General features: G+C 40.1%; 48 protein-coding genes, 3 pseudogenes and 1 other annotated feature (1 of these 52 running past the window's edge). Of the genes and pseudogenes, 8 read left to right on the top strand and 43 right to left on the bottom strand.

What is annotated here, in order from left to right:
* The 5 genes from AC4HAO_RS02875 to AC4HAO_RS02895 all read right to left on the bottom strand — a co-directional run.
* A protein-coding gene (locus AC4HAO_RS02875) for an FtsX-like permease family protein (RefSeq protein WP_491134519.1) crosses the window boundary here: on the bottom strand, positions 1-1,791 show its 5' portion. Its footprint begins 561 nt before the window's first position; 1,791 of the gene's 2,352 nt are visible here — the first part of the coding sequence; it begins with the start codon at positions 1,789-1,791; its stop codon lies off the left edge, out of view.
* An 11-nt stretch (positions 1,792-1,802) separates the two neighbouring features.
* On the bottom strand, positions 1,803-3,053 hold the full coding sequence (locus tag AC4HAO_RS02880) for an MFS transporter (RefSeq protein WP_491134520.1): 1,251 nt from the start codon (positions 3,051-3,053) through the stop codon (positions 1,803-1,805).
* A gap of 104 nt (positions 3,054-3,157) precedes the next feature.
* A complete protein-coding gene (locus tag AC4HAO_RS02885) occupies positions 3,158-3,748 on the bottom strand; it encodes a TetR/AcrR family transcriptional regulator (protein WP_491134522.1) in 591 nt (196 codons plus the stop codon).
* Positions 3,749-3,975: 227 nt separating this feature from the next.
* Positions 3,976-6,597, bottom strand: coding sequence for an FtsX-like permease family protein (locus AC4HAO_RS02890; protein WP_491134523.1), 2,622 nt, complete (start codon positions 6,595-6,597; stop codon positions 3,976-3,978).
* A gap of 9 nt (positions 6,598-6,606) precedes the next feature.
* Positions 6,607-7,308: an ABC transporter ATP-binding protein gene (locus AC4HAO_RS02895; protein WP_491134525.1), complete on the bottom strand. Its 702-nt coding sequence runs from the start codon at positions 7,306-7,308 to the stop codon at positions 6,607-6,609.
* Positions 7,309-7,420: 112 nt separating this feature from the next.
* Between AC4HAO_RS02895 and AC4HAO_RS02900 the strand changes: the two genes are divergently transcribed.
* Positions 7,421-7,972 carry a TetR/AcrR family transcriptional regulator gene (locus AC4HAO_RS02900; RefSeq protein WP_491134526.1) on the top strand — a complete coding sequence of 184 codons (552 nt, stop codon included), beginning with the start codon at positions 7,421-7,423 and terminating at the stop codon, positions 7,970-7,972.
* A 90-nt stretch (positions 7,973-8,062) separates the two neighbouring features.
* Here AC4HAO_RS02900 and AC4HAO_RS02905 read toward each other — a convergent pair whose 3' ends face one another.
* From AC4HAO_RS02905 to AC4HAO_RS02925, 5 genes are all read right to left on the bottom strand, one after another.
* The gene (locus AC4HAO_RS02905; protein WP_491134527.1) at positions 8,063-8,794 is read right to left on the bottom strand and encodes a DUF3307 domain-containing protein; all 732 of its coding nucleotides are present in this window, start codon (positions 8,792-8,794) and stop codon (positions 8,063-8,065) included.
* The gene (locus AC4HAO_RS02910) at positions 8,787-9,485 is read right to left on the bottom strand and encodes a SatD family protein (protein ID WP_491134528.1); all 699 of its coding nucleotides are present in this window, start codon (positions 9,483-9,485) and stop codon (positions 8,787-8,789) included. Before AC4HAO_RS02910 ends, AC4HAO_RS02905 begins: the two co-directional genes overlap by 8 nt.
* Positions 9,486-9,589: 104 nt before the next feature.
* Positions 9,590-11,341 (bottom strand): hypothetical protein, encoded by a 1,752-nt coding sequence (locus tag AC4HAO_RS02915; RefSeq protein WP_491134529.1) that lies wholly within the window; start codon positions 11,339-11,341, stop codon positions 9,590-9,592.
* Positions 11,342-11,557: 216 nt separating this feature from the next.
* Complete coding sequence (ffh, locus tag AC4HAO_RS02920; RefSeq protein ID WP_491093326.1) at positions 11,558-13,132, bottom strand: signal recognition particle protein; 1,575 nt, start codon at positions 13,130-13,132, stop codon at positions 11,558-11,560.
* A gap of 152 nt (positions 13,133-13,284) precedes the next feature.
* Positions 13,285-13,617 (bottom strand): putative DNA-binding protein, encoded by a 333-nt coding sequence (locus AC4HAO_RS02925; RefSeq protein WP_447451369.1) that lies wholly within the window; start codon positions 13,615-13,617, stop codon positions 13,285-13,287.
* Between the two features lie 171 nt (positions 13,618-13,788).
* Here AC4HAO_RS02925 and AC4HAO_RS02930 point away from each other — a divergent pair, with 171 nt between their 5' ends.
* Complete coding sequence (locus AC4HAO_RS02930) at positions 13,789-14,556, top strand: alpha/beta hydrolase (RefSeq protein WP_491134530.1); 768 nt, start codon at positions 13,789-13,791, stop codon at positions 14,554-14,556.
* A gap of 427 nt (positions 14,557-14,983) precedes the next feature.
* Here AC4HAO_RS02930 and AC4HAO_RS02935 read toward each other — a convergent pair whose 3' ends face one another.
* Positions 14,984-15,685, bottom strand: coding sequence for a GntR family transcriptional regulator (locus tag AC4HAO_RS02935; RefSeq protein ID WP_491093328.1), 702 nt, complete (start codon positions 15,683-15,685; stop codon positions 14,984-14,986).
* Between the two features lie 143 nt (positions 15,686-15,828).
* Complete coding sequence (locus AC4HAO_RS02940) at positions 15,829-17,376, bottom strand: HlyD family secretion protein (protein WP_491134531.1); 1,548 nt, start codon at positions 17,374-17,376, stop codon at positions 15,829-15,831.
* 137 nt (positions 17,377-17,513) lie between these two features.
* Here AC4HAO_RS02940 and guaA point away from each other — a divergent pair, with 137 nt between their 5' ends.
* A complete protein-coding gene (gene guaA / locus AC4HAO_RS02945; protein WP_491093330.1) occupies positions 17,514-19,067 on the top strand; it encodes a glutamine-hydrolyzing GMP synthase in 1,554 nt (517 codons plus the stop codon).
* 377 nt (positions 19,068-19,444) lie between these two features.
* On the opposite strand, the gene AC4HAO_RS02950 is transcribed toward guaA, so the two are convergent.
* Positions 19,445-20,338 (bottom strand): Fic family protein, encoded by an 894-nt coding sequence (locus tag AC4HAO_RS02950; protein ID WP_491134532.1) that lies wholly within the window; start codon positions 20,336-20,338, stop codon positions 19,445-19,447.
* A gap of 388 nt (positions 20,339-20,726) precedes the next feature.
* Here AC4HAO_RS02950 and AC4HAO_RS02955 point away from each other — a divergent pair, with 388 nt between their 5' ends.
* The gene (locus tag AC4HAO_RS02955) at positions 20,727-20,915 is read left to right on the top strand and encodes a hypothetical protein (protein WP_165213058.1); all 189 of its coding nucleotides are present in this window, start codon (positions 20,727-20,729) and stop codon (positions 20,913-20,915) included.
* On the top strand, positions 20,908-21,519 hold the full coding sequence (locus AC4HAO_RS02960; protein ID WP_491134533.1) for a Fic/DOC family protein: 612 nt from the start codon (positions 20,908-20,910) through the stop codon (positions 21,517-21,519). The genes AC4HAO_RS02955 and AC4HAO_RS02960 overlap by 8 nt, the downstream gene beginning before the upstream one ends.
* Before the next feature lie 292 nt (positions 21,520-21,811).
* On the opposite strand, the gene AC4HAO_RS02965 is transcribed toward AC4HAO_RS02960, so the two are convergent.
* The 16 genes from AC4HAO_RS02965 to rplJ all read right to left on the bottom strand — a co-directional run bounded on the left by AC4HAO_RS02965 (position 21,812) and on the right by rplJ (position 37,426).
* The gene (locus AC4HAO_RS02965; protein ID WP_491134534.1) at positions 21,812-22,057 is read right to left on the bottom strand and encodes an Abi family protein; all 246 of its coding nucleotides are present in this window, start codon (positions 22,055-22,057) and stop codon (positions 21,812-21,814) included.
* 214 nt (positions 22,058-22,271) lie between these two features.
* Positions 22,272-22,529, bottom strand: a complete 258-nt coding sequence (locus AC4HAO_RS02970; protein ID WP_491134535.1) for a hypothetical protein — start codon at positions 22,527-22,529, stop codon at positions 22,272-22,274.
* A gap of 382 nt (positions 22,530-22,911) precedes the next feature.
* A complete protein-coding gene (locus tag AC4HAO_RS02975) occupies positions 22,912-23,988 on the bottom strand; it encodes a hypothetical protein (RefSeq protein ID WP_491134536.1) in 1,077 nt (358 codons plus the stop codon).
* Positions 23,989-24,011: 23 nt separating this feature from the next.
* Positions 24,012-24,917 carry a hypothetical protein gene (locus AC4HAO_RS02980; protein ID WP_491134537.1) on the bottom strand — a complete coding sequence of 302 codons (906 nt, stop codon included), beginning with the start codon at positions 24,915-24,917 and terminating at the stop codon, positions 24,012-24,014.
* An 81-nt stretch (positions 24,918-24,998) separates the two neighbouring features.
* Positions 24,999-26,048 (bottom strand): glycosyltransferase, encoded by a 1,050-nt coding sequence (locus AC4HAO_RS02985; RefSeq protein ID WP_491134538.1) that lies wholly within the window; start codon positions 26,046-26,048, stop codon positions 24,999-25,001.
* 13 nt (positions 26,049-26,061) lie between these two features.
* Positions 26,062-27,186: a glycosyltransferase gene (locus AC4HAO_RS02990; RefSeq protein WP_491134539.1), complete on the bottom strand. Its 1,125-nt coding sequence runs from the start codon at positions 27,184-27,186 to the stop codon at positions 26,062-26,064.
* A gap of 27 nt (positions 27,187-27,213) precedes the next feature.
* On the bottom strand, positions 27,214-28,161 hold the full coding sequence (locus AC4HAO_RS02995; RefSeq protein ID WP_491134540.1) for a glycosyltransferase family 2 protein: 948 nt from the start codon (positions 28,159-28,161) through the stop codon (positions 27,214-27,216).
* 11 nt (positions 28,162-28,172) lie between these two features.
* On the bottom strand, positions 28,173-29,000 hold the full coding sequence (locus AC4HAO_RS03000) for a LicD family protein (protein ID WP_491134541.1): 828 nt from the start codon (positions 28,998-29,000) through the stop codon (positions 28,173-28,175).
* A 49-nt stretch (positions 29,001-29,049) separates the two neighbouring features.
* Positions 29,050-30,417 (bottom strand): O-antigen polymerase, encoded by a 1,368-nt coding sequence (locus AC4HAO_RS03005; protein WP_491134542.1) that lies wholly within the window; start codon positions 30,415-30,417, stop codon positions 29,050-29,052.
* A 153-nt stretch (positions 30,418-30,570) separates the two neighbouring features.
* Positions 30,571-31,605, bottom strand: coding sequence for an acyltransferase (locus tag AC4HAO_RS03010; protein WP_491134543.1), 1,035 nt, complete (start codon positions 31,603-31,605; stop codon positions 30,571-30,573).
* Between the two features lie 124 nt (positions 31,606-31,729).
* Positions 31,730-32,839 carry a UDP-galactopyranose mutase gene (gene glf / locus AC4HAO_RS03015; RefSeq protein WP_491134544.1) on the bottom strand — a complete coding sequence of 370 codons (1,110 nt, stop codon included), beginning with the start codon at positions 32,837-32,839 and terminating at the stop codon, positions 31,730-31,732.
* 59 nt (positions 32,840-32,898) lie between these two features.
* A complete protein-coding gene (locus AC4HAO_RS03020) occupies positions 32,899-33,690 on the bottom strand; it encodes a DUF4422 domain-containing protein (RefSeq protein WP_491134545.1) in 792 nt (263 codons plus the stop codon).
* Between the two features lie 9 nt (positions 33,691-33,699).
* The gene (locus AC4HAO_RS03025; protein WP_491134546.1) at positions 33,700-35,148 is read right to left on the bottom strand and encodes a flippase; all 1,449 of its coding nucleotides are present in this window, start codon (positions 35,146-35,148) and stop codon (positions 33,700-33,702) included.
* 43 nt (positions 35,149-35,191) lie between these two features.
* Positions 35,192-35,860, bottom strand: a complete 669-nt coding sequence (locus AC4HAO_RS03030) for a sugar transferase (protein WP_491134547.1) — start codon at positions 35,858-35,860, stop codon at positions 35,192-35,194.
* Positions 35,861-36,476: 616 nt separating this feature from the next.
* The gene (gene rplL, locus AC4HAO_RS03035) at positions 36,477-36,848 is read right to left on the bottom strand and encodes a 50S ribosomal protein L7/L12 (protein WP_447451350.1); all 372 of its coding nucleotides are present in this window, start codon (positions 36,846-36,848) and stop codon (positions 36,477-36,479) included.
* A 71-nt stretch (positions 36,849-36,919) separates the two neighbouring features.
* On the bottom strand, positions 36,920-37,426 hold the full coding sequence (gene rplJ / locus AC4HAO_RS03040; RefSeq protein WP_447451349.1) for a 50S ribosomal protein L10: 507 nt from the start codon (positions 37,424-37,426) through the stop codon (positions 36,920-36,922).
* A gap of 26 nt (positions 37,427-37,452) precedes the next feature.
* Positions 37,453-37,616 (bottom strand) — a sequence feature (ribosomal protein L10 leader region).
* A 644-nt stretch (positions 37,617-38,260) separates the two neighbouring features.
* Here rplJ and AC4HAO_RS03045 point away from each other — a divergent pair.
* Positions 38,261-39,436 (top strand): MFS transporter, encoded by a 1,176-nt coding sequence (locus AC4HAO_RS03045; RefSeq protein WP_491134548.1) that lies wholly within the window; start codon positions 38,261-38,263, stop codon positions 39,434-39,436.
* A 42-nt stretch (positions 39,437-39,478) separates the two neighbouring features.
* On the opposite strand, the gene mmuM is transcribed toward AC4HAO_RS03045, so the two are convergent.
* From mmuM to AC4HAO_RS03085, 8 genes and pseudogenes are all read right to left on the bottom strand, one after another.
* Positions 39,479-40,426, bottom strand: a complete 948-nt coding sequence (gene mmuM, locus AC4HAO_RS03050; protein ID WP_491134549.1) for a homocysteine S-methyltransferase — start codon at positions 40,424-40,426, stop codon at positions 39,479-39,481.
* 11 nt (positions 40,427-40,437) lie between these two features.
* On the bottom strand, positions 40,438-41,814 hold the full coding sequence (locus tag AC4HAO_RS03055) for an amino acid permease (protein ID WP_447451346.1): 1,377 nt from the start codon (positions 41,812-41,814) through the stop codon (positions 40,438-40,440).
* Positions 41,815-42,204: 390 nt separating this feature from the next.
* Positions 42,205-43,572, bottom strand: coding sequence for an FAD-dependent oxidoreductase (locus AC4HAO_RS03060; protein ID WP_491134551.1), 1,368 nt, complete (start codon positions 43,570-43,572; stop codon positions 42,205-42,207).
* An 838-nt stretch (positions 43,573-44,410) separates the two neighbouring features.
* On the bottom strand, positions 44,411-44,683 hold the full coding sequence (locus AC4HAO_RS03065; RefSeq protein WP_491134558.1) for a type II toxin-antitoxin system death-on-curing family toxin: 273 nt from the start codon (positions 44,681-44,683) through the stop codon (positions 44,411-44,413).
* 94 nt (positions 44,684-44,777) lie between these two features.
* Entirely contained in the window at positions 44,778-45,035 is a 258-nt protein-coding gene (locus AC4HAO_RS03070) for a type II toxin-antitoxin system Phd/YefM family antitoxin (RefSeq protein ID WP_491134552.1), read from the bottom strand.
* 148 nt (positions 45,036-45,183) lie between these two features.
* A pseudogene (locus AC4HAO_RS03075) lies at positions 45,184-45,442 on the bottom strand (type II toxin-antitoxin system RelE family toxin).
* The gene (relB, locus tag AC4HAO_RS03080) at positions 45,435-45,683 is read right to left on the bottom strand and encodes a type II toxin-antitoxin system RelB family antitoxin (RefSeq protein ID WP_491134553.1); all 249 of its coding nucleotides are present in this window, start codon (positions 45,681-45,683) and stop codon (positions 45,435-45,437) included. The pseudogene AC4HAO_RS03075 and the gene relB overlap by 8 nt, the downstream one beginning before the upstream one ends.
* Positions 45,684-45,792: 109 nt before the next feature.
* Positions 45,793-47,400, bottom strand: coding sequence for a type I restriction-modification system subunit M (locus AC4HAO_RS03085; RefSeq protein ID WP_491134554.1), 1,608 nt, complete (start codon positions 47,398-47,400; stop codon positions 45,793-45,795).
* 118 nt (positions 47,401-47,518) lie between these two features.
* Here AC4HAO_RS03085 and mazE point away from each other — a divergent pair, with 118 nt between their 5' ends.
* Both mazE and AC4HAO_RS03095 read left to right on the top strand, forming a co-directional pair.
* Complete coding sequence (gene mazE / locus AC4HAO_RS03090) at positions 47,519-47,734, top strand: type II toxin-antitoxin system PemI/MazE family antitoxin (RefSeq protein WP_491134555.1); 216 nt, start codon at positions 47,519-47,521, stop codon at positions 47,732-47,734.
* The gene (locus AC4HAO_RS03095) at positions 47,724-48,065 is read left to right on the top strand and encodes a type II toxin-antitoxin system PemK/MazF family toxin (RefSeq protein ID WP_491134556.1); all 342 of its coding nucleotides are present in this window, start codon (positions 47,724-47,726) and stop codon (positions 48,063-48,065) included. Before mazE ends, AC4HAO_RS03095 begins: the two co-directional genes overlap by 11 nt.
* A 154-nt stretch (positions 48,066-48,219) precedes the next feature.
* Here AC4HAO_RS03095 and AC4HAO_RS03100 read toward each other — a convergent pair whose 3' ends face one another.
* The 6 genes and pseudogenes from AC4HAO_RS03100 to AC4HAO_RS03125 all read right to left on the bottom strand — a co-directional run.
* Positions 48,220-48,972 carry a hypothetical protein gene (locus tag AC4HAO_RS03100; protein ID WP_491134557.1) on the bottom strand — a complete coding sequence of 251 codons (753 nt, stop codon included), beginning with the start codon at positions 48,970-48,972 and terminating at the stop codon, positions 48,220-48,222.
* A 76-nt stretch (positions 48,973-49,048) separates the two neighbouring features.
* On the bottom strand, positions 49,049-50,893 hold the full coding sequence (locus AC4HAO_RS03105) for a P-loop NTPase fold protein (protein WP_491092943.1): 1,845 nt from the start codon (positions 50,891-50,893) through the stop codon (positions 49,049-49,051).
* 8 nt (positions 50,894-50,901) lie between these two features.
* A complete protein-coding gene (locus AC4HAO_RS03110) occupies positions 50,902-52,116 on the bottom strand; it encodes a restriction endonuclease subunit S (RefSeq protein WP_491092942.1) in 1,215 nt (404 codons plus the stop codon).
* A gap of 33 nt (positions 52,117-52,149) precedes the next feature.
* Entirely contained in the window at positions 52,150-53,031 is an 882-nt protein-coding gene (locus AC4HAO_RS03115) for an HNH endonuclease (protein WP_491092941.1), read from the bottom strand.
* 3 nt (positions 53,032-53,034) lie between these two features.
* A pseudogene (locus AC4HAO_RS03120) lies at positions 53,035-53,445 on the bottom strand (AAA family ATPase); the annotation flags it as partial.
* Positions 53,446-53,476: 31 nt separating this feature from the next.
* Positions 53,477-53,606 (bottom strand): annotated as a pseudogene (locus AC4HAO_RS03125) (IS30 family transposase); the annotation flags it as partial.

A 53,606-nucleotide genomic window follows, 5' to 3' on the forward strand; every position in this document is an offset into this window, starting at 1 on the left:
CGAATGTGCCTGACCGAAATCACTGGGCAATTTCGCTGTTTTTCCGCCATTCGTAATATCCTGATAGAGTCCGACGATTTTTGGAGAAATGGATTGCCCATTCACTGTAAGAGTGAGCTTGTCTCCTAGACCCTTCCCTAATTCCTCGGCTGCCAAAAGAGACAGAGCAATTTCCTGATTATTTCTGGCTGCGTGTCCTTGGGTATAATGCAGTTCTTCTCCTGCATCCTGCCCCATATCTACTGGGAGGCTAACTGTATCTCCTTGTGATGAGGTGGCTTGCAGTTGTGTTCTCCTGATTTCAGAGAGAGATACAGAGTGGCTCTGCGAGAGCTTTTGTAGGGTCTGTCTCGCAGTTTTTGCTCTTGCGTCGACCCCTTCTCCTTCTGTTACTTCCAAAGAAATATCGTATTTGGCGCTCCCCATGTAGGTAATAAATTCTGGCGCATTCATGGTATGAATAAGACGAGAAGGCAGGAGGATAGTTAGACTTATGAAAAGACAGAGCCAAAACGGAAAAGCATAACCGTTTTTGAGCTTTCTTTTTGTTATTAAGAGGTTGGCAGACAGATGGCGGACAGGAGGAAATTTTCTTTTTCTCCTACGCGAGACAAACCCATTTTCCTGAACAAGGAGATCCACAACACTTGCTTTTTTAATACGATTCAAAATTATCCAGGAATAGAAAGTGATGACAAAGAAAAGTAAGATTACAATCACAAAGCCTAACATGCCATCGACCAATGAGAGAGCTGTCTGGCCAAAGGTTTCCCTGATTCTTTGCGTCGTTACAGGTAGAAAAACAAGAGCCAGAGAATAGCCTATTAAACTGCCTAAGCCAGTCGTCAAGACTATCTTTTGTAGATAGAGCTGTTCGATAGTCTTGTTGGGCAAACCAATAGCCTTTAAAAGTCCGATCTCGCCGCTTTCAGCCTCAATCTCTGCCAGTAAGATAAAGCGAAGGCAAATCAGTGTAATAATAAGCAGCAAACCTCCCGCTAGAAAGTAGATGGCTGCAGTGGCCAAATCTGTTAAAGCACTGAGAAAAAAGAGTATGCGATAAGTCAAGGATGGCCCGTTTTGTGGTAAACTTGCTTTCTTATAGGCCGATTGATAGCTGTCTGCTTGACCTGTATCGTTAAAGTAAGTTTCGATGATGACTTCTTTTTGAGAAAGATTTTTTGTTAACTCTGCAAAGTCAGCATCGCTCACTAAAAATCGTGTAGAGGAAGCCAAGGTTGAATTCATCTGTGCATCGTGAGCAACCTCTGTAATAGTAAAGGTTTTGCTAAATGCGCCTTCTTGAATACGAAGCCGATCACCGATTTTCATAGAAAATTGATCCCGCAAAAGTTTTGGAACGGCGACTTCTCCCGATTTTAACGCTATTTTTTCATGCTGTGCATTTAAGAGCAGATCGTAGGTTTTATTCTGTTTGACAAAGCTAATATCCAGCTGTGAATCCGCTAAGGCATTGCGCTTTTTGTTTTGGTGATAAACGGTCAGCTGCTTTCCTTCGACATTTAATAGCTGCACAGTCTGCCAAGCTTTGACACCTGAGTATGATTGATTAAATTGATCAATCTCTTCTTGGTTTAGCTGACCGCGATGCATTTGGATGAAATGAGGCGGCTGGGCTACTTGGTACATGTCAGAAATGCTGGATACCGTCTGTTTTATGAGAAAGAAAACGCTACAAACGATAAAGAGAGACAGGCTAGTCAGACCAATTAACAACAAATTTTTGATAGGATGCCGCTTGAGGTCGCTTTTTAGGAGTTTGTAGAACATATGACACCTCCTTACTCTACTTTCATTTGCTTGATTGAGCGATTGCTGCCGATCAACAGTGAACTAAGGATCAGGCCAATTCCTGAAATAATCAACATAAGCCCGATTCCCCTGCCTGCTCCGCTTCCAATCAGTTGTCCAATGGTTCCTGCTAAGGCACCTTGTTTGGCCATCAGGGGTTCAAATAGATGGTCTGCCAGAAAACCTGCACACAGATAGGCAATAATGGTACCGAATTGGGTGATAAAACTAATCATTCCCCAGATTCTGCCCTGTAATTCATTAGGAATGGTTACTCTGACCAGCACATCGGCACAGGTATTGACAAAGGCCAAAGTCATAAAGAAGAGGAAAATTGTGATACCGACCCACCATATATTCATGACAAAACCGGACAATCCAATGAAGAGACCTGCTAGCAATCCAGCCTGAGCTAAAATTGCTGCATGCTGCCGATGAATGCCTTTGATCCCAATCCAGAGACTGCCGACTAAGAGTCCTACTGTGCAAAGAGCTTCCATGATTCCAACAGTTTGCGTATCAGCCATATTCAATACCAGAGGTTCAACTAAAATTTGAACTAGTCCGATAAAGAAACAAACCAAGGTCATCATAGCAATTAAGGATTGCAACCCCTTATAGCTCCGGCTAAGCTTCCAAGTTTCTCCAAATGAAATCCTCTCTTTGTCTTTTTGTTTTGAAATTTTTATTCCTTTTTTAACACAGAAAATCAAGAGGACAGCTACTAGGAAAGATAGGATATCCAGCCAAAGAATAAAGCGAATATCAAAGTAGGCTAGAAAGAATCCAGCTAAGGCAGGAGAAATTAAATAACGTGAACTAGCTGCCAGTTGAATCATGCCGCTTGCCTTGGCATACTCATCTTTGGTCAATAAATCGCTCACTGTTGCACGATAGGCTGGCTCAACCAGTGATGAAAAGACAGCACTAATGGTTACACCGATATAGATGGGGCTTAAATTGGCTGAGCCAATATTCAAATTCAGCACGATATAAAGCAAGCCTAGGACTGAGAAGCTATCGCCAATCATCATCAAGAGTCTCCGGTCATAACGATCTGCTAGATAACCTCCGACTGGCGCTAATAAAACGGTGGGCAAAAATGCCAGTAAGGTTATGAGAGAAACTGCTGTCACACTGTTGGTAACTTTTAAAGCGTAAATGGTCATAGCAAAGGCAGACATTCCTCCGCCGATACTGGAAATTAACTCTCCAATCCATATTGTTAAAAATTTTTTCATATCTGTTCCTCTTAATGTTGTATAGTATCTTTATATACCGACCACCGGTCGGTTGCGGCTAAAAATAAAATTGCTCTTACTGCAATTTTATCGTAGTGAACGACTCAATTCGCAATACCAAGCTGTCTAAATAGAAAGAAGTGAAAAGCTTCGAATAACTGCTGTTCCTCCTGTTTATCTGGCTGAAAGATCCCCTCATCAAAAAGTGTTGCTGCAGCGGCCAGCACAATCTGTATCAGCTGCTTAGGATAGGGACAGTCAAATTGGCCAGCTTGCACTCCTTCTTCAACAACCCTTGTAAAAAGAGGAGTTACTTCGTGTAAAATAGCTTGTAGAGACTTCTGATGCAGGAGGGCATTTTTAGGTTTGTGCATGTCTTCTAGCAGCTGTCCTCCATAGATATCGGTGATATTCATACTTTGGAAAGCCTCTACTAGCTTGTCTTTTGGATCCTTGTTTGACTTATCGATAACGGCTTCTACTCGTGACTTTAGAACGGCTGTTGCTTCATCTACAACGGCTTCCAGTACTTCTTCTTTAGATTTGAAATAATAGTAAAATGTCCCCTTGGCAATCCCAACGACCTTTAAAATATCGCTGACACTTGCCTTTTCGAACCCTTTTTCTTGAAATAATTGGGTAGCCGCTGTGAGAATCTCACTTCGGCGCTCATCGTACCCTTTGACAACTCTCATGCTTCCTCCTTTGTCTCCAACCGACCGTCGGTCGATCCCTCAAATAAAGCATAACATTCCTTTGTATATCTGTCAAACCTAAATATAGCCTGCTATCAAGAAAATACGTTCTGCAGCCCTATAGGAACGATCAACTAAGGTATTTAATGCTAGTAACTGATAAAAAATCCCTGCGCAGGCAGAGATTTTTCAGGGAATTGGAATTGTTCTTGTAATATTTTATCTTATCAGTCAACGCTTTTGAGTGCTTCTAACATGTCAACGGCTTTTAGTCTATGGTTAACTAGCCAGCCTAGGGCGCTCAGAATGATGATAATAGCTAGTACTGGAATGAGATAAACCGACCAGGTTAACGAGTAACTAAAGTTGAAATCATCTCCGCCCATCCGACTGATCAAAAGCCTGTGGAGTCCAAAACCACCGGCAAGGCCTACCAGAATACCAATTAGCGATAGGGTGATGGTTTCGCGGTAGATATACATGGTGACTTCTTTGCTGTGAAATCCAAGCACCTTGATAGTTGAGAGTTCACGAATACGTTCGGCAACATTGATAGTGGTGAGATTATAAAGAATCACGAGGGCAAGTAAAATTGAGACGATAATTAAAATCAGCATGACGCTGTTGAGAGAGTCCACTATCTTTTCCAGAGAATTGACCATGGCAATATTCTGTGAGACAGCTTCTACTCCTTTTAAGTCCAGCAAATCCGTCGAAAGGTTTTTAATCTTGCTGTCTGAATCATCTTTGGTCTGTAGGAGATAAGCGTTGGTTGAGAGATCAGTTTTAAAGGCCTTTTGGTAATAATTCTGGGTCATGAAGATAAAATGACCCGTATAGATCTGAGCAATGCCAGATACTTTCAAGGAAACCTTATGGCCATCCTTATCAATATAGTCAAAGTGATCGCCGACCTTTACCTGATAGAGTTGGGCGAGTTTTTCAGATAGAATAACCCCATCATCTGAGAGTTTGAGTCTTTGTCCTTTGGATGAAGATAGATTAATCATACCAGAAAAATCTTTACCTGATGTTACTAAGCTTGTCACCGTCCGATCTTCCGTAACATTTTTTATGCTCTGCTCGCTCTTTTCATAGTAGATGTCCAAGTTTTTACCGAAGTCTTTGGAAGCAATGGCTTTTTTGACAGCTGCTTTCTCCTGCGATGAGGCTTGTTTGTTGCGAACGGCAATCATGTCATAGGAGAAAATCTGTCCAAACTGCTTGTCGGCAACTCCGGAAATGGACGACTGGATGCCCAATCCAGCAAATAATAAAGCAACTGAGCCAGCCACCCCAAAGATGGTCATCAGCATGCGCTGTTTATAACGAAAGATATTGCGTGCGGTTACCTTGTGGGTGAAGCTGAGACGATTCCAAAGAAAAGTTAACCGCTCTAAGAAAATTTTAGAACCTGCTGCTGGCGGTTTGGGCAGCAAGAGCTGGGCTGGTTTATCGCGCAGTTCACGATAGGCCACCCAGAAAGCTGGTAGAATACTGGAGAGAATGGCTAGGCCCAATGCTAAGAGAATGTAAGAAGCATGAGGAGACAATTTCATCTTATTTAGGGTCAGATCGCTCATAGCGATATTACCGATATTGACAGGGAGGTAATAGGTACCTGCTAGCACTCCTAGGATTGTTCCGACGATACCAGCTGTAGCGCCATAAACCACAAATTTACGGATGATATCTCGATTGGAGTAACCAAGAGCCTTGAAGAGCCCTGAATTTTGTCGTTCCTCATCGACAAAGCGCGTCATGGTCGTAAAGGTGACCATGGCAGCAACTAGATACAAAACAATGGGGAAAAGATCGGCGACGATTGAGATACTATCAGTTGTTGCCGAAAAAGAGGTATAGCCATCGCCACCTGGAAGCGTAGAGCGTGTATAGCTGGTGTAGGTTGGTTCTGTTAACCGGTTCTTTTCTTTTTGGGCGGTAGCAATCTTTGCTTGCGCCTGACTTATTTGCTTGCTGATCTCTGCTGCTTGCTGAGGTGGTAATTGAGCTTGAGTACCTGCTTGTGCTAATTGCTCCTTGGCCTTATCTACCTGAACTTGCTTCTTATTAATTTTTTCCTGAGCATCAGCTTTGAGGTCAGCCAAACGCTTGGCACCATTATCCTTTAGCAAGTCATTCAGGTCTTTTTGGTGATTTGCTAATCTTTCCTTATAGGTATTTTGAAAGGGATTAAGTCCAGCCAGATCATTATAGCGAATGCGAGCGATACTGTAGACATCACTGTCGAAGGCTTTTGGTAAAGTAACAGCATACCCTAATAGACTGCCGTCACCAGCTGTTGAGCTGCCCAAGCTTGTTTTAGAGAGGACTTCTGTTGAGTTGACAAAGCCCGTGATCGTGTAGGTATCATATTTTAATGAGTCTTTATTACCTCTTTTAAAAGTAATACGATCCCCAATTTTATAATCCTTACGGTAGGCCTTAGATAGAGCAATTTCTTTAGCCTTTTTAGGAAACCTTCCTGATTTAAGTTCATAGCGGGAGATATCATTGCTAGCATGATCATAGGAGAAAATACGAACAGCGTCTGTATGATCTTTGATCGTGACATCATTTAGGTAGCCGTACTCCACTTTTGCTCCCTTGATGGCAGACAGCTCCTTTTGGTCGTCCTTACTCAGTCCATAATCGGCCATAACGCTTAGGTCCATCGTGTGATACTTGGATAAGTAGTCACTGGCAGTTGTTTGCATATCGGGTGTGGTCGACTTGAGGCCGACTAGAGCAAAGGATCCCAGCATCAATAAGAGCACAATTGAAATAAAGCGTCCCTTGGATCCTGTAATAGCCTTGCGCATATCTTTCCAATAGATTTTTTTAGACATAGCTCCCTCCTAGTATTCCAGGCTTGCAATATCTTGCGGATGATCATTGGTCTTGATAGATTTTACGGTAGCATCCCGCATATGAATCACACGATCGGCAATAGGTGCTAGAGCTGAATTATGGGTTACGATGATGACCGTTGCGCCTTGCTGACGAGACATATCCTGCAGGATTTGCAGCACCTGTTTACCAGTTTGATAATCAAGGGCACCGGTCGGTTCATCACACAGCAGAATCTTTGGCCTTTTAGCTACGGCGCGTGCAATGGAAACACGCTGCTGCTCCCCGCCAGATAATTGCGCTGGAAAATTGTTGATCCGTTTCTCAAGTCCGACTTCTTTTAGAATCGTTACAGGATCCATAGCATCTTTGACAATTTCTGAGGCTAATTCGACATTTTCCTTGGCCGTCAGATTGGCTACCAGATTGTAAAATTGAAAAACAAAGCCCACATCATCGCGGCGGTAATTGGTCCGCTGGTGCGAATTGAGCTGAGCAATATCTGTGCCATCAATAATGACCTGCCCTTCATCATTGGTATCCATTCCTCCCAGAATATTGAGCAGGGTTGATTTCCCTGCCCCTGATGATCCCAGAATAATCACTAACTCTCCTTTTTCAATCTCGAAATTGACATCATCATTAGCTGAGATAGTGGTATCCCCCATATGATAACGCTTAGTAGAATGTTTAACTTCGATATAAGCCATTTCTTTGCTCCTTAATAGACACATTGTTGATTTATAACAGGAAATATTATATAATCAGCCTGTTGATTTAACAAGAACAAAAATAAACAAAGTGTTGATTTAAGGAAAGCATATGGCTCAAAAACGACAGACTGAAACCAAAAACTATCTCAAGAAGGCTCTAATCCGCCTACTATCGGAAAAGGATTTTGAAACGATTACTATCTCGGATTTGACCAAGACAGCGGGGATTAACCGCGGGACCTTCTATCTCCATTACTTGGATAAATATGATATGGTCAATCAGATGAAAGAGGAAATGCTGACTCAGCTCTTTAATATCTTACTGCAGGAAGATTTAGATGAGGATCCTAGATCTGTGATAAAAGAGGTGCTTGACTATCTTGTCAGGGATTTTGACTTTGTCTCTGTGATTGCAAAAACTTCTTATGTTAATTTCTCCCAAATCATCAAAGATTTTGTTTTTCAGCTTATTATCAGCTACCCTAACTGGAAAAAGACTATCGCCCAGCATTACGATATTCCGGAAGACTATGCCTTAGAAGTTTACCTAGCCAGTAGTGAAAGCCTCATTACCTATTGGATCAATCAAGGAGCCGACAAAAGTACAGCTGATATGGCTGATATCATCGTAAAAGTACTATTTGTAGATGAACCTATTTAAAAACAGCTCACATTGAAGTGAACTGTTTTTTAGAGATACCAATTGAAATAAAGATGTGCTAGTCTTTTTATATGGAATTGAAATAAACTATCACACTAATAAGATACCATAGACTAACAAAACACTGATGATGCTGAATAGGGACCCAATCAGGTAATATTCCGCAAAAGCTTGGCTTTTAGAGATTTTATCGTAGCGAGCAATAGACTTAGCCGTAAATACCAGACCTACGGCTGCAAATTGTCCAAATAATAAGAAAATCCCCATAATCAGGCGCTCCAACAACCCAATAAGAGCGCCAGCTCCAGCTACGGTTTGTTCATCCGCTCTTTCAGGAACTTGGTACTTGCTGAAAAAGAGTTTAAACACGATATTGATCGGCTTAGTAATCAAGGTTAAAAATAGTCCTAAACGAATCAGTTCACTGTTTTGACTGATGAGTAAGGTTGCCTCTGGCTTGAGCCAGAGGTGGATCAAAAAGATAGCCAGATAGTGCAAGATCTGATCACCGACAAAAACAGCTTGCTGCCAAGATGGTTTGCGCATGTTCGGTAGGAAATAAAATTTAGCACTATCAATGATAACATGGCTCAGCCAGACCAGCAAAAAATAGTCTCCTGCTTGTGGATCCAAAATAAAACAGAGCAAGAGAGGCATGGCGACAATAATAAGATGCTGCGCTAAGGCTTGGATGCTGTAAGATTTCTGATCGGCCATCCTCTGACTTTGCCATTGAAAATCTGCTAGGAAATGAGCCAATAAGGTCAAGGTTAGCAAAGGATTCTTTATGAGGTAATCCGAGAAAGTCAAAGATTCAAGCATGGTTCTCCTCCTTGCGACTCTGTTGTTGATGATCGCTTTTGCTTTCTGCAATGATCAAATGTGCTGCGGTTTTGCGATTTCGTAAATAATGTTTTAATCCGCTCGCTTTCAGGCGTTTACTAAAGCCGCTGGGCTTGATCCCTAAAGCATCAGCAATGATTTGATGCTCAAATTGTTCTTGATAAATCCGCTGTTTCAACAAGGCTCTTAAGATCGCTTGCTGGTTTGCTGTCCACTTTGATTTGATAAAATCTCCAGAGGATAGCAGACTATTGACGCTTTCTTGAAGCAACTGGTCATCACAGGACAGAGCGATACGGGCAACCCCATAATCGGTCTTATCGTGAACATGGTTGATAGCTTCACGAGCCCGCCAAAAGGCTGGACCGTCCGAACCGATACTTTGTTTCTCATTAATCGGAGTCAACATCTCTCCTAATCCTAATCCAAAACGAACCTGAGTAGGAAGCAGCTCCATCTGTATGCTATCAATAATCTGGAAAATATTATCACTAGGTCGTAACAAAGCCTGAAATTCATCACCCGTTGTCACTGTAAAGGGTGAGACGATTACAGAAGCATAGTCCTTATTAATGACCTGCATCAAATTCAGCAGCTCCTCCTGCACCCGAGCGCGGTCTTTGAGTCCTTTAGAATTGATGATATCGCCAATAAGAGCAAGGTAGGTCATGGTCTTCTCCTTTTATTTTTGTCTATTATAACAGACAAAAATAAAAATGTCCATAAAAATAGACATTTTATTTTTTCCCAATTTCCTTTATCAACCTGCCTTTATCACTCAGTCGCAGCTGAGTCCCACCTAGGGTGGTAAATGACCAAGCCGTCTTTACGGAAGATAAGAACTCCTCTATTAGCTAGTCCGTAGACAAGAGCATAGAGAAGGATGGACAGGCAACTGATTAATGAAGCAGCCCAGGAAACACGAGCCAACTGAGTATAGCGGTAAGTTATCTTGACTTTATGAGTTCCCTCAGGAAAATGAATGGTCGTAGCACCAGCTTTACTGAGGGTCGTCGGCACTTCTTGACCATCAACAGTGACGATCTGCCCCTTATAGCGATAAAAAGGGAGTTCGATCCGCTGTTCACTGCCCGTATTGTTCGTAATCTCCCCTGTCGCATAGCTATCTCTGAAACGAAATTGAGATTCTAAAAGGATATCACTGTCTTTAACCATAACCTGATGCCCCAGCTTTTTACCAGTATCTGCTGTTTCATTTTTTTCTTTGGTCGACCTATTTGCATAATCCCTGAGAGCTATAGAATTGAGAACTTTCTTTTGACTGTTGCGATGAGATAATTCGCTAAAAATGACCGGCTTATGACTGGACAGGGTTTTGAATATCGCTGTCGAGCTGCTGATGTTGACAGCAGATAAGGTAACTAAGACTGCTATAATCACAATCGCAGAATAGAAAAATCGTCGCCTGCTCATTGGTGGCTTTTTAAGAAGAAAAAACTTAGAGGCTAAGAAGGTAGCAAATAGTGTGAGAAAACTATTAACCCGCCAAGCAAACTGGATAACGCTGACACTGCTGTTAGGACTATCAGGCCATTTTACTGCCTTGCTCTCCAGAAAGATAAATAGAACAATCCAGCCGATAAGGTAGTAGTCTTCAATTCTTAATTTTCGAAATTGAAATAAAATCAAAGCGAGACAGACAATGACAAGAATTCCAGGCACTAGCTCCTTTATGGCATTATTGAGGCTAAAGCGAAAAATATCACTGAGTGTTCTGGTAGAATTGTTCAGTGATATCCCACCAGGATTGTCAATACGACTGTATCGAAACTGCTCCAGCATGGTAAAAAACTGAAAAGCACTCAAAGCTAGACTAGCCATCACGGCAATAAAGAAATTCCAACAGCGCTGAAGCCTATCTTGCTGAAAAGCAATTGCTGTAACAAAAATCAGACCAACGACGACTGAGGCCATAAAAGCTGTTAAAATATGACTGTAAATCAGCAGCGCCATACCAAAAGTCAGAGGATACCATCTATGATAATTACCTCTAAGGATATTATAAAGCCCATAAAAAACTAAAGGCAGAAAACTCATCGCGATGACCTCACCAGTCGCAAAGCGAATCACGATATTGCCAAGGCGATAGGCTGAAAACACATAAAATATCGCAAAAAGGTGTGAGTTAAAACGACTATGAGTGATTCCTTTACTTGAATAATAGGCAATCAAATAGGTCACTACTGTCAAGGCATAACTATACAGAATCCAACCGTTATAGAGACTACCGGTCAATTTATAAAGTAAATAATAGGGATAATAGGTTAGATAAGGGTAGAAAAAATTAACCCCTTGTCCGATCTTGTAAAAAGACTTGAAATTAACCGGACTTTCATGGATACTGGCTAGGCTGAGAACCCGATTAAGATGAAAGTGCAGATCGTCACCGTACAAGGCACCGTTGCTCATCATCAGGGGGATGATATAAATCAAACTGACTAATAGCGCTGCTAAAAACACCTTTAGCGGATTAGGAGCCCAGTATTTAAGATACTTGATCGACATCTGACAGATCCCTTTTAAGATAATCCATAATTTTCTCAGGATATCTAAAACCTTATCCCCTTGTCTTGGACTAGGGCTGTGATTATTTGGCTGGGGTTGTTGTATTATATTACTCGTCATTGTTTTCCTGTTATGAGGCTGAGACAATAGTCCCAGCCTCTTTTATTTTTTGTAGTTTTTTTAGCAAGACGCAGTGCGTAAACTTATTTCCAGCTACTACTTCTTCTTGCCGCGCTTTTTCTTGGCTTTCTTAAGTTTATTGGCTTGACGTTTCATGGCTTGATTAACAGCGAATTGACCGATTTTCCCCTTCAAGCCGCCACCGAGCATTTGGCTCATATCAGGCATACCATTAGCACCGGCTAAGGCAGACATATCGGGCATACCACCTTGTCCCATCATTCCCTCGAGGGCTGACATATCCATACCAGAGCCATTTTTCGGCAATTGATTAGGATCTAAGCCCATCTGTTTCATGGCCTTGTTCATATCACCGCTCATGACCCCCTGCATCATAGACTTGGCCTGATTAAAGTCCTTGATAAATTTATTAACATCAACAAAACTATTTCCAGATCCTGCTGCGATTCGGCGACGGCGACTAGGATTGAGTAAGTCGGGATTCTCACGTTCTTCTGGTGTCATCGATGAAACAATAGCACGCTTGCGAGCAATATCACGCTCATCAACCTTTAGATTGCTAAGAGCAGGATTTCCAGCCATACCTGGAAGCATTTTAAGAAGATCCTCCATTGGTCCCATGCTTTGTACTTGATCTAGCTGCTCGATGAAATCATTGAAATCAAAGGTGTTTTCACGCATTTTTTCAGCAATCTCTGCTGAACGTTGTTCATCGTATTCCTGACTGGCCTTTTCGATCAGTGTCAGTAGGTCTCCCATGCCTAAAATACGACTAGACATTCGATCTGGGTGGAAGGTTTCGATATCGGTAATCTTTTCACCAGTACCGGTAAATTTAATCGGACGACCAGTAATTTGGCGGACAGACAAGGCTGCACCGCCGCGTGTATCCCCATCAATCTTGGTGAGGACGACACCTGTGATATCCAGTTTCTGGTTGAACTCACGGGCAACATTGGCTGCCTCTTGACCAATCATAGAATCAACGACCAAGAGAATTTCATTTGGCTGGGCCAAGTCTTTAACATCCCGCAGTTCCTGCATCAGAGTCTCATCAATCTGCAGACGACCAGCTGTATCGATCAAGACATAGTCGTTATGATTTTCACGAGCCTGAGCTAGACCATTTTTTACGATTTCAGTCGCAGGAACATCGGTTCCCATATCAAAAACTGGCACGTTGATTTGCTGCCCCAAGGTCTTGAGCTGGTCGATAGCCGCTGGACGGTAAATATCAGCTGCGATCATCAAAGGACGAGCATTGTCTTCTTTGACTAATTTATTAGCCAACTTGCCGGCAAAGGTTGTTTTACCAGCCCCCTGAAGACCGATCATCATGATAATAGTTGGGATTTTGGGGGCTCTCTCAATCTCAGCTGTCTCCGACCCCAAAATCTCCGTTAGTTCTTCATTAACGATCTTGATAATCTGTTGAGTAGGATCCAGCGTATCAATGATTTCATGACCAACAGCACGCTCACGCACACGCTTGATAAAATCTTTAACAACTGGTAACGCGACGTCAGCCTCCAACAAGGCTAAACGAATTTCCTTAGTGACCTCTTGGACATCTTTTTCAGAAAGCTTCTTCTTTCCGCGAATATTTTTGAAAACGCCTTGTAAGCGTTCTGTTAAACTTTCAAAAGCCATAATTAATACATATCAGAAGCAACTGCCCTCAAACACCGGTATTTGTCATTTTGGACTACCCGATCCGACTTACCATCAAACAGAGTTTACCAGCAGAAGAGTATTTTTCAAAACTATCAGAAGCAGCTGCCTTTTTCCTTTCTTCTTTTTAACTATTCACGATTATCGATACTAGTTAAGAGAGAAATATTTTCCTGCAGATACGCATCATCAGGATACTTCTCCATAATAGCATCAAAAATCTCACTGCGGACAATGTAGTCAGAATACATATGAAGTTTCATCTCATAGTCTTCTAAAATTTTCTCGGTCCGCTTGATATTATCGTAAACCGCCTGACGGCTGACACCAAATTCATCAGCAATTTCAGCCAGACTATAGTCATCCGCATAATAGAGCTCAATATAGTTCATCTGCTTATCCGTTAATAAGGGGGCATAGAACTCAAAAAGCGCATTCATGCGATTGGTTTTTTCAATTTCCATAAGCTTTATTATACCAAAAAAATTATCTAATTTATAGCCGAAATGCGCAAGATTCCGCCTTGTCTAACGACTTGCTTGGGAAATTGATTTACTTTATAATAGAGGTCAAACAAACGCAGCTAATGCAAATTTTTCAACGAATATCAAAACTAATATCCGGGAGGCTCTGCAATGATTATCTATCACGATATGCTTTTTTCAGCCGTTAACAAGTTTAGACGGCTCCATATTTATTTACCCGATGATTATAAGGATAGCGAGGAGCGCTACCCTGTCACCTACTTTTTTGATGGTCAAAATCTATTTTTTAAAGATCAAGCGACCTATGGTACATCATGGGGACTCTATGATTTTTTACAAAACTGGTCTAAGAAAATGATTGTGGTCGGCTTAGAATGTGGCCACGAGGGTAATGAGCGCCTGTCAGAATACAGTCCCTACGATATCAACTCAGATTTTTTTGGCGGCCCTATCAAGGGGCTGGGACAGCTGACCATGGACTGGATTGTTCAAGAGGTTAAACCCTATATTGACGCGACTTATCGCACCTATAGTTTTCGCGAAGCCACAGCTATTGCCGGTTCCTCAATGGGAGGTTTAATGTCTATCTATGCTCTGGCTAAGTATAACTCTATTTTCTCCAAAGCAGCCTGCCTATCTTCGGCAATCGTGGGAGATATAGAGGCTGATGTCAAGGCTAGTCAGATTGATGAAGACACACGCGCTTATCTATCTTGGGGAAGCCAAGAAAGCTCAGGCTGGCAGGATAGGTACACCATCTGGGACAGTCCTGCAGCTAGAGCTAATCTGACTATTGAGGCAGCATTTCAAAAGCATGGAGCAAAAACCTATATCTTTTGTCAAGAAGGTGGGCGGCATAGCGAAGCTGACTGGGCCAAACAGGTGGCACTTTTCATGGATTTTCTCTGGCGCTCCTAGAAAAGATTAATGCCAGAAATTAAAATGATGAGACTGGGACAGAAATCAATAATTCGGAGAATTTGATTTTCCTCGCTCTCCTATTTTAAGGCCCAGCCCTCTGCCACTTTCCTATTTTTAGGTGGCAGGCTTTGGCAGTCTATCCCCAGACTGCCAAACTCCACTGGATAATTTCTATCCCACCTCCGCACAGCTCCAAAGGTCCCCCGGACCTTTGGAGGTTGGAAATAAGATAAACTAACGTTCATAGAATTGGATATCCACCCAGCACAGTTCATTGATGCTAAAGCACCTAATGAACTGTGCTGGGGAAAGACTTCTTGGCAGAGCCAACCAGTTTTTCTCCCAACCACTGCGCCTAGCAAATAAAATTGAATAAATAAGGTTGAGAACTTTTGTCTCAACCTCATTTTACCTTTTTAATGGGTTAATTACTACTTTCCAAATAAAACTCAAATCTTCCGGCTACATACTGACTGCGAACAAATTCAAAAGGGGTTCCATCATCTAGGTAGGAGGTTTGTTTCCGAGTCAATAGAGCATGCCCTCGCTTAACCTCCAGAGCATCTGCTTTGTCTCCATTAGCAACATCAGCAGAGATAATCTGCTGACTTTTACCGATAATATAACCGTGATCTGTCAGCGTCTGGAAAAAGTGATTAGTGACCTCTTCCTGTTTAAAATGGCGAATCAATCGCTCGGGAATACTGGTTACTTCATAAGCGACTGGAAGATTATCTGCATAGCGAACCCGCTCCATGCGTATAATATAAGATTTTGGCCTAACCGAAAGATGACGGATCTCCTGCTCATTTGGATAGGTACGCTCATATGAAATCAGTTTGCTGGAGGGGTCTTTTCCTTGAGATTTAATAATTTCAGTAAAGCTGGTTGTTCCCCGCATTTTTTCCTGAACTCGCTGACTAGCGACATAGGTACCGCTACCAACTCGGCGCTCCAATATTCCTTCATCTACCAAAAGTGTAATCGCCTGCCGTAAGGTCATACGGCTGACCTCAAATTGATCAGATAGGTCGCGCTCGCTGGGCAGGCGGCTGCCGATTTTCCAAACACCTCGATCAATCTCGTTTTTAATGGCATCATGAATCCGAATATAAGCTGGTAGCATGGCATCCTCCTGATTAGTCTATACCAGTATTGTAGCACAAAAAAGCAGAAGGCTACTGGCTTTTTTCGCAATTTGAGAAAAATAGCGTGAAGCGCTTCTGCTGAAACATTTATTGTCTTTAGCACACATAAGACAACTTCTAGTTAGTCAGTTGTGTTGCCATAGACAGACATCGATGAACTCGGTGTAAAATGAATGGGTTTAAACATCCAGTTGTTATCTTGATGGAAACGGCTGGTCAAAGTATCGGTAAGCGTATTGCCAGATACCGTAATATTGCTGACATCTCCAGAGTGCTGACCAATACTAGCACCGTAGGCAATAATTTTGCCCGACTTATCCTTATAAGGAATGAACGAATTATTGGTCACACTGATATTACTGGTCATAGCTTTTGTTTGGTTGTAATTGCCATAGTTAGAGTCGATATTTTTTAAGAAATTGCCATCCCATTCCCCCCGATTGTCCGATGTATCGAACTGGATAGCTTCGGCGTAAATATCATGGTCTTTGCTGACTTCCGATAAATCAGTTTTATCAGTCAGCTCAGGTGCGTAACCTTCAAAGGTATTGCCGTCAAAACTTGAATTTTGCAAGCCGCCAAGGTCAAAGACGTGGCTTCCCATTTTATGAACCATAGTAAAAGTATTGTTTTCGATAGTCCAGTTGCTACCATGATTAACCATAATCATGAACTGGTTTCCTTTTTCTAAATCCTTAGCTTCGACAGTGATATCTCTCATGGTGAAATTTTGTACACCATCTGTTGCACCAGTTCCTGTCGCAAATCCAAACCAATACTGGGCACCATCGACAATGAGTTTGGTGCGATCGCCGCGAATCTGCGTATCCGAAGCTAGGGTAATATAGTCTGTTTCCGGGGTCTGTGTCCCAATAGTGAAATCTCCGCTGGGAAGGCCTAGAATGGTCCCAGGATTATCCTTGGCATAATTAAAGGCATCCTTTAAAACCTGATTATTGTCTGCAGCAGAATTCTCTTGCTTTAAAGGAACATGGTAAATATCGTTGACACTGGCTTCGGCGATATTAGAAATATCTGTACCGTCATCCAGTTTAACATCGTACTTATAACCGCCACCAGATGAATAATTATAACTGATATTAATCACTTCTGCTGCGTCTCCCTGATAGCTGCTTAAATCGTAACCATCTAAATCAGTCTCAGCGGTATGACTAATCTGAATCGTAGCATCCTTGCCGAATTTAGCATCAGGCGCTTCCGTAATATCTGTTTCAGTGACACCCCTGACCTTATCACCATTCTCAAACTTGATCGTGTAAGTCATGACGGAATCCCCGTCCTTGGTATCAACTTGATTCTCAGAATCAATCTTGCCGATCCACTGGCGGTACTTTTCTAAATTTTTACCACCGATGGAAGTTTGTGCTTCAGCAGTAATCTGCACAGTATTATTTTCAGCGTATTTAGGTTTTAAATTCTCCGAGCCAATCTGGATATTGCTGGTAACATTAAGAACATCCTTCTTGAGGACCTTAAAACTGTCAGTAACCGCCAAAAGAATGATAGCGGCAACGACCAATACTCCTAGTACAATCAGTTCCTGCACGCGAAACAGACCTTTGCCTCGCTGTCTTTGTCGATTTTCCCTCAGTAAGGGACTGGTATGACTTTCTCTTTCTTTATGAGTAGGGGGAATTTTTTCTCGCATAGAGTTTATTATAACATAGTTTGCCTAGCGAGAATAGGGGGGATTTACCCGAAATTTCTACTGCGCTCGGGCATAAAGTGTGCTACAATAGACGTAATCATTCTGTCAGGCAGACTGACAAACTAGAAAGGGTTAAGATGACTGAATTTACCAACCTTGAAAAGATCATCGTCTTGGATTACGGCAGCCAGTATAACCAGCTGATCGCCCGCCGTATCCGCGAATTCGGGGTCTTTTCAGAACTTAAAAGCCATAAGATTACTGCAGCTGAAATCAAGGAGCTCAATCCTATCGGAATCGTCCTATCCGGCGGACCTAACTCGGTTTATGCCGATGATTCCTTTGGTATAGATGAAGAGATCTTTGAGCTTGGTATTCCGATTCTAGGTATTTGTTATGGCATGCAGCTTCTGACCGACCGTTTGGGCGGTAAGGTTGTCCCTGCTGACCAGACCGGCAACAGCGAGTATGGCCAGTCGACACTCCAGCTGCAGCAACAATCAGCCCTATTTGCCGACACGCCAAAGGAACAGGTCGTCCTGATGAGTCATGGCGATGCTGTGACTGAAATCCCGGCTGACTTCCAGCTTATCGGAGAATCTGCCGACTGTCCTTATGCTGCCATCGAAAATCCAGAGCGCAAGATTTACGGTATCCAGTTCCACCCAGAAGTTCGGCACTCAGTCTACGGCAATGATATCCTGCGTAATTTTGCTGTGACTATCTGTGGTGCTAAGGCAGATTGGTCAATGAATAACTTTATTGAAATGGAAATTGCTAAGATCCGTGAGACCGTTGGCGAGCGCAAGGTTTTACTGGGACTCTCGGGCGGAGTTGATTCATCAGTCGTCGGCGTGCTGCTGCAAAAGGCAATTGGCGACCAACTAACCTGCATCTTTGTCGATCACGGTCTTCTGCGCAAGGGAGAAGGCGATCAGGTCATGAACATGCTGGGCGGCAAATTCGGACTTAACATCATCCGTGTGGACGCCTCCAAGCGCTTCTTAGACTTGCTGGCCGGTGTTGATGACCCTGAAAGGAAACGCAAAATCATCGGCAACGAGTTTGTCTACGTCTTTGATGACGAAGCCAGCAAACTCAAAGGGGTAGACTTTTTAGCCCAGGGGACACTCTATACCGATATTATCGAATCTGGTACTGAGACAGCCCAAACCATCAAGTCACACCACAATGTTGGCGGCCTGCCTGAAGATCTACAGTTTGAACTAATTGAGCCTCTCAATACCCTTTTCAAGGATGAGGTCCGAGCTCTGGGGACGGCTCTAGGAATGCCCGATGAAATCGTCTGGCGCCAGCCATTTCCTGGTCCAGGTCTGGCTATCCGCATTATGGGAGATATTACCCCTGAGAAGCTCGAAACCGTCCGTGAATCCGATGCCATCCTACGTGAAGAAATTGCCCAAGCCGGCTTGGAACGCGATGTTTGGCAGTATTTCACTGTCAATACTGGTGTGCGCTCGGTTGGCGTTATGGGAGACGGCCGCACCTACGATTACACAATTGCCATCCGCGCTATTACTTCTATCGATGGCATGACAGCAGACTTCGCCCAACTGCCTTGGGAGGTCTTGCAAAAAATTTCAAGGCGCATCGTCAACGAAGTCGATCACGTCAACCGCATCGTCTATGATATCACCAGCAAACCACCTGCAACTGTGGAGTGGGAATAGGTGACTAAATTAAAGTGAAGTAAAATGGTTGGTTTAACAGCACATTTCTAAGTGTTGTAAAATGTGAAAACGGAACTAAATTACTTTGGTTCCCCACCAGAAAATAATGTGTGGCCCCAAAAAGTTGAATTATAAATTTATGCTAAGGATTGAATCTTGTATTACACAGGTTTCAATCCTTTTAGTTTGGCAAAATCAGCTAAATAGTGAATGAAATCGCTACTACAATAGTCATATTTAGAAAGTTATAACGGAGTAAAATCAAACAACCAACTGATATACTTAACTCAGCTAGAACATTATGCGTTGCCCGCCAATTCCTACATCATTCCTTATTGAAAATTCTTATACCAGTAAATGGTTTGTTGTCCTCTTTTTTACTCTGCTAACATTGCTAAGTACTCATCTAGACGTTCATTAACATACTTAGCCAACAAATCTTCCATGGTAGACACTTGGCCTTTGGCGTGAAAGTCATCAAAAGCTTTATAATAAGATAGACGATCTGTAAATTTAATATCAATCGGTGGCAATCCCGCTTTCATCAGCTCAAGATTGACCAAAAGCCGGCCTGTTCTGCCGTTGCCATCAATAAAGGGATGGATACTTTCAAAATTGATATGAAATTTGGCTAGCTTGGTAATGATTGAGCTTGAATCCTTTTGATAATCTTGCAGAAGCTGCTCTATCTTAGGGCGTATCATATAAGGTGGAGCCGGTTCGTTAGCAGCTCCCATGATTCTAACAGGAACTTTTCTATAAACACCTCTATCTTCCTTTTTATCTAACAGAACAAGGTAATGAATATCTTTAATGACTTGCTCCGTTAAGGGATGGTTTTCTGAAACCAGTCTTTGAACTAGTTGAAAAGCTTCCTTGTGACCAATAGCCTCAAGGTGATCCTTCAAAGGTTTCTGATCAATGGTCAACCCTCTTAGCACCATATCGGTTTCCCGAAGGCTCAAGGTATTTCCTTCAATCGCATTAGAATTATAGGTGTACTCCACAAGAAATTCCTCATTTAGCCGATCTAGCTCACCACTAGTCAAAGGCCTCCTTGTTGCTAGGAGTGACTTTTTCTCTTCAATCACTGATAGTAAACTAGAAGCCTTTTTATAACGACCATCACTTGGCTGTGCTGCATCCGCTGGTATTCTCCAAATTTTCCCATCGCGATAAGAGCCTTCAATTTTCCCTTGAACACACAAGGTTCGCACGCGCCTATCAGAGATTCCCCAACGTTCAGCAGCTTCTTGTGCTGTAATGTACATCTGCTCCACCTCTTTTCTGACTTCAATTGTAGCATTTTCGGAACAATAGGTCTATTTGCGGAATAACATTAAGACATTTGCGGAACAATAGTGGCTTTTATGTTATCATCTAAAACTGCATGACGATATTCTCCACCAATATATTAGGATATGGTTCTCCTTGTTAACTTAGGTGTAGAACGCTTTATAAATTCTGCCTAGTTTAGTGTAACCTATTCAATCCTACTTTCTTCTGTGATATATGGCTCCATGCTACACCTCTAGTATTTCTTTTTATGATAAAACCTACATTTAATTTAACCCAATCTATCTTTCAGTTCTTACCTCTTCATGTGAACATACTTATTTTATGGTACAATAGAGACACTGTTATATAAGGAGGTGTGCTATGACCCTTGATGTAAATAAGGAAGAATTAACAATTTTAGGGATTCCTTTTGATAACTTTACAGATTTTGATACCGTCTGGTATGCCATCGGTTCATCAATGATTGAAAATTATGAACCGACTGTTCAAGATGTGATTGATTTAAAAGCTTATGTTATCAACAGGCGAAAGGAATTGAACCTTGGTTAAAAATCAATACGAAGGCTATGAGTACATCGACCCTAATAACCAATACACCTATTCAAATTCTACAGTCTTAATCAACAAACAAAACATTACAAATATTGAAGAAGCCTATCGAAACGAACACCTTCTAGTTACTAGACGACTTGCAGATTTGCGATTAAAGGCTATTGAAGTCAATTCTATTAGGGAGATTTTAGCTATCCATAACTATTTATTCCAAGATGTTTATTCTTGGGCAGGGCAATATCGTAGAGTTAATATTTCAAAAAGTGGTAATCCTTTTATGCCATTACAATCTTTTAACACTGCTGAAACCTATATGAACCAGCTTATTCATACCTATCATCAAACGGCTAACTCAAAAGATGAGACTATAATACAATTAGCAAAAATCCTTGATAACCTTAATTATTTCCATCCTTTTCGAGAAGGTAACGGACGAACTCAACGAGAAGTCATCCGTTCTTTAGCACTATCAAAAGGATATTCGGCACAAATACGCGTTGAACAAGATGATGACATTTATAATCTTTATATGGACGGAACAGTCTATGGAGACTTAGGGAAGTTAGAAGAATTACTTGGTAAAATACTTGAAAAATTGTAAATTAGTTTGCTTTCTTATCTGCTGTTATATTTAATTAATTCCACTTGAATGTACACAATAATATTCCATTGATGGCACCCTTTATAAAAAGATCCTTTTGTCATCTGCTATATGAACTGCACCCCAAAAGTTAGACACAAAATCTAACTTTTGGGGTGCTTTTCTTATAAAATTAAGTTACGACGATAAATGAATATATGAGCTAAGAAAAACTGGGGGACCTTGTTCCCAACTTAGTAAAGAATATGATGACAATATTGCCATCATTGATTCCTTTTATAAAAATTTTGTACTAAAGTCTCAAATTTTTGTCTTGATAATAGCGGCTAAGAACCTCTTTGAATTCTATACCATCATAACTGATTTCAGTATGATTTTGGCATTTTTTAACCGTGGACAGAGGGCGAGCAAACTCCTTTAGGCGATAATAACTAATATTTTTTAGTTTATCAATATCACCTTTATGGACAATCATTCCTCTACTTTTGAAAAGTTCTAACTGTTCCTTCCATGAAAGTGCAACTGGTTTATCACTCATTTTTTCTCCTTTACAACAAAAAAAAAGCCCCACGTCAGACGTATCTGTCCATAAGGAAGTGGGGGGGTTGTCATCTTACACATATATTAACACACGCACTGCGTGTTTGCAATATAAAAGTTAAAATAATTATTTTTAAAATCTAATATACTTAGTCGGAGCAACAAAGAAATTGAGAAATTTCACCTTATTGAAGAGGTAGGCGATAAAGAGGTTAATCAGCCAACCGCCTGCAATACCAATCAAGACATGGAGGAACCCCTAGACGCAAGAGCATAATCCAAATGGCACTGAGCACCGGTGAATGGAAGATATAAATAATCAGGCTGGATTTTCCCTTATCCGCAAAATAGTTGAAAAAGCCATTGTGAGGCAGACACGGATAAATCAAGAAGGCCAGAAAAACACTAAGAACAAAGACCAGTCCTTCTAGGCCGGGGGTTAGGTAGCTGACACCATTTTTTGAAATCAAACTGGATCCACCAGAACAGGTAGAGAGCCATTAAAGTTAAGATGACTAAAACTTTCTGAGTTAGTCGGGTGGCTAACTTTTCCAGTGATACTTGACTCAAGAAATGTCCCAGACAATAGATACCAGACCAGAGCAGGGTTCCTTGCAGGAGGAAGATCGAAGAATGTAAGGGATAGCTGAGAATACTGGTAACAGCAGTTACAGCCAGGAGCTTCTTCTGGTCCTTGATAAAAACTGAGAGCAAACCAACGTAGAGGCTGACACCCCAAAGCACATAAAGATACCAAGAGACGGCAATCGGCTGCTTATAAATAGCTAATAAATCCGCCAGCGAAGTCCCCTCTCTAACGCTCCCGCCATCTAATTCTATCTAGTTTACTATTCAAATTCTTTTAGTAATTTCTGGATAAATCTCCTCCGTTAAAGTATAACTTAGCTCATTATAAAAATCATATTCTTCTGATAAAAAAGATTCTTTCCAAACAGCTAATACTTGCTTTTTAGAATCTGTGATCTGGATATATAATGGAATGATAGGGGGCTCTAGTTCGGTCTTGAAATAATAGTTACTATCGACAAGTATTTTACCAACAAAACTTATGATCTCATTATTTTCAATGGCATTTTCTATTGCTAAATGAACATCTATGAGTGGATACCCTAGCAAATATGGAACTACTTCAATTTCAGCTGCTATATTTGATTCCAATATTACTTTTTTAAATTTACAAATACGCTTTTTTCTTATAAAGTAATATCTAACATAACTTGATACTTTATTCCCATAACGACATACCGAAACCAATCTTTCAATAATTATCATTTTTTGTATAATGTATAAAATTGGTATATTCAAAACAATAACAAAGAATTCAAAAAAATATGATAGCCAAAATTTTATAGTTTTTACATCTTGAAAATGAGTGATAAAACTTATTAAAGAGTTAGCTATAATAACTAAGGAAAATACAGCTAAAATCCACTTACTAATTTTTGAAACCAAAGAGAATTCAACCACACTAGATGAGATGATCCAGAAAAATCCGATAACAAAAATGAAACCGATAATTATTATTTCATATAATAATGTGAATGTATAGCTATCACTAAGAAAACTAAAAATGCTATTTATTTGAATTAATTCCCATATTATTATCCTTAGATTCTGGTTTAAGGTAGATTTATAAAGTCTTAGTAATAGTGGGATAAGTGAAAAAAATACAATTGATAAATAATCTTTTATATACCATAAACTTATTTTCAAATGGTAATGGATATCCAAATATACTAGCAAAATAAGTATAGTTATATTAACTGTAAAAAACATTTTGCTGATAGGCAGTTTTAAGAGTTCAATTATTTTTTCTAAGATATTTGAATTTGATTTTCGTGTATGCAGAAATATAACAAAAGAAATAATTGTTAAATAAAATAAAATAGCTATTTCACGATTAGTCATAAAATTCCGTGTATCCTACTAATCTAATGTTCATTTCTACCAAAAAAAGCAAATGTTATTAAATCTTTAAAGTCTTCACGCTCTCCACTGCCTGATAAATCATTAATATTAAAACACTTTTTATAATATTTAGTAGCTTCTTCAAAGGTACTGTATAGTTTACCCGATTCATTCAATTTAACATTAGGATGATTTATCTTATTTAAGAGAAGTTCAAAAACATTGTTATATTCCCACAATGGAAGAGATACTTCTTTATTACCGTGTAATTTATAATAATTTTGTTGCTCCATTTCATTAGGATAATGTAAAGAACAGAGTTCCTCACGATTTTTCAACAACCAGTCATGTGCCTTATCCCAATTTTTATATTTTATCATTGCTAAAATATACTTATCCACCAGTTGGATATTATCTAAGCCCTTTAAATCAATTAATTTATTGAGTGCTTTATACCTGACTATAGGAGGTAGGTGAGAAAATGCACTAAGAACAATCGGATCTGAATTTAATGATATTTCATACTCTAAAAAGTATTGAACAAAAATATAGGAAAATAGTTCCAAAATAAGATCCTCCACCTGCTTCATTTCAGGTTTCGTACCAGCTATAATACTTTGAGTATGTGTATACTGATTACCAATATTTTTTAGATCTTTGATAACATTTTTAAAATCATCTCTTATTTTTTCATCAACTTGATTTAATTTTTTAGATACTTTAGAGTTGTTAGATTTTTCAGGATCAGTAATATCTCCTAACATCATATACTCATTTTTACCAATATTTAAAATCTTTCGTGATAGTAATTCTGCTAACTTTCTGATAAGAACTAATTTGCTACTCGTGCTGATTCCAGAATAATAAATATCATTGATAAGTTCTGCAATAATTAACTTGTAATCTTCATTTTCAAATGGGGTAATCAACACCCTTAATTCACCTTCTTACTAATATCTATAATGAGCAGACGTCATTAACCACTAATACAAAAAATCTAGTCTAATAGACTACCGCATATTTACATTAATTCCCTCAACTGCCTTCTTCAAATAATAGCCTTCTTGAAGCTGAGGCATGATGGTTTTTACATTTTGGAGGTAATTTTGATAGGTAGTTTCTGTCACTTCTGCTAGCTTTTTTTCTAGCTCTAAAAGAGAGTTAACGCTAATACCCAAATGGTGTTGCTCAACAAAGGCTGCTTCTGCTGATTCAGACCAGATAATGACAGGTAATCCTGATGAAAGGTACAAGGACAGTTTGTGAGGGTTATTATAACGGAGATAATTCCCAGTAACGCCTGTACAAGTTTCCAGAGAATCACCATCCCAGACCAAACCAAAACCCGTTATCAACTTACTTGGGATTTCATTTGATGGGAAAGCGCCATGGTAAGTAACGTTTTCAGCATTTTCATCAGGCTCAAAATCAATACCAAATAAGTCAAATTGTACCGATTTCAGTTGCTGGAGCTGGTACAGATAAGGGCTTTTATCACGTTTTAAATTACCGGCGATTTGAATTCTCTTTGAGAATTGAATGTCTTTATCCTGTGGTTCATCGTTTAAGTAATCAAAAATCTCTAGACTGATTAACTTGAATTTTGAAACACCATAGTCAATAAACCATTGTTTCATCACATCATTATGAACAATCAGATTATCGGCAATTTCCAACATTTCCTTAAATTCTTGATCGTAGTAAGGCTTGTTAAAAAGTTTTCGGATAGGCTCTACATCATGCACCAAGGAAATTATTTTTACATTTTTTTGTTTTTTCAACTTTTTAAATATTGAAAACCTAAAATAATCTTTTGAGTAAAATGGATTTTGAATAACTAATACTGAGTTTTCCTCAATAGCACGATAAATCTCTTTCCAATTCTTATACAGTTTTACTTGTCTACTAACCTTTTTCAACAATGATTTATCATGCTCAATTTTTTTCAAATATAGTGCCTCAAAACCTTTAGTTAAAAGGATTTCTGAAGCATCATTGGTAGCTTTACTTCCAGCATGTTGGAAGTTTCCAAAAGATTCTACAAGCTGATATTTCTTCATGACTCCCCCCACACTAGTTAGTTTTGCTTTCCAACAATAACTTTTCGATATTTTTGCAATTTTGCTCCAAGATATAGCCCCTATCAGCAAAAGTCTCATAGATACTTTCTCTAGTGTTTCTTTGAACATTGGCTAACTTTAAAGCTTGATCTCCCCATTCTTGAATGGGAGCGGATAAAGATAAGAAAGCTACATGCTCCATAATCCTAGTTTCTTTTGATATGCCATCGCTTAATAGTAAGGGTAGACCATTAGCCTGAGCTTCAACTGCTACAAAAGGTAACCCCTCAAATAAAGAAGGCAAAACAAAAAGATCAAACAAACTAAGCCAACTACTGATATTCCGATGTTTACCGGCTAAAAGAAAATAATCTTCCAAATGATTTTCTCGGATTTGCTCACGCAGCTCCTTATCAAGAGGACTTTCAGAGTCATTTCCTACAACCACAATTTTAAATGCTTCTTTTCGACTAGCTAATTCTTTTGCAAGGGCTACTAAAAAAATATGATTCTTCTGCTCAGAACTACGGCCGATAGTCCCAATTATCTTTTTACCATTTAAGTCATACTTTTCTCTCAAAAGTCTAGCATCTTCCTCACTATAGTTATATTTATCAATATCGATAGCATTATTGATAACATAAGCCTTTTTACGAGTCTCCCCGCTATATAAAAAATCAGCTGCTACATTTGAGCAGGCGAAAAATTTATTAGCTAGATAGGGTATCCTTTGTTTATTAATTTCATGAAGGATTCTTTTGATTGACTTATTAGTAGTACTGGAAATATGACTATGAACAATCCTATCCTTTATGCCATATTTCTTGGCATAGACAAAGAAGTCAATATTAGATAGAAGCATTGTATTATCCCAAATAGCATCATATTCTGAGGCGTGCTGTTCAAAAAAGTATCTCATACTTTTTTTATAAAGTTTATAATTTTTCCTTTTTTGAGGAATATAATAAATCCTTGAGCCGTTTGCTATTAGCTCATCTTCAAATATGATTTTCTGATTGACACGTTTAATAAAATCAACGTTTATTTTACTTTTATCAAATGCTTTATAGTAGTTATAGATAAACATCTCTGTCCCTGCTAAATTGGGAGACATGCCTAGCATTAATACTTTATACACTAGTTACTCCTTACTACGACACTAAAGTCATCTTATGACTAATTTCAATAATTTTTTATTGATACAATATAGAAGGTAGGCTGTATAATATTTTAATCCAACAATATAACCTTTTTTCAAGAATAAGAACTTATTTTTACCCAATTCAGAAAATAATTTTTCCTCATTCCTGCCAATATCGTTTTGACTACCTTTTCTGTACAGCTGACCAATTCCCCAAAGTAGACTTCTAGTATAGTCTAATTCTAAAACGTCTGATAGTTCTTTAAATAAATCCCCATCTGATCTCATATAGTCAAATGCTTTAATAAAGGTCATTTTTTTATCTGTCCAAATTGAGTTCATTGCACTCGTTTCAGTAATTTCATAATGGTAAAGTTGCTCATTTGAAATAGAAACTGTTTTTACAAAATGCCAATAGTGCACATTAAATTCTAAATCTTCCATGACAGCAATATCTTCTCTAAAAGCAAGATTATTATGTTTTACTATATCCATGCGATAAAGCTTATTACAGGGATACCCCTTAACCTGACTATCCCAAAACATTCTTTTGAAATAACCTTGTGAAGATATTTCTTCAACATCTAGTCCTTTTTGATGAGGTTTATCAGTGCTTTTTAAAACTCCAACTACTGATAAGTCAACATCATTTGTCATGCCAGCTCTTAGTTTGGTAAGAAACTCAGACTCCACCCAGTCATCAGGATCTACAAAGGTTACATATTGCCCCGTTGCAATACTAAGACCAACATTCCTTGCCGCTGACACCCCCCGATTTTTTTGATTTTTAATAATAATATATCGATCGGAAAAGTGATCTTTTAATTCATTTAACAAATTGAGAGTTTCATCGGTTGAACCATCATCAATAAAAATGTATTCAACATTTTCATAAGTCTGCTTCATCAAGCTTTCAAAGCATGTTTTTAAAGTTTGTTTTGAATTATAGCAAGGAACGATGACACTAATCATGTTAGTTACCCCTAGTCAAATTTTTTATACTCAATCAAATGCGAAGGCACTTGTTTTTCTTTTGGTGGATATTTAACGATATCTCCATACTGGGTATGAAGATAATACTTGATATCTTTTGGCGCCGGGTATTCACCGTCTCCAAACTTGACCTTTTGAAGAGGAAATACACGTTTCTTTTCAAGGAAATAGTGCTTATTTTCACGGGTGCTACAGCGATAGTCCAAGCGCATATATTTAGCACTAGGATCATGGCTGTAATGTCTTTCTAAACTGCGACGATTGAGTTTTTCAAAAGGATAGAATTTACAGACATTATAAAACATCCGACTGTAGAGTTCTGTTTGTAAACGCCATTTGTGGCTGAAACTTGTTTGATTATAGCTGGGAATATCGGTATCGTCATAAACAAAAATGTCCACAAACATACCTTGGTATTCGTTAGACTCTGAAGACCAGTAACGACCATCATTGAGATAAGAATGTTTATCTCTGAGCTTATGAAATTTGACACTGTTAAATCCCCTATCGTTCCCATAGGTTTGAAGGACCATATCCTCCCATTGAGGATTGAGGGCTTCTAACTTATTCCAGTTTTCACGGGTCATAGCCAAATCCAGATCATCATCCCACGGGATAATAGCCTGGTGGAAATAGGCACCAATCAGTGAGCCGCCTTCAAGCCAGTATTCAATACCGTGCTCTGCACAAAACTGATCAAAATCAGCCAACATACGGTAGTGAATGCTGTTGATTTCCTCTTTTTTCTCCCAGAATAAATCTACCTGAACACGGGATTGGATTTTTTCATGTCTTTTTTTAAGAAGTTTTTTTAGCATTGTTTCCTCATAATATGATTATTTAGTGGCATTATAATACAAATCCATATTAATGTGCGACACTAAACAATTTGATTTTAATTTTTCCTAGTCTAATTGATTTTTCAAAAATAAGAGGTGCCAGTAAATATGTAACAATAAAAATTTTTATGGTATCCATATTTAAGATTGTTTCATAAAAACGATTTGAAAAGAACAACATAACTAAATCATTAAATAAAAATGCGTAGACAAATAATTTAAAATCAAGCCCACCTTTTGAAAGGTTGGTATTTTTTATTTTATTATAAAAGTATGTATAGTACCAAGCAACTATAGCTATTAATGGGAGAAAACCAAGGTAACCAAAATCATATATAAATTGATAAAAGGTTGTATAAACATTTCCTAGGCCATATGTAGAATCATACCTAACAAATGGGATATCTAAAGGACGAGGAATTAAATTGAGCTTAGGTAGAATATAGTTATACAAACTAATAAATGTCTGCTGGCCAAAATACTCTTGATGAATTGGTAATATTGTATTTTGAGTAAAGACATCTAAATTATAAAGTGGTGCTCCCGTGTAGATAAACAGATAATGAAAAGCATTATAGTTATTTGTACGTCCGTATAGGCTCAAAGTTGTCATAAACAGCGCAAATATGGTTAATAATCCTAAAGCAATACGTCTTATTAATTTTTTATTATAGTTAAAATTTCCCTGATGTTTTAAATAAAGGACATAGTAAATAATCCCTGAAAAAGTCATTAATCGAAAAATTACTGACCGACTACCAACTAAATACATAAATATCATCATTAAAAGAACAATAATTATTTGTAATAAGTTCATGCTCTTTCTCATAATATAATTGGTAATAGCTACATATATCGTTAAATAACCAAATGATTGTGCTAATATGCTTAAAATATTATAGTATGAAGGAGGATAAACACCTATTTTACGGTAGGCATCTATATTAAATTTTGTAAGACTGTCGTATAATGAAATCTTTTCAGATAATGTGCTTCCAGACTGCCCCACCGCATTAGATAATAGTGTAAGGTGCTGATATTTTAAATATATAGTATAGAGAAACAAAAATATAAATATGAGGGTGACCACAGTTGGTATATTTAAATACACCAAAGTGTCTTTATTATCTTTTTTGAGTGCTAATTGCCTTTGTTTATTACTAGTTCTACTATTTATCATAGTAAATACGGTAAATAATAATGAGGAAATCGAAATCATCATGACAACTTCCGAATGAAAAGTTAACTTGAGATAAGTCAACGCAAACAGACACATCACTGATTGAGCAAAAAAGATTGCAGGAAAAACAACTGATGGATCAAGAAAATCTCGATTAACCAATCTATAATTAAAAAGTGTAAATAATAAGGTTACGCCTATTAAAAGAAAAAGCATACTGTTCTCCTGAGTAACTAAATAATTAACTACGCCATGTTCAAAATAATAAAAATTAACCACAGCACTTCTTTATTAAAGTGGGTGCTGCGATACTTAAGTTCCCCAAACTTATAGTCAAAGAACTACCAATCACAACTAACGAAGACCCTTTTATTTTAGGGGGACTTTGCTGCGGATTATCCTTTTTCTTATTAAATCAATAGCGGTGCAAGCACTGTAGACTAATAGAACAATCACTATTGACGCAGGTATAATCAACCAGCTGTCCTGATACTGATTCACATGAAATAGCTCTTCCCATAGAAACGGTCTTACAATCGGATGATCGTGAATTAAATATACGGCAAAACTGGTAGAAGCAATGGTGTTTATGACTTTTGAGTGAGATAACTGTATCTTCTTAAAGATTAGAAACAATAATACAGATATCAACACTATTGGTAACTTATTTTCATCGTAGAGATAAATTACGTGTTCTCGAAGGGCTCCAAATTTATCAGTTAAAGAGCTAAGCATAACTGTAACAACAAGATTTAGCAAAACAATGAGCGTCACAAATGCTGTTAGAATCTTTTTGCTGAAACTTTCTAACAAGCCAAATTTTCGGATATAACCGCCGATACAATACAGTGTACAAAACCAAGTCAATTCTGTATAGTCAGGAGTGGTTCCTGAAAAAGTGGGAACCAGAGAGAAAATGGTAATCAGCACCGCTAACAATTGCTGATAATTAGTTTTGCTTAACTGCTGCAACCCCTTGTTAATAAAGGGATGCAGAAGATAAAGTATAAAGTAGCTTGTTGCAAACCACCACATAGAAAAAGTTATGGGTAAGAAAGATTTAATAACAAACTTTATATCAACTTGATCCGAGCCAAAGATTGCTCCTAAAGCTAAAAGTGCTAAAGAATAAAATATAACCCGTCCCCAAAACTTTACTAATTTTGATAAATTAAGTTTCTTTTGGCTTGCACTCAAAAAATAGGCAGAAATAAGAATAAAGATATTCACACCTACTTTGCCACCCATTATAATAAAATAATACCAAATTCTAGCAAGGAGAGAGTCTGTTTCTCCCACCATTGTAAAATCCCCATGGATGGCAAAATGATGAAAAATAATCATTACTATGGATAATATCCTTAATAATTCAAATGAGGAGTTTCTAGTTTGTGTTCTGTTCATAAAGGTACATAATTTTTTCTGGTCAAATCTTTATCGATTTTTGCGTCAATTTCAAGGAATAATAAAATAACAAGATAGATCGTAGATACCTTATCCTTTAAGATCTGATCTATGCTGCTGATAATTACCCCACTTCACTTCTCACGCACTGCAGGGCGGCGGCGATGACTTGATGCATGTCATAGTAACGGTAGTGTCCGAGACGGCCGCCGAAGATAACCTGACCTTCTTGGTCAGCTAATTTCTTGTATTCCTTGTAGAGGTGGTTGTTGCGATCGTTGTTGACGGGATAGTAGGGTTCACCTCCACGGCTCCATGTCTTAGAATGTTCCTTGGTGATGATGGTTTTGGACTGGGTGCCAAACTCAAAATGCTTGTGCTCAATGATCCGTGTGTACGGTGTCTCTGCATCCGTATAGTTGACCACCGCATTGCCCTGATAGTTTTCCATATCGAGGATCTCTGTCTCAAAGCGCAGGCTGCGGTATTCCAGCTCACCCAGTTGGTAATCAAAGAACTGATCAATCATACCAGTAAAGACAATCTTAGGGAAGTTTGCCAAGTATTGGTCCTTTTTAGCGAAGAAGTCAACGCCTGTCTCCACATCAATATTGTCATGATTCAGCATCTTCTCAACAATCTGGGTGTAGCCCCCGATTGGGATCCCCTGATAGGTATCATTGAAGTAGTTATTGTCATAGGTCAGGCGCACCGGCAGACGACGGATGATAAAGGCAGGGAGTTCCGTCGTTGGTTTGCCCCACTGCTTCTGCGTATAGTCCTTAATCAGCTTTTCATAGATGTCGGTTCCAACCAGCGAAATAGCCTGTTCTTCGAGATTTTCAGGCTTCTTACCACCTAGGACCGCCCGCTGCTCATCAATCTTAGCCTGAGTCTCCTGCGGTGTCACCACACCCCAGAGCTTGTTGAAAGTATTCATATTGAAGGGCAGATTGTAGATTTCCCCCTTATAATTAGCAATGGGACTGTTGGTGTAGCGGTTAAACTCTGCAAACTGGTTGACATAATCCCAGATTTCCTTGTCAGACGTATGGAAGATATGAGCCCCGTACTCATGTACTTGGATCCCTTCCACTTCCTTGGTATAGATATTGCCAGCGATATGGTCGCGCTTTTCAATCACCTTGACCCTCTTACCCTTGAGGGCCGCTTCGTGGGCAAAGACAGCCCCAAACAAACCCGCACCAACAACTAAATAATCATATTGTGACATCGTATTCTCTTTTCATTAAACTCATTTCATCTACTACAAGCACAAAAAGTGATTGCTCTTTAAAAGCTGGCTCCGTATTTCTTACCAAAGAACTTGGCTTGCAGGAAGGACAGCCCCTTCTTCCACAGGTTGACCTTTTCCATGTAGATAAAGGGCACTTCTTTAACTGTGAGATCCTGCTTATCCAACCAGACATTGAAGAGGATTTCACTGACTCGGCCAAAGAGACGGGCTTCAAAGGCTGTTAGAACCTTGGTATCGATCCTTTGGTAGAGCTCTTGCAAAATCGGAAAAAGCCAAGCACAGTAGGCATCCGAATTTGTCTTAGACATCAGATACATATTAAACATATAGCCTGAGCGCTGCTGCATAACCCGGTCAAAGGCCGCCAGATAGTCTGGCTGAATTTGCTCGATAATGGCCCTCGCTTCGTCCAAATGACTACCATCAAAGGTGTGGGCATAGTGGGAATAAAGGGTTTCGATATAGTATTTACGGCGCTTGGGAACGATGACGTCAGCCTGCTCCAAGAGCCTATCACAGTCCTCCTGACTGAGCACCACCTGATTGATATCCAGACCTTCCTTATAACGCACCCCATCTTTAGCAAAATACCGCCGATAGTGTACCTGCCCCAGATAATCACAATCCAGATTCTTCCAAGCCCAGTAGAGCCCTGTCAGTTCGCTGTAGTATGGATTGCGCTCTGAGATGTTCTCACCTCTATCATCTGGCGTGTAACCAATATCAGGTTTGCCTTTAGCGCCGACTTGGATCGGCAGATAAAGCTTGGTATCCTGCGGCATGACAAAAGGTTTATGCGCCGCCACAAGCAACGTAATGTCTTTCACAACTACTCCTTACTTCTTATAATAATGATAAAGATAGCGGATGAAATCATCCCTGATAACAAGGCTGACAAGGACGTAAACCAATCCAAATACAGTCGCTGTTACAGCCAAGATAAGAAAATTTGAGGCTCCGCTCAAGAGCCCTATATAGAGCGCTAGAGCTGCTAAACTCGCTAAAAGTGTCGCTAGGAAGTTTTTATAGTAGTGCAGCTGAGATAGAATCTCTCTGAGAAAATCACGCAGCACATAGATTTGGTAGGCAGTGACAAAGGTCTCGGCCACCAGAGTGCCAAAGGCTGCTCCTGCTGCGCCAAAACGAGGAATGCAGATGGTATTGATGATGAGATCGACTACTGCACCTAGGGCCACTGATTTGAGCACCTCATTTTCCCGTTCGGTCGGCACCAAAATCTGGATCCCCAAGAGATTGGATAGGCCGATCAAAAAGAGCGTCGGCATAATCAGCTGCATGGGCAGGATAGAGCCTGTGTAGCTCGTCCCTGACAGGAAATAGATGCCCTGCTTAGCAAAGAGGGTAAAATAGACCCAGAGCGGAATCGCAATAAAACCAATAAACTGCAGGGACCTCACGCTCAGGCGATAAAATTCCTCTTTACGCTCATGCTTAACATAGTAAGACAGACGAGGCAAGAGAACACTGCCCATCGATGTTACAAGACTGACCAAGATAGCCTTGATTTTGACTGAGGCATTGTAATAACCGACAGCCGCATCCCCCTTCATAAAGCCCAGCATGACGGCATCCAGATTGGTGTAGATAGTCGTCGCTACTGTCATCATAAAAAAGCTAAAGATAGGCTGAAGATGCTGGCGCAGATCCATATTAGCATACCACTTAAGCTTGAGGTGGCGTCTCAGATTGATGAAGTTAAAGAAATTCGAACCCACACTAGCCAGAATGGTAATAGCTCCGTAAATGACATAATCTCCCTGATCGTGAACCAACAGAAACATAAGCGCCAAGGATACGAACTTAAGAACGATCGAGCGTACAGTAATGTAAGCGTACTGTTCCAAAGCCTTATAGAGCCACTCGCAGCCGATTAAGTTGAAAACGAGGGTAGCAATATTAATCATAAACAGCGTTTTATCCTGAGCCATGCGAGGGACTGCAGCGATAGCGACTAGGTAAGCAGTCAGCGATAGCGCCATGGCTAGGCCATTGATGACCATAATCTCCTGAACTGTCTTGGACAGCCGCTCCTTATCATCGCGCACCTTGGCACAGGCTCGAATGCCATAGGTCGGAATGCCCAGCATCCCAATCATGGCAAAGTAGGACACGATAGAGGTCGCAAAGGCTACCTTACCAGTCCCCACCGGCAAAAGAACCCGCGAGACGTAAGGGAAGGTTACTAAGGGAAAGACAATATTCGAAATGGTCAAAATGAAATTCATGATGATGTTCATCTGAACAGAAATCTTCTTTTCAGCCATCAGCTTTCCACCACTCTCTTCTCAATCGGCAAAATCTTTATCATCAGTGAGCTCCCCTTCCGCTTAATACTTGTCTCACCGTCAAAAGAGTTATTTTGACATCTAATCTAAAAGAAAAATGCCGCGGATAATAAAGTTCTAGCTGGCAACGCTCAGGATATAAAACATCGCTGCGTCCAGAAACCTGCCACCAGCCTGTAGCACCTGGTTTCACCGACAGCAATTCTTTCTTTCCTTGCTCTGTATATTCCTCGAGTTCAGCAGCTAAGATTGGCCGAGGACCAACAAAACTCATATCTCCCTTTAAAATATTGATAAACTGAGGAAATTCATCCAAACTTGTCCTGCGGATAAAGCCACCGATTTTAGTTAAGCGGGGATCCTCGCCCTCGGGGAATTTATAACCATTAGACAGATATTTCTGATAGAGCTCTTTATCTTGCTTGAGCATTTCTTCGGCATTTTCCACCATAGAGCGGAATTTGATGATTTTAAAGGTTTGGCCATTTAGCCCCATTCGCTCTTGGGTAAAAACAACTCTCCCCTTGTCCTTGCCAAATGAATAACAGCAAAGAATGATAGCAGCTAAAGGCAAGAAAAAAACAACAGTACCGACAAGACCGACCACAATATCTAAACTGCGTTTGATATAGCGATTGTAGATGCCTTGTTTTGCTGTTATTTCATGCTCCAATGTTAGCCCATTTCCCATAAATTTTTATCACTTCCTATTCTAAGAAAATATGCCCTGATATTACTCTCCCAGATAATATTAAAAATACAGCGATATCGCTTATCATTTTATCATTTTTACATACGTTTTACAATGTCACCAAACTGAAATTTTTAAGTAAAAATCTCAGTGCCATCAGTCTAGCATAGGGGAGAAATGAGGGTTGCTTAGACCAAGACTCTCTGCTACTGCGGACGTATTCTTCTTTAAAATTCATTCGATATATCACCTGTCAAAAAAAGTGCCTCGTCATAGTAAAAGTCGCATCAGGACATCCTGCTAAAATGCGAATTCTTCTACATTATACAGGTCTAAGCTTCTATTTATCATAATTTACGAGACAAAATTCCTAAAAAATTTAAAAAAGGAGGGGAGATTCAGTCAGTAATTATGATAAAATCACAATTTTGATTTTCCTCGCTCTCTTATTTTAAGGTTCAGAGCTTTGCTGCTTTTCTCTTTTTAGGCAGCAGGCTTTGGCCGTCTATCACCTGACGGTGCCAACCTCCACAGTATCTCAATATCATATGAATCAAGTGCACCTAAAAAGCCACCACCAGATGGTGATGGCTTAACAATTTGAGCAGCGGCCCTATTATTTAAGAGTTACACTTGCTCCAGCTTCTTCAAGCTTAGCTTTCATTTCTTCAGCTTCAGCTGCTGCTACACCTTCTTTAAGTACTGATGGTGCATTGTCAACGAGAGCTTTAGCTTCTTTAAGACCTTCGCCAGTGATTTCACGAACAACCTTGATAACAGCAACTTTCTTGTCACCGCCAGCAGTCAATTCAACATCAAATGAATCTTTAGCAGCACCTGCATCTTCTGCACCAGCTGCGCCAGCTGCAGCTACAGGAGCGGCTGCAGTTACACCAAATTCTTCTTCGATAGCTTTTACAAGATCGTTCAATTCAAGGATTGAAGCTTCTTTAATTTCAGCAATAATGTTTTCAATGTTCAATGCCATTGTCATTTCCTCCAAATATGTTTTTGTTTTAGATAGGCTGTAGCTCTAGGCTACCAACTGCGATGAACTGCTTAAGCAGCACCGTCTTCTTCTTTGCTGTCGGCAACAGCCTTGACAGCGTAAGCAACGTTGCGCACTGGCGCTTGAAGTACAGAAAGGAGCATAGAAAGCATACCTTCGCGGTTTGGCAGGGTTGCCAATGCTTGGATCTCTTCTTTTGAAGAAACAGCACCTTCGATTGCACCGCCCTTGATTTCAAGTGCGTCAGCTTCTTTTGCAAAGTCGTTGATGATTTTTGCTGGTGCTACAACATCTTCGTTTGAAAAGGCTACAGCAGATGGTCCAACAAAAAGGTCTTTCATGTCGTCGAGACCAGCTTTTTCAGCTGCACGTGACAGGATTGAGTTTTTGATCACTTTCAGCTCAATACCGCTTTCACGAAGTGAGCGACGAAGATTAGTGTCTTGCTCAACTGTCAAACCACGTGAATCAACAACCACAAGAGCCGCAGCAGCTTTCATCTTTTCAGCAACGACTTCGACCAGTTCGGCTTTTTTTGCAATAATAGCTTCACTCATTAGTTTTACCTCCGTTATTATTTTGTCTGGAAACGAAAAAAATCGCATCCAAACCCAGACACGAAAGTACAAATACGTTTTATAGCAGCCCAGAAAATTTCTGAGTCTTTTAGTCCTACGTTTTTGTGCCTCGGCAGGATGTTTATGAGTTGAACTCCCCTGCTGTCTTAGGTCGGTTATATAAAACCTAAGCATTATACTAACATGGATCTAAATAAGTGTCAAGGCTTACGTATAAAATAAAATGAAAAATCTTTCTTAGACTAGGGTGAAAAGCTCGTCTGATTTTGATATGATGGAAGTGCTTAGATAACAAACCTGCCGTATCTTGAGAATTGCGACACTTCGAACCTACGGTCGATCATACCGAAGGTTCGAAGTTAGTAATTGGCATAGCAAACTACCATAGTAGTTTGTGTAGTAGAGCAAGACCTAAGGTCTTAGCGATATTTTGCCAATTGAACACGAAGCTAATCTCTTCGGAAAAAAGACCGACTTCCTTGTGTCCAAGGACACGGCGTCTGTCGCATATTTTTCAGTCAGAGATTTTCGCTAAGCGAACCGCTTCTTTGTATCTTAACTTAACTGAACACGGGCTAAAAGCTCGGGATTTAGATAAGCTGCCTTGTATGCCAGCATACAGCGTCATCTTCCTAAAATCCTAGTCGCTTTTGACGCCCTTGCGACACTTCGTTTGGTTAGTCGATTTTACTAACCAAACGAAGTTAGTGGGAGAGGTAGCCAATTCACCATAGTGATTGGCGTTTGTTATCAAGTGCGAAGCGCTTAGATAACAAACCTCTGCCGTATCTTAATTGAACACGGAGTTTTGTAATGAAAAAACGAATATTCTGGATTATTATAGGCTTGATGATGCTGGGGATTGCTATGCGTTCTCCATTTACCACTATTCCAACTATCCTACCTGATATCGCTAAAAGTCTGGGGGTATCTGTCAGCTCGCTAGGGGCCTTGACTTCTATTCCGCTGCTCATGTTTGCAATTTTTTCTTCGCTAGCCCCTAAACTGGCGCGCGTCTTTGGTCTTGAGCGGCTGATTGCTGCGGTACTTCTAATCATGGCAATGGGGTCAGCGCTTCGTATTATCTCATTACCTACCCTCTATCTAGGAACCATCCTAATCGGAGCAACCATTGCTTGTGTCAATGTTTTGCTCCCCAGTATTGTCGCTACTTATTTTCCCCACAAGGCTGGTGCCTACACTACGCTTTATACCAGCGTTATGGGGCTCTCTTCTACTATCCTGACCTCTTTAGCTTCCCCAATATCGAGTGTTTTTAGCTGGCGTGGTTTTATTCTCCTGCTGTCAGGTATTATCCTGTTAGGCTTCATCCTTTGGCTGCCCAATACCAGAAATCCTCGTCAAATCCAAAAAGAAAGCGCACAAGGAGAAAACAGCCACTCGCAAAATCTCTGGAAAAACCCCTACGCCCTTGCTATGTTGGTCTTCGGAGGCCTGCAGTCTCTGCTCTTTTATACAGAGTTAACCTGGCTGCCGACACTATCACAAGCTTCTGGTATGTCGGCTGATCAGGCAGGCTCCCTGCTTGGCCTCTACAATCTGGTCAGTCTGCCCATGTCTCTGACAATCCCCTCCTTGGTAAGCCGACAAAAACGTCGAGCAAGAACCGCGATCATGCTTGGTTTTGTTGGGCTGACCATATTGGGGTTGGCTATCCTGCTGCTTTCGCCAGCTGATTATTTTCTTTGGGCAATCGGTCATATCAGCCTAGGTTTGTCAGTAGCTGCGTTATTTCCCTATATGTTGGTTAGTTTCAATCTCAAAACAAGCCATGCTCAAAATACGGCTCGCCTTTCAGGAATGGTTCAAACTGGCGGTTATCTCTTAGCCTCAATTGGCCCCATTGTCCTCGGCTACAGTCAGGAAATTTTTGGAACATGGGATGCACTGCTGTGGATTCTAGCCTTGGTTACAGTCATTGTAAGCGGGGCTCTGGTTACCTTTGAGAGAGTCGATAAAATTTTATAAGAAACAATCAATCGCCTTCCTGCAGGGGAAGGCGATTGTTCTTTACCTAAGATTTCCAGATAGGACTTCAATATCCTGCGGTCGCGTACGACAGCAGCCTCCAACAACCTTGGCACCAAGTTTGTGCCAGTCTTTAGTATTTTCTAATAGACTGTGAGAATGGTCAGCCGATTGAGTCCACGTTTGACTGGCTCCATCATAAACTTCACCAGAATTGGGATAGGTGACAAGGGGCTTTTGAGTGCACTGTCTCAGCCGACTCAGAAACTCATGATAGACATTGGGTGAACTACAATTCAGTCCCACAGCTAAAATCTGTGAACTAGCATTCACGAGCTCAGCAACTGTTGCAATATCTGTACCATCCGAAATGGTCTGTCCATCCTGCGAGGTGAAGCTCATATAAGCCTCGACTTCTGGAAATTCTTCAGCCAAAAGTTCACTGAGAACCTGTGCTTCAAGGAAATTGGGTATGGTCTCCAGAGCTATGAGGTCTACCCCTTCTTGGATCAAGAGTGCAATTCGCGGACGGTGGAAGTCCTTGAGTGCCTCTTTTGTGATAGAGCCGTACTGTCCCGTATATTCGGAGCCATCGGCCAGATAAGCTGCGTAAGGCCCCACATCTCCGCTGATCAAAGGAAAGGGACGCTTGGCTTTTTCTTGGTCGCTAAGTTCATTCCAAACCTTATCGCGAGCCTGCTTGGCTAGGGTGACAGTCAGGGCGATGACTGTTTCAGCCTTTTCTTGACTGAGCCCGTAATCCAAAAGTCCGGGTAGGGTTGCCTGATAGCTGGAGGTTGTCACAATATCGCTGCCGGCTCGCAGATAGGTTTCATGGATATCTTGGATATAATCAGGATTTTCTAGGAGATACTTGGCCGACCAGAGTTTACCGGAAACATCATGCCCTCGGTACTCCAACTCGGTCCCCAAGGCACCGTGCAAGATAATATAATCCTGTGATTGTAGTAATGATTGAAATGTTCCCATAAGTGTCCTTTCTACCACTTTTTAAAGCGGATAAAATGATAAATGTAGCAAAGAATGACAAAGGGGACGCCAAAATAAAGGCCGGCTCTTTGAGAGGGATCCCAAGCGATTCCGATGATAGAAACGATAAGGAGAAGGATTGTTAGATAAGGCAGTATCGGGCTGTGTGGTGTTTTGTAGTCCAATTCATCCAAGCGATGCTCTTTGAGCCAACGCTTGCGAAAGTTGATCTGGGCGATCGGGATTGATAGCCAAACCACCACAACGGCAAATCCCGCAATTGATACTAGGGCTAAGAAAATAGTCTTTTCATAATAGATACTGGCAATCAAAGCAATCACAACACCGATCATTGAGAGGATCATGGCGCGCATTGGCACACCGTTATCATTAATACGGACGATATTCTTACTGATCATGCCTTCATTGGCTAGTGACCAGAGCATGCGGCCAGAGGCATAAAGTCCAGAATTAGCTGCGGACAAAATAGCAGTCAGAATGACAAAGTTCATCAGATCTGCTGCAAAAGGGATCCCAATCTTGTCAAACACGACGACAAAGGGCGCTTCTACGACACCCGCCTGACTCGCTGGCATCAAGGCTGCTAGCACTGCCATAGTCAGACAAAAGAGGAACACCAAGCGTCCAATAGTAGACTTAATGGCAAAGGGAATCTCTTTTTTAGGATTGTCAGTCTCTCCTGCAGCCACTCCGATCAACTCAATCCCTGAAAAGGCATAGTTGACCGATAGGATCACAGTGATGACTCCTAAGAGACCTTTGGGAAAGAGCCCGTCTTTGACGAAATTAGTCAAGAGTGGTGCCTGATGACTTCCCTCATATGGAAGTATCCCAAAAATTGCTAGCCCTCCTAATAGGATAAAGAGAATAATGGCATAGACTTTGATACTAGAAAAGTAATACTCAGTCTCAGCAAACCACTTGACGTTCAAACTATTGACCAAAAAAACTAAAGCTGCAAAACCAGTTGCAAAAACCCAGACAGGCACGCCGGGGAACCAACGCAGCATGAGGTTAGCCGCTCCGATGAACTGGGATGCCAGAGCTACAGTCCAGCAAAGCCAGTAAGACCAGGCAACAGTAAAGCCAGTCCCCGGACTGATGAATCTGGTCGCATAGGTATGAAAAGAGCCTGTAACCGGCATGGCTACGGCTAGCTCTCCTAAAGAAAACATGATCAGATAGACCATGACAGAGCCAAAAAGATAGGACAAGACCGAACCAAGCGGACCTGCCTGAGCAATGGCATAGCCAGAACTCAGGAAGAGACCAGTACCGATGATACCACCGATTGATAGCATCTGCAGATGTCGGCTGCTCATCTTACGCTGGAACTGACCTTCATTTTCAAAATTGTGATTTTCCATAGGGCCTCCAAAAAATTCTTGTCCCTTAATCATACCACAGTTTTGAGACACCAGAACCATTGAATTTTTTTATCACGCGGTATAGAAAGAGACTATAGAAAAAGCAGAAGAGCCCTGTTCTTCAAGACCAGCCTCTGCTGCTTCTTTCTTTGTCTATTTATAGCTGCACACGCTGCTGTGATAGGAGGCCGGCTTTATCGGTTGCCTTTTTCCGTGGGCGGTGGATTATCAACAAGAATAACCACCTAGCCCAATTTAGCATCGGTCAAGATCACGAGACTTGGCCGCCAGCCCTATCACGAGCTAGCATACCTAAGTCAGTCTAACTTATTAGGCTAGGGCTAAGTCGCTCAGGCTAATTTACTCAGGGTAAGCCTCCTAGAACCCTAATCAGAAAGGTGCTAAATCCAAAGCATGCTGAGCTGCCAGATTGAGCAGGCTCCACTGGCGGTCAAATCCTGGTTGGAAGAAGAAATCAGCCTGAGCCAGATCTTCCAAGGTCATCTTGTGACCGACAGCCAGCGATAGAACATTACCCTGAGCTGTGACATCATAGGAGGACAGCACAGCCCCGCCCAAAATCTGATGGGTCAGAGGATTATAGGTTAGGCTGACATAAACTTCTGGATTATGGTCATCAGGAATATAGGCCGGACGCAGGCGGTCGTGGTAAAAACTGGTCTTGTAAGAGACTCCTGCTTTTTCAGCCGTAGAGGCATTGAGGCCACTAGTTGCAAAATGATAGTCAAAGACACTGAGAGCAGAGGAACCGACAACTCCCGCAAAGGCTTGACTCGGTTTAGCTTCAAAGAGATGTTTGACCAGATACTGGGCTTCACGCCGAGCTGTTGTTGCAAGAGCGATCGGCAGAGGCTTATCAGCTGGGATTGACAGAGGAAGAACAGCATCCCCAATGGCATAGACATCAGGCAGATTCGTGCGGAAATATTCATCAACCTTGATAAAACCGCCTGGCTCTAAATCAACCGTTCCCTGCAGCCAGTCGGTGTTAGGCTGAACTCCTGCTGCGACGATCACCAGATCAGCTTTGATTTCTCCCTTGTCAGTGACGACTGTTTGGACCTTGTCGGCGCCTTGGAAGCGCTCGACCTTGGCATTCATATAGAGGTCAACATCGTGACGCTTAAGCTCTTCTGCTACCAGATCAGCTAATTCAGGATTGAGGTAGGTTCCTAGCGGTCGGTCAATCACATCAACCAAGCTAACCTGCTTGCCTCGACTGGCAAAAACATCGACAGCTTCTAGGCCGATGTAGCCAGCACCAATGACGACAACATTTTGAATAGCGGGTGATTCTAGAGCTTCCTTGATTTTAGTCGCCCAATCATACCCACGCATGAGGTAGATATAGTCAAGATCAGCTCCTTCAACCGGCAGACTGACTGGACGGACACCAGAGCTCAAAATCAATTTATCATAGTCTACTTCCTCGGACTGACCCGAGTGCGTATCCTTGACCGTCACGGTCTTTTGCTTTGGATGAATGGCAGTGACTTGGTGGTTGTTAAAAATCTTACCGCCTTTTGCTTCCAAATCAGCCGGCGCAAAATTGCGAACATCATCCTTGGCTGTCACCTCATCCTTGAGGTAGAGTTCCATTCCGCAGGACATAAAGGAGACAAAATCCCCTGCCTCATAGATGGTGACATCCAGATTCTGATACTGATCCAGCAATTCAATGGCGGATTCATGACCACCGTGCGATGCTCCCACAATGACAACTTTCTGCTTATCCATATATAGACCTCCTGGTAAAATACAAAGCCGTTAAGCGTTCCAAAGGAATTTAGGAAATGGAGTGACGATTCACTGAGAATCTAGCGACATCTTTCTAATTCCACAGGAACGTAGGCGGGTTCAGTTAAGTTAAGATACAAAGAAGCGGTTCGCTTAGCGAAAATCTCTGACTGAAAAATAGGCGACAGACGCCGTGTCCTTGGACACAAGGAAGTCGGTCTTTTTTCCGAAGAGATTAGCTTCGTGTTCAATTGGCAAAGTATCGCTAAGACCTTAGGTCTTGCTCTACTACACAAACTACTATGGTAGTTTGCTATGCCAATTACTAACTTCGAACCTTCGGTGCGATCGACCGTAGGTTCGAAGTGTCGCAATTCTCAAGATACGGCAGAGGTTTGAGCTAGCCTCTCGTTAAGCTTACGTGATGCAAAAAGCCAATCTCCTAGTAGGATTTCAGCTGTGCCGCAGTGAAAAGTAACCGCTCTCCACTACGCCCTTATTTTACTGCTCCCAGTATGGGATTTCAAACAATTGGATTATAAATTTGAAGGAGTCTGCTTATCCAGTCAGACTATCATCAGACAATAGCAAAAGAGAAAAAGCACCAGCATTGGATACTGGTGTTTGGTATTGCTTTAGTGATTGTTTTCAAAAGGCTCCATGCTCATCAATTAGTAAATATCCCTACGGTGGCCAACTGATAAGGCTAATATGATCAAGATCTCTCCATAAAAAACGATCTAGCACTGGTACGCATTACGAAAGTAAGAGGCGACACTAGATCTCTATCATTATGCTTATGATAAGATATTGATTATTCAACAAAAAGTCCAAATAATCAATGACTCTTTATAAACTCTAAAATATCATCATGGATAAATGTTGAACTAGCTACGCCTAGCCCTAGTGAGACTAATTCTTTATCTGTACATTCCAGAACAATGCCATTGATTTCTAGTAAAACTAACATAGCAAATATGCCGATTCGTTTGTTCCCATCCAAGAATCCATGATTCTTGATTAGTGAATAGCAAAGTCTAGCTGATTTCTCTTCGATCGTAGGATATTGGTCAACACCAAAGTAAGATTCAAAAACATGGGCACTGCGGATTCCACCATTCCTATATCTCGAATTCCATCAATACCGCCAGAAGTCGAAATGAGCTGACTATGCCATTAAACAATCTGCTTAGCCGTTAATCGCTTCATTTTGCTAATTCCTTAAAGGTGTCTAAGTGGCGTGACAAGATAGAATTTGCTACTTCATCGACACTAGCTTGATCAGCAATAGCTACTTCTGTTTTCTCTTCTCGCACCAAGGTATTGTAGTCAACCAAGACATATTTAGGTTTATTATTCTTTAAAATAACTGCTGTCCCCTTGCTATCTACCATTCTGGCAACTTTTGAAAAATTTTGATTGGCTTCTGTGATTGGGACTAAATTCTCTAAATTGATTTGCATAGCAATGTCCTCCTTGCCTTTACTTTATCACTTTTCCTCTTAAAAATCAAAAAACTAGGATAAAAACATCCTATAAAAACACCAGCATTAGTTGCTGGTGTTTGGTATTGCCTTAGTGATTGTTTCCAAAGGGCTCCATGCTCATCAATTAGTAAATATCCCTACGATGACCAACTAACTGACAAGGCTAATATGATCAATTCATCGTCTTGAATCTGACAGATGACCCGATAATCACCAATGCGATAACGCCATTGACTGGTGCGATTAGCACTAAGAGCCTTTCCGTACTGCCTTGGATCATTCAGAGCATGTGAAGATAAGTAAGTTGTGATTCGCTTTTGCGTAAACTTATCTAGCTTTTTAAGCTGTTTGACAAACCTTTTAGTCAGAACCAACTTATACAAGATCATCCTCAAAATCAAGTTCAGCTAGCATATCACCCCAACTCATTGGCTCATGGCCTGCCTTAAGGTCATCTAGGTACTCTTGATAAGCTAACTCACCGACATGGGCATCGTATTCATCCTCTAAGGATTCTAAGGTTTTATTGCGGATCAATTCAGACAGGGAGACCCCTTCAAACTTTGCCATTGCTTTCATAAATGTTTTATCTGCTTCAGAAACTTTCAATGTAATAGTTGCCATAATTTTCTCCTATTCTCAAGGTAATACCATTGTATTACTCCATTTGGTAAATGTCAATCTCCAAAGTCACGAGGTAGGCATTATAAAATGATTGATAACTATAATCAGATTATAATTTCAACCCTTTCAGAAACTCATCCAGTTCTGCTTGTGCTTCTGGGGTGGTGCCGTGCAGGTCTTTAAGGAGGCTTTCCAGCTGGGCAGATTTCTCAGCGATGGTTTGGTTGGTCTTGCTTATGTCGGCCATGATGTCTGGAAGCGGGGCAACTGCTTCTTCCTCAAAGGTATCGACATAGCGGGGAATATTGAGGTTATAGCCGTTTTCGACGATCTCCTCGAAACTAGCCAGATGGGCGAATTTGTCCACATCGCGGCGCTCGGTATAGGCCTGTAGGATCTTCTCGATGTGCGCATCCGTCATGGTGTTCTGATTCTTGCCTTTATCAAACTCCTTGGAAGCATCGATAAAGTAGACACTGCGGTCAGATACATCACGATTCTTTTTGAGAATGATGACCGTTGTCGGAATACTGGTGTTAAAGAAGATATTGGCTGGCAGGCCGATCACGGTGTCAATGGCCCCTTCTTCGAGGAGGTGCTGGCGGATCTGCCCTTCGGCATTGCCACGGAAAAGAACCCCATGAGGTAAGACGATAGTCATAACCCCGCCATCCTGCTTGAGATGATAATAACCATGCAGGAGAAAGGCGAAGTCAGCCTTGGACTTAGGCGCCAGCTTGCCATAGGGTGAAAAGCGGGGATCTTCTAGGAAACCAGAGTTTGCAGACCACTTGGCTGAATAAGGCGGATTCATGAGGACACCGTCGAAATTGGTCGGTTCCTCATCAGGCCAGTCAGCGTCCAAGGTGTCGCCGTTGTTGAGGTGCTGATTCTCCACAGGGACATCGTGCAGGATCATGTTCATGCGAGCGAGGTTGTAAGTCGAGGTGTTGAGCTCCTGACCATAATAGCTGACCGTGCCTGGTTGATGGCTGTACTTCTTGGCATTGAGCAGCAGTGAGCCAGATCCCATGGTCGGGTCATAGAGGCTAAAGCCCTTCCGGTCCTCGCGCCCCTGCAGGGCAATGCGGGTCATGAGCTTGGCCACAGGCTGGGGCGTATAGAACTCTCCGGCTTTCTTACCCGAGTCCGAGGCGAACTGACCGATCAGGTACTCATAGGCATCGCCCAGCATATCGCCAGCGTGACCGGCGATCTCCAAACCAGCCAGCTCCTTCATGACACTGGCGATGGTCTGGTTCTGCTTCTGAGGTGTTGCTCCCAGCTTTTTGGAGTAGAGGTCAATATCCTCAAAGAGATTTTCAAAAAGATCATCACTGCGCTCAATATCGCGAAAGCCCTGAGCTAGGGACTCCAGCTGGAAGGTTCCGTTATTGATCGTAGCGATAAGAGCTGTAAAGGTCAGATGGGGCTCAATGCTATAGGACATCTGGTCCATGATGACATCGATCAAGTCCTCATGGGTCTCCTCGTCCGCATAATAGCTGCGGTAGAGCTCAAGCGCCTGCTCCAAATCATCCGTCGGCTCCTGCATGGTCTCAGCCACGTAAAAGAGCATCTTGTCCGACAGATACTTGTAAAAGACCAGGCCCAAGAGATAGGACTTGTACTCATTGGCATCCATCTTGGAGCGGAGGATATCCGCCGAATTCCAAAGTGCCTGATAGAGGGCTTGTGAGGTAGGTGTTTCTGACATAAGTGTTTTCACTTTCTAAAAATAATTTTCGTATTAATATAAGTAGGCCATATTTGAAAAAGCAAAGAAACCATGATATACTCGTGTATACGATATCAAAACATCTGGAGGTGCTCACATGGCTAGCATAAAAGCAAGAAAAGTAGGAAATTCCGTAACTGTAACGCTTCCTAAAGATTTGCACGTTGAAACTGGGCAAGAATTCATCATTGAAAGAGGACGAAACGGTGTTATTCTCCTAGCGCCAAAAATTAAGAATCCCTTTGATGGCAATGATGGTTTGCGGATGGAAGATGACTTTGCGGATCTGAGGTTACTTGATAATGAATGCTAGTTACATTCCCCAAAGGCAGGATATTATCTGGATTAACTTTGATCCTTCTGCTGGTAAGGACATTCAAAAACGTCAACCAGCTCTGGTCGTTTCCAATGAAAACTACAGTAGGCGTACAGGATTTGTGGCTGTCTGCCCCATTACACACGGCCAAGCTAAGTTAAGAGAAAAAGGAATGTTAGTTCCTGTTCATTCAAAAAAGGTGGACGGTGCTGTCAATCCCTTTCAACTGCATACGTTTGACTTCAAAGCCAGACCCATTGAAAAGATTGCCGAACTGGATGATCAAGAATTTGTTATCGTCAAACAACTGATCCAATTTATCTTTTAAAGCTCTTTACAAAGCTGGACAAAAATTCGTCCAGTATTTTTTGTTATGGCTGAATTGTTTGCTTGCTGTCCCAGCATAGCCCTGTAACTACAGAAATATCTCGCAATCCGCTCACAAAAATAAGCGGATTTTAAGCGGATTATGAGCGGATTTTTTAGTAGCCAATGACTTCCTTGCGAACTGTCTCTAAAATCTCATCAGAAACATCAGCTAGATTCAAGAGGAAAACTTTATTTTGCCTTGGATTATAGAGTCCTAGTTTTTCTATCGATTGAAATTCGGGATGAAGGGATTGCATCCCCATCAGGTAATAGACCAATAGCTGAAGCGTCTGGTCTTTGTTGGGCTTAGTTTTTGAAACCTTAAAATCCCACAGGGTATCTGCCGTTAAATAATCACCGTCACCAGTAGTAATGGTATCAGTGTAGCCACCTTCAAAGGTAAAGCCATCCTTTACAATCGGGCCGTACTCTTCAAAGAAGGTCAGACTTCTCTCCACCATCATACGGATATTTAAAATTGTTGCCGCATCTGGCACAATCTCTTCAACAGGTTTATATCCTGACCGACCTGCTCTATAGACCACATCAAAACCAGCTAACTGACAGGCACTGATAATAGAAGTATCGTCAAGACCAGTAATTTGAGAAAGCAAATCGGAAGCTAGCTCTGATTTCTCTATCATGAGAGCGCCAAGTAAAGAAATCTTGAAAGCTTCTTCTAGCGGCGCACCATTCATAAACCGTGTCAGATAGTCCACACAAAGTCCCACCAGCGAAGCGTGAATATTTTCCTCACTACTAAGTTCCTTACCATCTGCCAGCTCATCAACTGAAAATAACTTAGGCGGTAAGTAACCACCATAAGGCTGTTTGATTTGTTTAATACGCTGAGTAACTGATACCATAGTTTTGTCTTTCTAAAAAACTAAATGGAATGGATTCAATTTTTTGCGAAGATATAGCCATAAGTAAAAAACATTTTTAATTTGATAATTTATACTGTTCATCATTACCAGTTTTAAAATGGTAACCTCTGTTTTTCATTTCCTCTAATCGTGAAGTCATTTTATCAATAACTATTGACTGGTAATCTCTAAATTTACTAGGGACTTCAAATTCATATCGTCCGGTACACAAGTAATAATTTCTTATTTGTGGATTGAAGTCAAAATCATCATAATTAGCAGTTGCAGAAAGGACTCTTTGGTATATCCAAAAATTAATATATTGTTCATCATTCAACATATTAATAGCATTCCAAATCTTGTCATCCCAATTTTCAAATTTCATCCATAAATTTTGATGAGAAATATAAATTAATAGAATTAGATCCCTTCTTTTAGCTTTATCATAACTCTCACCAGAAATAGAAATATTTGGAAATCTTTCTCCTAAGTCATGCGGACTGATTATGCCATACTTTTGCAATAGATATAACTTTTGAGAGAAATCGAAACCTGCAGCATCAAGAATTTCATTCCAAAATTCAAATATTTTGTCATTGCTTAATGATTTTATTGGCTCCCATTTTTCTGCAATAATATATTCAATGGCAGGACTATTAATAGATTGTTGGACATAAGATAAGGCTAAATTTAGTAATTTCGCTTGTCGGCTTGATCGAAAGTTAAGGTACTCAGCTGTTAGATATTGATAAAAATCTGTATCGCGTTCTAGCAGCATTGCTTTCGTTAATTCTTCTTCTGACGAAAACAACTTTTCTAACTCTTCAACCATCATATTGGATGCTTCTTCATAAATGAAATAAGCTTGTTTATCTTTTGAAAATAGTCTAGGATACTCATTATTCATAGCAAAACGTTCTTTTCTTGCAGGGAATAATGCATCTACTATCTCTGATGCTTGCGATGAATCTTTGTTATCTTTACCGTTCTCTTCGGAATAGATAGCTGAAATATCTTTTATAGTATTATTGAGTAAACCTTGATAAAAATTTATATGGAATAGGTAGGCATAGATAACAAGTAATTGCTCTTCTATCTGAATATGCCCCAGTTTTCTTCTTTCAAAAAATTCTTGATTGACATAGTCATTGAAATGTTCCCTATCTCTTAGATTTCTTAGCTCACCTTTTACAAGCTGCTTAAATTTTTGAGAAATAACAGTATTGAAAGTTTTCTCCAACAACTCAAAGTAATTATCCCAAATTGAGGATGGATGTAAAACAAAGGGGAGCTCAACTCTTCTGTCAATTATTTTGGATAAATAATTATCTTTTACTTGATTAATCTTAGAAATATCGCCAACAAACACTATCGGGAGCCTTCCCTTTAATAAACTAAATAGTTTATAGGTCTCTTCTTGTTGGTTATTAGAAAGTCTATCAAAATCATCAATGACTAGCACCTTATCATTAATAGGAAATTTGGTTAATAGCCATGAATAAAATCTATCTGACTTTGCTTTGAAGAACTGGAACACAGCCACACACAGAGAAATCCCACCGGCAATTTTTATTACAAGACTAGAAACATATTGAGTTAATCCCATATTAACAACATTGGTCATAAGTATAGAAACGACGACTGCAGTTATAATAAAAACTCGGATTTCCCAATATATGAATGGTTTCAATTTTAAAAGTGATAGTTCAATAATTGAACGCTTATCTTTAGGTTTCCATAAATCCAATATAATGAGCTTTTTATTAAAATATTTTTGTGTCTGGTTGAGAAATTCAGTTTTTCCAGATCCCCATTTACCATTTAGAAAATAGGTTTTATTCTCATGTAGTAAGTTACTAAAATTTTTAGCACCCTTGGAAGTATCAATATATTCAAGATTTATAAAATTTTTATCTTTCATTCATCCTCCTATACAAACATCTCCTGCAAAAGCTTCTTCTTTAAGGTTTCTAGTTGGTCAATTTTTTCTTTATATGATGACATTAAATTATCAATGTTTGAAAAGAATTCACCAATAGTTTGTTGTTCTTCTTGATCAGCTGGAACATATATCTTTAGTCGTGATAGATCTTTAGAATTGATTGCTGGGTAACTTGTTCCTGTACAGTGAAGCAATACGGTATTAACAAATTCATTTCTTTGAAGTGCGACAAAAAGAAATTGACCTGTAATTTTAGGGCGAAGCTGAGCATATCCTGTGGAGAAAACCCAGTCATTCTCGTTGCTATCAAATAAATAATTATTTTTTTGATAAGGTCGAACTGTTTGAAAAAAGATATCACCTTTACTAGCCACTCGTTGAGCCCTTGAAGGGGAACTGTCTATATTCTCTAATCTATATGAAACTAAATTAACTCCTACAACAGATTCTAAATCCACGTATTTAAAATTTTCAGGTAGTTCCGATTTGGGATTAAATTCTGCTATTTCTAATAACCTCTTCTCCTCCCACTCGCCATCAAATCCATCTAAGCGGATTTCAGGGGTGGTCTGTCCTGCCTTTGGAAACATCTTGGACAGCATGGACGCCTTAAAGGCTTGATAGTTGGCCAAATTATCCTTATAGGCAGATAAGAGCTCATCAAGCGTCTGGAAAAGCGACCCGATAGCGGATTGTTCGGGGAGGGAAGGGAGAAGGACAGGCATTGTTATGAAAACTGAATCTTTGATAGCAAATCTGTCAGATCTAGCGCCAGAATCTCCGTTTAATTTCATGAAACGATGCCAATGATTGGACTGAAAATATGTTTCTAGAAAATTCAAATCAATTCTATAGTTCTCTTTACCTCGAAACACAAAGTAAAGAGGAGACATCACTCCAACTCGACCTAAATTATTTCTCTTTATTGGTCCCACAGGTGCAAGATTTGAAATTCTTGGATTATAAACAAAATCATCTGGCCTTACAACATAATACCCATCTAAATTTTTCTTATTAGAAATGTCTTTATCAAAAAAATCTCGTTGATTTACAATTCCAAATTCTGCTGAATTAGTAAGAGTCTCGGTATATTTATTTTCAGTATTTTTCTCCCGAACTTTATCCACTAAATTTGATAAAAAATCGTAATTCCATTCTTCTTCAAATTCTTTGAATCTGAGTTTAGGTACATTTTGTTTCACTATTTACTTCTCCCATTTTAATCTTTTCAATTCTTATACTTTCATTTCATTGATAAAATATTCAGCAACTAAACCAATATTTGAATGGATGACTTCATCTAGCTTTTGCATAATAGTCCGCTCAGTCGTAGTTATACAAAATGGATTTCTATCTACATCTACGGAGTATAATTGTTCTAAGTAACTCTTCATAAGTTCAAGTTGCTCTTCCTTATTTTCTACCTTCCTTAAAGAATCACCAAAAATAACTTCAAGAGTGCTAATCTCACTATTTAAAAATTGTAAAATATAATCTCTATATTTTCCAGCAATTCCAAACATATTGTTAAATAGGTCTCTAACCTCCTTAGGAACTGATCGGCTAATCTTAATTTGATAGTCAATTTTCCCGTTATTTTCTTTACGGATCCTCAATATTATTTCATCACCACACTTTTCAATTATCGTGAAGTAAGGATGATAAATATTCAAGTAATCAAATTTATCTCCTTTGCATCTATTGCAATGTTCACAATAATAAACTAAATTATCTGGATATATTACTAATTGATGATAAAAACTTTTTGGGAAAATATGTTCAAGTGTCTTGTGATAGCCAAACTGTGGGTAGAAAGTAATCCCACACGCTGGACAAAAATTAATGTTAGCAACGACATTATATCTTTCTATTCTTGAACGATAACGCTCCCAAAATTTCTTAACCTTTATGCTCTGAAAAATTTTTTTATTCTTATCTATATGGCATGTTAAGAAATCAGTTACCTCAGTGTTTGGATAATTATCTAATGCCCCTTCATCATATAATAACTTTAAAAGTTTTAAGGCTTTCTTTTCCTCATCACTAATATTTTCTTTGGATAAATTATCTAAAAGCTTTCGATAATTAGAATCACTTTTACTTATTTTTTCAAACATTATCTACTTATCATTTCTCCTCATCATTAATAATTTTCTAAAAAGACTCGCATCTCTCCCTAAATCAATACTATCCAGCTCTTCATCAGTAAGCCCATACTTTTCTGGAGTATTTATAATATCCTTTATAAGTAAATAAAAACCTGAATTGTATTGATCTAATTTAAAAATAGTAGTTGTTAGAGTTGATAAATTTTCTCCGAATGTTTGGTATGGTGGCTCAGACATTTTAAAGAAGCCACGTTCATCTTTTTCCATTATTTTGACACAATCTTTTGGAAGTTCTTGAACAATAATTGGAGAATGGGTTGTCAACAAACAGAATCCATCCTTTCTTTCCATTATTTCTGAGATAGCTCTAATAAAATTAGAGACCAGAGGGGGGTGTAAAAACAACTCTGGTTCATCAATTAATACAAGAGAATATCTTTTAGTTCTTAAATTGTCAAATTAAGTTGGACAGTTTCACCTGACTCAGAAAAACATGATAAGGGGTTTGATAATTTAAAGATTTTCTAGGAATTCTATTTCTCTTATCAGCTATAGCTGATAAGGTGTTTTGTGAAACACCTTTA

Source organism: Streptococcus sp. ELY_137 (assembly GCF_058314515.1).

Bases quoted from the DNA above. Each gene is read 5' to 3' on its own strand.
- AC4HAO_RS02880 (WP_491134520.1), bottom strand. From the start codon at position 3,053: ATGAAAAAATTTTTAACAATATGGATTGGAGAGTTAATTTCCAGTATC.
- AC4HAO_RS02885 (WP_491134522.1), bottom strand. From the start codon at position 3,748: ATGAGAGTTGTCAAAGGGTACGATGAGCGCCGAAGTGAGATTCTCACA.
- AC4HAO_RS02890 (WP_491134523.1), bottom strand. From the start codon at position 6,597: ATGTCTAAAAAAATCTATTGGAAAGATATGCGCAAGGCTATTACAGGA.
- AC4HAO_RS02895 (WP_491134525.1), bottom strand. From the start codon at position 7,308: ATGGCTTATATCGAAGTTAAACATTCTACTAAGCGTTATCATATGGGG.
- AC4HAO_RS02900 (WP_491134526.1), top strand. From the start codon at position 7,421: ATGGCTCAAAAACGACAGACTGAAACCAAAAACTATCTCAAGAAGGCT.
- AC4HAO_RS02905 (WP_491134527.1), bottom strand. From the start codon at position 8,794: ATGCTTGAATCTTTGACTTTCTCGGATTACCTCATAAAGAATCCTTTG.
- AC4HAO_RS02910 (WP_491134528.1), bottom strand. From the start codon at position 9,485: ATGACCTACCTTGCTCTTATTGGCGATATCATCAATTCTAAAGGACTC.
- AC4HAO_RS02915 (WP_491134529.1), bottom strand. From the start codon at position 11,341: ATGTCGATCAAGTATCTTAAATACTGGGCTCCTAATCCGCTAAAGGTG.
- ffh (WP_491093326.1), bottom strand. From the start codon at position 13,132: ATGGCTTTTGAAAGTTTAACAGAACGCTTACAAGGCGTTTTCAAAAAT.
- AC4HAO_RS02925 (WP_447451369.1), bottom strand. From the start codon at position 13,617: ATGGAAATTGAAAAAACCAATCGCATGAATGCGCTTTTTGAGTTCTAT.
- AC4HAO_RS02930 (WP_491134530.1), top strand. From the start codon at position 13,789: ATGATTATCTATCACGATATGCTTTTTTCAGCCGTTAACAAGTTTAGA.
- AC4HAO_RS02935 (WP_491093328.1), bottom strand. From the start codon at position 15,685: ATGCTACCAGCTTATATTCGGATTCATGATGCCATTAAAAACGAGATT.
- AC4HAO_RS02940 (WP_491134531.1), bottom strand. From the start codon at position 17,376: ATGCGAGAAAAAATTCCCCCTACTCATAAAGAAAGAGAAAGTCATACC.
- guaA (WP_491093330.1), top strand. From the start codon at position 17,514: ATGACTGAATTTACCAACCTTGAAAAGATCATCGTCTTGGATTACGGC.
- AC4HAO_RS02950 (WP_491134532.1), bottom strand. From the start codon at position 20,338: ATGTACATTACAGCACAAGAAGCTGCTGAACGTTGGGGAATCTCTGAT.
- AC4HAO_RS02955 (WP_165213058.1), top strand. From the start codon at position 20,727: ATGACCCTTGATGTAAATAAGGAAGAATTAACAATTTTAGGGATTCCT.
- AC4HAO_RS02965 (WP_491134534.1), bottom strand. From the start codon at position 22,057: ATGAGTGATAAACCAGTTGCACTTTCATGGAAGGAACAGTTAGAACTT.
- AC4HAO_RS02975 (WP_491134536.1), bottom strand. From the start codon at position 23,988: ATGACTAATCGTGAAATAGCTATTTTATTTTATTTAACAATTATTTCT.
- AC4HAO_RS02985 (WP_491134538.1), bottom strand. From the start codon at position 26,048: ATGAAGAAATATCAGCTTGTAGAATCTTTTGGAAACTTCCAACATGCT.
- AC4HAO_RS02995 (WP_491134540.1), bottom strand. From the start codon at position 28,161: ATGATTAGTGTCATCGTTCCTTGCTATAATTCAAAACAAACTTTAAAA.
- AC4HAO_RS03000 (WP_491134541.1), bottom strand. From the start codon at position 29,000: ATGCTAAAAAAACTTCTTAAAAAAAGACATGAAAAAATCCAATCCCGT.
- AC4HAO_RS03005 (WP_491134542.1), bottom strand. From the start codon at position 30,417: ATGCTTTTTCTTTTAATAGGCGTAACCTTATTATTTACACTTTTTAAT.
- AC4HAO_RS03010 (WP_491134543.1), bottom strand. From the start codon at position 31,605: ATGAACAGAACACAAACTAGAAACTCCTCATTTGAATTATTAAGGATA.
- glf (WP_491134544.1), bottom strand. From the start codon at position 32,839: ATGTCACAATATGATTATTTAGTTGTTGGTGCGGGTTTGTTTGGGGCT.
- AC4HAO_RS03025 (WP_491134546.1), bottom strand. From the start codon at position 35,148: ATGGCTGAAAAGAAGATTTCTGTTCAGATGAACATCATCATGAATTTC.
- AC4HAO_RS03030 (WP_491134547.1), bottom strand. From the start codon at position 35,860: ATGGGAAATGGGCTAACATTGGAGCATGAAATAACAGCAAAACAAGGC.
- rplL (WP_447451350.1), bottom strand. From the start codon at position 36,848: ATGGCATTGAACATTGAAAACATTATTGCTGAAATTAAAGAAGCTTCA.
- rplJ (WP_447451349.1), bottom strand. From the start codon at position 37,426: ATGAGTGAAGCTATTATTGCAAAAAAAGCCGAACTGGTCGAAGTCGTT.
- AC4HAO_RS03045 (WP_491134548.1), top strand. From the start codon at position 38,261: ATGAAAAAACGAATATTCTGGATTATTATAGGCTTGATGATGCTGGGG.
- mmuM (WP_491134549.1), bottom strand. From the start codon at position 40,426: ATGGGAACATTTCAATCATTACTACAATCACAGGATTATATTATCTTG.
- AC4HAO_RS03055 (WP_447451346.1), bottom strand. From the start codon at position 41,814: ATGGAAAATCACAATTTTGAAAATGAAGGTCAGTTCCAGCGTAAGATG.
- AC4HAO_RS03060 (WP_491134551.1), bottom strand. From the start codon at position 43,572: ATGGATAAGCAGAAAGTTGTCATTGTGGGAGCATCGCACGGTGGTCAT.
- AC4HAO_RS03070 (WP_491134552.1), bottom strand. From the start codon at position 45,035: ATGCAAATCAATTTAGAGAATTTAGTCCCAATCACAGAAGCCAATCAA.
- relB (WP_491134553.1), bottom strand. From the start codon at position 45,683: ATGGCAACTATTACATTGAAAGTTTCTGAAGCAGATAAAACATTTATG.
- AC4HAO_RS03085 (WP_491134554.1), bottom strand. From the start codon at position 47,400: ATGTCAGAAACACCTACCTCACAAGCCCTCTATCAGGCACTTTGGAAT.
- mazE (WP_491134555.1), top strand. From the start codon at position 47,519: ATGGCTAGCATAAAAGCAAGAAAAGTAGGAAATTCCGTAACTGTAACG.
- AC4HAO_RS03095 (WP_491134556.1), top strand. From the start codon at position 47,724: ATGAATGCTAGTTACATTCCCCAAAGGCAGGATATTATCTGGATTAAC.
- AC4HAO_RS03100 (WP_491134557.1), bottom strand. From the start codon at position 48,972: ATGGTATCAGTTACTCAGCGTATTAAACAAATCAAACAGCCTTATGGT.
- AC4HAO_RS03105 (WP_491092943.1), bottom strand. From the start codon at position 50,893: ATGAAAGATAAAAATTTTATAAATCTTGAATATATTGATACTTCCAAG.
- AC4HAO_RS03115 (WP_491092941.1), bottom strand. From the start codon at position 53,031: ATGTTTGAAAAAATAAGTAAAAGTGATTCTAATTATCGAAAGCTTTTA.